This is a genomic window from Leeuwenhoekiella nanhaiensis (assembly GCF_002744755.1).
Classification (GTDB): Bacteria; Bacteroidota; Bacteroidia; order Flavobacteriales; family Flavobacteriaceae; genus Leeuwenhoekiella; species Leeuwenhoekiella nanhaiensis.
In genome coordinates this window covers 346,030-403,700 of the sequence record NZ_KZ319289.1, presented here as the reverse complement: position 1 = coordinate 403,700, position 57,671 = coordinate 346,030, and the positions used below count along the sequence as shown (strand labels likewise).

General features: G+C 41.9%; 47 protein-coding genes, 3 tRNA genes and 1 pseudogene (2 of these 51 only partly in view). 36 read left to right on the top strand and 15 right to left on the bottom strand.

The window, feature by feature from the left end; translation table 11 throughout:
• The 3 genes from CJ305_RS08370 to egtD form a co-directional block, all read left to right on the top strand.
• On the top strand, positions 1–269 hold the 3' portion of the coding sequence (locus tag CJ305_RS08370) for an energy transducer TonB (RefSeq protein ID WP_099645804.1). The gene continues 145 nt to the left of window position 1, outside the view; 269 of the gene's 414 nt are visible here — the last part of the coding sequence; the start codon falls outside the window, past its left edge; its stop codon occupies positions 267–269.
• An 84-nt stretch (positions 270–353) separates the two neighbouring features.
• Complete coding sequence (egtB, locus tag CJ305_RS08365; protein WP_099645904.1) at positions 354–1,520, top strand: ergothioneine biosynthesis protein EgtB; 1,167 nt, start codon at positions 354–356, stop codon at positions 1,518–1,520.
• 9 nt (positions 1,521–1,529) lie between these two features.
• Entirely contained in the window at positions 1,530–2,504 is a 975-nt protein-coding gene (gene egtD / locus CJ305_RS08360) for an L-histidine N(alpha)-methyltransferase (RefSeq protein WP_099645803.1), read from the top strand.
• A gap of 67 nt (positions 2,505–2,571) precedes the next feature.
• On the opposite strand, the gene CJ305_RS08355 is transcribed toward egtD, so the two are convergent.
• Complete coding sequence (locus CJ305_RS08355; protein WP_099645802.1) at positions 2,572–2,862, bottom strand: isoamylase early set domain-containing protein; 291 nt, start codon at positions 2,860–2,862, stop codon at positions 2,572–2,574.
• A gap of 187 nt (positions 2,863–3,049) precedes the next feature.
• Positions 3,050–4,120 carry an aminotransferase class V-fold PLP-dependent enzyme gene (locus tag CJ305_RS08350; protein WP_099645801.1) on the bottom strand — a complete coding sequence of 357 codons (1,071 nt, stop codon included), beginning with the start codon at positions 4,118–4,120 and terminating at the stop codon, positions 3,050–3,052.
• A gap of 134 nt (positions 4,121–4,254) precedes the next feature.
• Between CJ305_RS08350 and CJ305_RS19610 the strand changes: the two genes are divergently transcribed.
• The 5 genes from CJ305_RS19610 to CJ305_RS08335 all read left to right on the top strand — a co-directional run bounded on the left by CJ305_RS19610 (position 4,255) and on the right by CJ305_RS08335 (position 6,611).
• Positions 4,255–4,683 carry a 2TM domain-containing protein gene (locus CJ305_RS19610; protein WP_223248835.1) on the top strand — a complete coding sequence of 143 codons (429 nt, stop codon included), beginning with the start codon at positions 4,255–4,257 and terminating at the stop codon, positions 4,681–4,683.
• Positions 4,684–4,689: 6 nt separating this feature from the next.
• On the top strand, positions 4,690–5,184 hold the full coding sequence (locus CJ305_RS19605; RefSeq protein ID WP_223248834.1) for a dihydrofolate reductase: 495 nt from the start codon (positions 4,690–4,692) through the stop codon (positions 5,182–5,184).
• Positions 5,165–5,470, top strand: a complete 306-nt coding sequence (locus tag CJ305_RS19740; protein ID WP_262490572.1) for a fructosamine kinase family protein — start codon at positions 5,165–5,167, stop codon at positions 5,468–5,470. Before CJ305_RS19605 ends, CJ305_RS19740 begins: the two co-directional genes overlap by 20 nt.
• Complete coding sequence (locus CJ305_RS08340) at positions 5,451–6,014, top strand: fructosamine kinase family protein (RefSeq protein WP_262490571.1); 564 nt, start codon at positions 5,451–5,453, stop codon at positions 6,012–6,014. The genes CJ305_RS19740 and CJ305_RS08340 overlap by 20 nt, the downstream gene beginning before the upstream one ends.
• A gap of 96 nt (positions 6,015–6,110) precedes the next feature.
• Positions 6,111–6,611 carry a pyridoxamine 5'-phosphate oxidase family protein gene (locus CJ305_RS08335; protein WP_099645800.1) on the top strand — a complete coding sequence of 167 codons (501 nt, stop codon included), beginning with the start codon at positions 6,111–6,113 and terminating at the stop codon, positions 6,609–6,611.
• A 4-nt stretch (positions 6,612–6,615) separates the two neighbouring features.
• On the opposite strand, the gene CJ305_RS08330 is transcribed toward CJ305_RS08335, so the two are convergent.
• Positions 6,616–6,981 carry a hypothetical protein gene (locus CJ305_RS08330; protein WP_099645799.1) on the bottom strand — a complete coding sequence of 122 codons (366 nt, stop codon included), beginning with the start codon at positions 6,979–6,981 and terminating at the stop codon, positions 6,616–6,618.
• Between the two features lie 96 nt (positions 6,982–7,077).
• On the opposite strand from CJ305_RS08330, the gene fabD reads away from it, so the two are divergent.
• On the top strand, positions 7,078–7,959 hold the full coding sequence (gene fabD / locus CJ305_RS08325; protein ID WP_099645798.1) for an ACP S-malonyltransferase: 882 nt from the start codon (positions 7,078–7,080) through the stop codon (positions 7,957–7,959).
• A gap of 143 nt (positions 7,960–8,102) precedes the next feature.
• Here fabD and CJ305_RS08320 read toward each other — a convergent pair whose 3' ends face one another.
• From CJ305_RS08320 to CJ305_RS08305, 4 genes are all read right to left on the bottom strand, one after another.
• Entirely contained in the window at positions 8,103–8,327 is a 225-nt protein-coding gene (locus tag CJ305_RS08320) for a hypothetical protein (RefSeq protein ID WP_223248833.1), read from the bottom strand.
• Between the two features lie 277 nt (positions 8,328–8,604).
• Positions 8,605–8,808: a hypothetical protein gene (locus tag CJ305_RS08315; protein ID WP_099645796.1), complete on the bottom strand. Its 204-nt coding sequence runs from the start codon at positions 8,806–8,808 to the stop codon at positions 8,605–8,607.
• A 41-nt stretch (positions 8,809–8,849) separates the two neighbouring features.
• Complete coding sequence (locus tag CJ305_RS08310) at positions 8,850–9,593, bottom strand: TIGR03915 family putative DNA repair protein (RefSeq protein WP_099645795.1); 744 nt, start codon at positions 9,591–9,593, stop codon at positions 8,850–8,852.
• Positions 9,594–9,600: 7 nt separating this feature from the next.
• Positions 9,601–10,860 (bottom strand): putative DNA modification/repair radical SAM protein, encoded by a 1,260-nt coding sequence (locus tag CJ305_RS08305; protein WP_099645794.1) that lies wholly within the window; start codon positions 10,858–10,860, stop codon positions 9,601–9,603.
• Positions 10,861–11,032: 172 nt separating this feature from the next.
• Here CJ305_RS08305 and CJ305_RS08300 point away from each other — a divergent pair, with 172 nt between their 5' ends.
• Complete coding sequence (locus tag CJ305_RS08300; protein ID WP_099645793.1) at positions 11,033–11,800, top strand: LexA family transcriptional regulator; 768 nt, start codon at positions 11,033–11,035, stop codon at positions 11,798–11,800.
• Positions 11,801–11,901: 101 nt separating this feature from the next.
• Here CJ305_RS08300 and CJ305_RS08295 read toward each other — a convergent pair whose 3' ends face one another.
• Together CJ305_RS08295 and CJ305_RS08290 are read right to left on the bottom strand one after the other, a co-directional pair.
• Complete coding sequence (locus CJ305_RS08295) at positions 11,902–12,135, bottom strand: hypothetical protein (protein WP_099645792.1); 234 nt, start codon at positions 12,133–12,135, stop codon at positions 11,902–11,904.
• Between the two features lie 7 nt (positions 12,136–12,142).
• Entirely contained in the window at positions 12,143–12,370 is a 228-nt protein-coding gene (locus CJ305_RS08290; protein ID WP_099645791.1) for a hypothetical protein, read from the bottom strand.
• Positions 12,371–12,527: 157 nt separating this feature from the next.
• Between CJ305_RS08290 and CJ305_RS08285 the strand changes: the two genes are divergently transcribed.
• Complete coding sequence (locus CJ305_RS08285; RefSeq protein ID WP_099645790.1) at positions 12,528–13,184, top strand: DUF2461 domain-containing protein; 657 nt, start codon at positions 12,528–12,530, stop codon at positions 13,182–13,184.
• Here CJ305_RS08285 and CJ305_RS08280 read toward each other — a convergent pair.
• On the bottom strand, positions 13,166–14,407 hold the full coding sequence (locus CJ305_RS08280) for a 3-deoxy-D-manno-octulosonic acid transferase (RefSeq protein ID WP_099645789.1): 1,242 nt from the start codon (positions 14,405–14,407) through the stop codon (positions 13,166–13,168). The two genes, CJ305_RS08285 and CJ305_RS08280, sit on opposite strands and share 19 nt — an antisense overlap.
• A 229-nt stretch (positions 14,408–14,636) precedes the next feature.
• Between CJ305_RS08280 and CJ305_RS08275 the strand changes: the two genes are divergently transcribed.
• Together CJ305_RS08275 and CJ305_RS08270 are read left to right on the top strand one after the other, a co-directional pair.
• Entirely contained in the window at positions 14,637–15,770 is a 1,134-nt protein-coding gene (locus CJ305_RS08275) for a DegT/DnrJ/EryC1/StrS family aminotransferase (protein WP_099645788.1), read from the top strand.
• A gap of 11 nt (positions 15,771–15,781) precedes the next feature.
• Positions 15,782–17,056, top strand: coding sequence for a metal-dependent hydrolase family protein (locus CJ305_RS08270; RefSeq protein WP_099645787.1), 1,275 nt, complete (start codon positions 15,782–15,784; stop codon positions 17,054–17,056).
• Between the two features lie 12 nt (positions 17,057–17,068).
• Here CJ305_RS08270 and CJ305_RS08265 read toward each other — a convergent pair whose 3' ends face one another.
• Positions 17,069–17,629: a nitroreductase family protein gene (locus tag CJ305_RS08265; protein WP_099645786.1), complete on the bottom strand. Its 561-nt coding sequence runs from the start codon at positions 17,627–17,629 to the stop codon at positions 17,069–17,071.
• A 199-nt stretch (positions 17,630–17,828) separates the two neighbouring features.
• Between CJ305_RS08265 and CJ305_RS08260 the strand changes: the two genes are divergently transcribed.
• On the top strand, positions 17,829–19,793 hold the full coding sequence (locus tag CJ305_RS08260) for an OmpA family protein (protein ID WP_223248832.1): 1,965 nt from the start codon (positions 17,829–17,831) through the stop codon (positions 19,791–19,793).
• Positions 19,794–19,851: 58 nt separating this feature from the next.
• On the opposite strand, the gene CJ305_RS08255 is transcribed toward CJ305_RS08260, so the two are convergent.
• Together CJ305_RS08255 and CJ305_RS08250 are read right to left on the bottom strand one after the other, a co-directional pair.
• Positions 19,852–22,518, bottom strand: a complete 2,667-nt coding sequence (locus tag CJ305_RS08255) for an AsmA family protein (RefSeq protein WP_099645785.1) — start codon at positions 22,516–22,518, stop codon at positions 19,852–19,854.
• Positions 22,519–22,571: 53 nt separating this feature from the next.
• Positions 22,572–23,306 carry a queuosine precursor transporter gene (locus tag CJ305_RS08250; protein ID WP_099645784.1) on the bottom strand — a complete coding sequence of 245 codons (735 nt, stop codon included), beginning with the start codon at positions 23,304–23,306 and terminating at the stop codon, positions 22,572–22,574.
• Between the two features lie 96 nt (positions 23,307–23,402).
• Here CJ305_RS08250 and folK point away from each other — a divergent pair.
• Positions 23,403–23,795, top strand: a pseudogene (gene folK, locus CJ305_RS19790) (2-amino-4-hydroxy-6-hydroxymethyldihydropteridine diphosphokinase); the annotation flags it as partial.
• Positions 23,796–23,840: 45 nt separating this feature from the next.
• Entirely contained in the window at positions 23,841–24,527 is a 687-nt protein-coding gene (locus CJ305_RS19785; RefSeq protein ID WP_317044000.1) for a deoxynucleoside kinase, read from the top strand.
• Between the two features lie 4 nt (positions 24,528–24,531).
• On the opposite strand, the gene CJ305_RS19735 is transcribed toward CJ305_RS19785, so the two are convergent.
• The gene (locus tag CJ305_RS19735; protein ID WP_262490570.1) at positions 24,532–24,666 is read right to left on the bottom strand and encodes a hypothetical protein; all 135 of its coding nucleotides are present in this window, start codon (positions 24,664–24,666) and stop codon (positions 24,532–24,534) included.
• 116 nt (positions 24,667–24,782) lie between these two features.
• Positions 24,783–25,322, bottom strand: coding sequence for a TrmH family RNA methyltransferase (locus CJ305_RS08240; RefSeq protein ID WP_099645782.1), 540 nt, complete (start codon positions 25,320–25,322; stop codon positions 24,783–24,785).
• A gap of 179 nt (positions 25,323–25,501) precedes the next feature.
• Here CJ305_RS08240 and mutS point away from each other — a divergent pair, with 179 nt between their 5' ends.
• The 20 genes from mutS to CJ305_RS08140 form a co-directional block, all read left to right on the top strand.
• The gene (gene mutS, locus CJ305_RS08235) at positions 25,502–28,129 is read left to right on the top strand and encodes a DNA mismatch repair protein MutS (protein WP_099645781.1); all 2,628 of its coding nucleotides are present in this window, start codon (positions 25,502–25,504) and stop codon (positions 28,127–28,129) included.
• A gap of 89 nt (positions 28,130–28,218) precedes the next feature.
• Positions 28,219–28,293: transfer RNA gene (locus tag CJ305_RS08230), tRNA-Gly, on the top strand.
• Between the two features lie 42 nt (positions 28,294–28,335).
• Positions 28,336–28,419, top strand: a tRNA-Leu gene (locus tag CJ305_RS08225).
• 267 nt (positions 28,420–28,686) lie between these two features.
• Positions 28,687–29,286 carry a hypothetical protein gene (locus tag CJ305_RS08220; protein ID WP_099645780.1) on the top strand — a complete coding sequence of 200 codons (600 nt, stop codon included), beginning with the start codon at positions 28,687–28,689 and terminating at the stop codon, positions 29,284–29,286.
• 72 nt (positions 29,287–29,358) lie between these two features.
• Positions 29,359–31,791: a zinc-dependent metalloprotease gene (locus CJ305_RS08215; protein WP_099645779.1), complete on the top strand. Its 2,433-nt coding sequence runs from the start codon at positions 29,359–29,361 to the stop codon at positions 31,789–31,791.
• A 203-nt stretch (positions 31,792–31,994) separates the two neighbouring features.
• On the top strand, positions 31,995–32,441 hold the full coding sequence (locus CJ305_RS08210) for a ferritin-like domain-containing protein (RefSeq protein ID WP_099645778.1): 447 nt from the start codon (positions 31,995–31,997) through the stop codon (positions 32,439–32,441).
• Positions 32,442–32,614: 173 nt separating this feature from the next.
• Positions 32,615–33,061 (top strand): ferritin-like domain-containing protein, encoded by a 447-nt coding sequence (locus tag CJ305_RS08205; RefSeq protein ID WP_099645777.1) that lies wholly within the window; start codon positions 32,615–32,617, stop codon positions 33,059–33,061.
• A 222-nt stretch (positions 33,062–33,283) separates the two neighbouring features.
• Positions 33,284–37,666 (top strand): DNA polymerase III subunit alpha, encoded by a 4,383-nt coding sequence (gene dnaE, locus CJ305_RS08200; protein WP_099645776.1) that lies wholly within the window; start codon positions 33,284–33,286, stop codon positions 37,664–37,666.
• Between the two features lie 192 nt (positions 37,667–37,858).
• A complete protein-coding gene (locus CJ305_RS08195; RefSeq protein WP_099645775.1) occupies positions 37,859–39,832 on the top strand; it encodes a DUF2075 domain-containing protein in 1,974 nt (657 codons plus the stop codon).
• Positions 39,833–40,177: 345 nt separating this feature from the next.
• Positions 40,178–41,731, top strand: coding sequence for a choice-of-anchor I family protein (locus CJ305_RS08190; RefSeq protein WP_099645774.1), 1,554 nt, complete (start codon positions 40,178–40,180; stop codon positions 41,729–41,731).
• A gap of 138 nt (positions 41,732–41,869) precedes the next feature.
• Positions 41,870–43,672, top strand: coding sequence for an alpha-amylase family glycosyl hydrolase (locus tag CJ305_RS08185; protein WP_099645773.1), 1,803 nt, complete (start codon positions 41,870–41,872; stop codon positions 43,670–43,672).
• 265 nt (positions 43,673–43,937) lie between these two features.
• Positions 43,938–44,255, top strand: a complete 318-nt coding sequence (gene trxA, locus CJ305_RS08180) for a thioredoxin (protein ID WP_099645772.1) — start codon at positions 43,938–43,940, stop codon at positions 44,253–44,255.
• A gap of 255 nt (positions 44,256–44,510) precedes the next feature.
• Positions 44,511–45,056, top strand: a complete 546-nt coding sequence (locus CJ305_RS08175; protein ID WP_099645771.1) for a ClpP family protease — start codon at positions 44,511–44,513, stop codon at positions 45,054–45,056.
• 501 nt (positions 45,057–45,557) lie between these two features.
• On the top strand, positions 45,558–46,487 hold the full coding sequence (locus CJ305_RS08170; protein ID WP_099645902.1) for a DUF58 domain-containing protein: 930 nt from the start codon (positions 45,558–45,560) through the stop codon (positions 46,485–46,487).
• 113 nt (positions 46,488–46,600) lie between these two features.
• Positions 46,601–46,674: transfer RNA gene (locus CJ305_RS08165), tRNA-Asp, on the top strand.
• 1,063 nt (positions 46,675–47,737) lie between these two features.
• Positions 47,738–48,040, top strand: coding sequence for a hypothetical protein (locus CJ305_RS08160; RefSeq protein ID WP_143469363.1), 303 nt, complete (start codon positions 47,738–47,740; stop codon positions 48,038–48,040).
• Positions 48,041–48,440: 400 nt separating this feature from the next.
• On the top strand, positions 48,441–50,477 hold the full coding sequence (locus CJ305_RS08155; RefSeq protein ID WP_099645769.1) for a sensor histidine kinase: 2,037 nt from the start codon (positions 48,441–48,443) through the stop codon (positions 50,475–50,477).
• Complete coding sequence (locus tag CJ305_RS08150) at positions 50,477–51,106, top strand: response regulator transcription factor (protein WP_099645768.1); 630 nt, start codon at positions 50,477–50,479, stop codon at positions 51,104–51,106. The genes CJ305_RS08155 and CJ305_RS08150 overlap by 1 nt, the downstream gene beginning before the upstream one ends.
• A gap of 248 nt (positions 51,107–51,354) precedes the next feature.
• Positions 51,355–52,230 (top strand): phage tail protein, encoded by an 876-nt coding sequence (locus tag CJ305_RS08145; protein WP_099645767.1) that lies wholly within the window; start codon positions 51,355–51,357, stop codon positions 52,228–52,230.
• Between the two features lie 12 nt (positions 52,231–52,242).
• A protein-coding gene (locus CJ305_RS08140; RefSeq protein ID WP_099645766.1) for a LamG-like jellyroll fold domain-containing protein crosses the window boundary here: on the top strand, positions 52,243–57,671 show its 5' portion. 3,028 nt of this gene lie beyond the right edge of the window; only the first 5,429 of its 8,457 coding nucleotides appear in the window; the start codon lies at positions 52,243–52,245; the stop codon falls past the right edge of the window.

The following is a 57,671-nucleotide window of genomic DNA, read 5'->3' as shown; positions in this document are numbered from 1 at the left end:
AAGCCTGCTTTAAAAAGCAACTCGTAAATCACGTGGTGACTAATTTCCGGTTTCCGGAAGGCTATAAAAAAGGAACCGTAAAAGAACCTGTAATTGTTGATTTTGTAATCAACGAAGAAGGAAAACCACAGATTCTTGGAGTAAAAGGAGGCACTAAACCGCTACAGGAAGAAGCCAAGCGTAACATTATGGCAATCCCGCAAATGACTCCGGGGCAGGCAGGCGGTAAACCACGCGCCATAAAGTACTCGATGCCCTTTACGTTTTAACTCGGGCTTAACTTCTTAAAATTCATACCAATACTTTTATGCTGTAACTTTGAGAATAACTCTTAGTTATAATGCATTGGTATGATTGTTAGCACCACTTCTCTTCTCGACTTTTTTCTGGAAACGCGCAACTACAGCGAGACCTTGTGCAAACCTTTAAAAACTGAAGATTATGTGGTACAACCTATTGTAGACGTCTCTCCTCCCAAATGGCATTTGGGTCACACTACCTGGTTTTTTGAAGATTTCATTTTAAAAAAACACAAACCGGGTTATCAGGAATACAATAAACAATATGCTTTTGTTTTTAACAGCTACTACGAAAGTATGGGTGCACGAGTGGTACGCACCGATCGCGGAAATCTTTCGAGACCTACCGTTGACGAAATCTATGCATATCGCAAGTATGTCACTGCAGAATTACGTGAGTTATTAAGCGACTCAGATACCATTAGCAGTGAACTGGAAAAACTTGTTGAAATAGGCATTCATCACGAGAAGCAGCATCAAGAGTTACTACTTACTGACATTAAATACATTTTAGGAAATAATCCCTTGCTTCCGGCTTATGCTGAAAGCTATCAGGAGAACACGGCTGATCAAGAGAATACTCAGTGGATTTCTATCGAAGAAGGTGTTTATGAAATAGGTCATCAGGGAGAAGGATTTTGCTACGATAATGAATTGAGCAGACACAAGGTATATCTGCACGATTTTAAAATTTCGAGTAGTTTGGTTAGCAATGCTGAATATCTCCAATTTATAGAGGCCGGCGGTTATGAGGATGCATTACTTTGGCATAGCGAAGGCTGGGCCTGGGTGAATGAAAATCAAATAAAAGCTCCGCAATACTGGCATCTCGAAGACGGTGAATGGATGAATTACACCCTGGCCGGCTATAAAAAACTGAATCTTGAAACACCGGTGACTCATATCTCTTACTACGAAGCTTTTGCCTACGCCCAATGGCGCGGTTTACGCTTACCTACAGAGTTTGAGTGGGAGGTTGCTCAGGAACATTTCAACTGGGGACAGCGCTGGGAATGGACAGAAAGTGCCTATCTCCCCTATCCGGGTTACGAAAAAGAACCGGGAGCTCTGGGAGAATACAACGGCAAGTTTATGGTAAGTCAAAAAACACTTCGAGGCGGCTCTACAGCCACTTCTCCAAATCATACGCGTGCTACCTACCGCAATTTTTTTCACCCCCATTTACGTTGGCAATTCACAGGGATTCGTCTGGCGGAATAATTTAAGAATATGAAGACGAAAAAATCGAAACAACATTTTGACACCATCTTTCAAAAAGAGATTTACGAAGGCCTGACTGCCTTTCCTAAATACATTTCTTCTAAATGGTTTTACGATAAAACAGGCGACCAGCTCTTTCAGCAAATAATGCATTTGCCCGAATACTATCTTACGGGCTGCGAATATGAAATTCTGGATACCCATACCGCTGAGATTGCTCAGCTGTTTAGTGATGATCAGGGTTTCGATCTGGTAGAATTAGGTGCCGGTGATGGCAAAAAAACCAAGGTGCTGCTTAAACACCTGGTTGAACATAAAATTCCGTTTACCTACAAGCCTATAGATATCAGCCAGAATGCTCTTGACGGATTGGAACACGACTTATTAAACGCATTTCCCGAATTGGATATGGTCACCCAACAGGGAACTTATTTTGAAGTTCTTGAAAATCTTTGCAAGAGGTCAAGTGAAAGAAAGACTGTAATCATGGTTTTGGGTTCTAATATTGGAAACCTCAATCACGAGAATGCGATCAAATTTCTATCAGACATCAGAAAATGTATGAATTCTAAAGATTTACTTTTTATGGGTTTTGACCAAAAAAAGGATCCTTCAGTAATCTTAAATGCCTACAATGATTCCCAAGGCGTCACTGAAGCGTTTAATAAAAATGTTTTGAAACGCATCAATACGAGCCTTGATGCTGATTTTGATCTTGATTGCTTTAAACATTGGCCGACTTACGATCCCGAGACCGGTACTACCAAAAGCTTTTTAGTGAGCACCAAAGACCAAAAAGTAAGCCTCAATAAACTCAATCTGGAAATAAGCTTTTCTGCCTGGGAAAGCATTCATACCGAAATATCCCAAAAATACGACGATCATATTGTAGACTGGCTTGCACAGGAAGCCGGCCTGGAAGTCTCCGTTCAATTTCAGGATTCTCAGGCTTATTTTACAGACTACGTGTTTAAAAAGGTCTGATCAAAAACAAAAAAAGCAATCAAAATCGAGGATTCTGATTGCTTTTCTTCAATTTTTCAGCTTTTGTTTAAAGCGTTAAAAGACTGTTTTCAGCTCCGGCAAAGTCATTAAACTTGTACCCGTCTGCTTCCGGCTCATTAACCCACTCGCCATCTACTGAATAACGAAATTCATAAGTAGCATCTACAGGTATATTGAGCTGGCCCTTAAAAGAACCATTCTTAAGTTTTTTAAGTTCTGTCTTTTCCCAGTCATTAAAGTCTCCGGCAACGGCAACCGCATTTGCATCGGTATCCAATACCGTAAAAGTAACTTTACACTCAGGTTTAGATTTTAAAAATTGTTTCGTAATTGGCATAACAAATTCATTTTAGTTGAGCCAAATTTAAGGCATGAAATGTATAAAACTCAAAATATCAGGCATTTATGCGCATTTTTTCGAAAATCTCAATCAATCCCTCGTTCTTTCCGTGATTTACAATTACGAAATCGTTATTGAAAACCAATTCGTTAAAATATTAACGACTGTAAACCAGTAAATAATGCTAAATTAACTTCAAAAGCTTCTGTAAATCGCTTTCTGTATTAAAATAATGGAAACTTACCCGTATTCCGTCACCGCGCAATGAGCAAATCACATCCTTACTGCGCAGCTTCTCAAACGTCTTTTCATCACCCTTAATATTGAAAAAGGGCCCGTGAATTTTACGTTTAAGCACTTCATCAGCTAAAAGATTCCGCTCTGCAAAGGCTTCAAGAGCCAGTTTCTGTAAATTTTGAATTTGGGCTTCAATCGTATCAAAACCTATTTTTTTTACCAGACCCAACGCCGCCTGAAGACTTCCAAAATTCAGGGTGTCCAGATGTCCCGGTTCCATTCGGCTTATTAAATTGAAGTCTTCAGACTTATACTTGCCTTTATCGGAACCAAAACCCAGATTTTTTGGCTTCAACCGCTCCTCTACGCCAGATTTAAACAGAAAAAAAGCATTCCCGTAGCCGGCATTGAGCCATTTATAGGCACTGGCTCCCAGAATATCAATTCCGCTTTGACTAAAATCAAAGTCTTCAATTCCTACGTATTGGGTGCCGTCTGCAACAATCAGCAGGTCAGGATAGCTTTCTTTGAGCTTCTTTAAAAAATCAAAATCAATGCGTATTCCATTTAGATATTGAATCAGGCTCAGGCAAAGCACATCGGGTTTATGCTTAATTACCGCTTGCTCAATATTATCTTCAAGCCATTCGTCTATTCGCGCATAATTGATATCAAAACCTCGCTGCTCTACCGCCCAGTTAATAGAAGGATAGTCTGCGTCTAGCAATAAAAAACGTGTTTTTGCATCAAAAGCTTCCAGCAAGGCATTAAAGCCAATAGAAAAACTGGGATGCAGTGAGGTGTATTGCGGTGTGTGGTGAAAAAACCGGGCAACGTCTTCGCGCACCTTATCAATAAAAGCCCCCTGCTCATCTTTTAAAATACTGCCTAATACCAGATAATCGAGATCGTGATTCTGCCTGAAATCTAAAACGGTTTCCGAGAGCAATCCCGAGCCCGCGGTATTGAGGTGTACATAGCTGGAAGTGAGGGGAAATTCTTTTTTTAGGTTTTTCATAAGGTAATAGCCTGAGTATTTCTTGTAAATTTAACCTGTTCTAAGAAAGCCAAAGAATTTTAAGCGCTTTACTTTAAAAAATTGCTGTCTGACTGTAAAATCAGAATCTATACCATCACATTTACCCTTTAGTTATGTTTTCAAAAAAGCAGGAAAGTTCAAAGATTGATCCCGAACAACGCGAACTCATTGAATACGCTCAAAAGCGCGTAAAACAGAAAAAGAACCTGTTTAGACACTTTATTGTTTTCCTGGCAGGTGGTGTACTCTTTATTATACTCAATAAATTTTTAGATTTTGGTTCAGCTTTTAGACCCGCTTCTGTAGATTGGTTTGTTTGGGCTGTATTGATCTGGTTTTTCCTGTTTCTCATTCACGCCCTAAATGTGTTTTTGCTTAATACATTTATGAACAAAAAATGGGAAAATGAACAGCTTGATAAACTCGTAGCCAAACAAAAAGCCAGGATTGCTAAACTTCAGACCAAAGTTGAACAAGAACATCCGCTTCCTAAAAGTGGTTCAAGCATACCGTCTTCAACAGACCGACCTTTAAATTCCTGAACATCTATGATTACTTTAATTGCGGCGGCTGCAGAAAATAATGCTTTAGGCAAAGACAATGAGATGATCTGGCATTTGCCTGATGATTTTAAGCGTTTTAAAAAGCTTACTTCCCATCATTATATCATTATGGGCAGAAAAACGCTGGAGTCTTTTCCAACCCCATTACCCAACCGAACCCACATTGTCATCACCAGACAAGAAAATTACGAGCCAAAATTTGAAGGTGTTCTTGTGGCCAAAAATCTTGAAGAAGCGCTTAAACTGGCTGAAGAAGAAGAGCAAATATGGATTATTGGCGGCGGAGAGATTTATAAACTTGCCTTAGAACAGGCTACTCATATTGAACTTACACGAGTACACGGCACTTTTGAAGCAGATGCCTATTTTCCCGAAATTGATCCGGAAACCTGGGAACTGATTTCAAGTCAGTTTCACGATATAGACGAGCGTCACGACTACGCATTTACGTACCTCACTTATGTTAAACGAAAGCCTTAAAAAACACCTTTCGGAATATTTAGACAGCCCGGTTACGCAAACTTCGGTTCTTACCGGAGGTGATATTAATGATGTTTACAAATTAGACACAGCAAGTAAAAGCTACGTTGTTAAAATCAATGATGCCCCAGCCTATCCCAACATGTTTGAGCTCGAAAAGCTGGGTTTGAATGAGCTTGCAAAAACAAAAACCTTTCGCATTCCACAACCCTTGCATACAGGAAATTTTGAAAACAAAAGTTTTCTTATTCTGGAACATATAGAAAGTGCCTCAAAAAACAAATGACTTCGATCGCGTATTTGGAGAAAAGCTTGCTCAATTGCATAAGACTTCGGCCGCCTTTGGTTTTACGGAAGATAACTACATAGGCAGTTTACCGCAGTACAACACTGAAGAGCCCCATGCAGTCTCATTTTACATCAATCAACGCCTTGAACCTCAATTTAAGCTTGCCCGCGAACGTGGTTATACCTTTGAAAATCTAAATGACTTCTATAAAAGCATTGAGAAACTGATTCCTGACGAACCGGCCGCTTTGATACACGGCGATTTGTGGTCCGGTAATTTTATGGTAAGCGAAGCGGGTAAACCCGTACTCATTGATCCCGCTACCTGCTACGCTCCGCGAGAAATGGATTTGGCCCTGATGCGACTTTTCGGAGGCTTTTCAGATACCGTATTTGACCGTTATGAGCAGGTATTTCCACTTGCAGAAGACTGGAAGGAACGGGTTAAGCTTTGGCAACTCTATTACATTCTGGTACATGTAAACCTTTTTGGTGGTCACTATTACGCTTCCGCGAAAGCGATAATTCGCAACTACTCCTAATTCTTAACAAACTTTATCATTAAGCTTAAAGTTTTGGCTTTGCCTTAAAAATAAAGGCGCTTGCTATCGCTTACCTTTAAAAGAAAAATCAGAATTATGAGCACCAAAAATTTATCCAGTACCGAAGCTTTAAAAAAGCTTAAAGAATTAGCCACTTCTATCGACTTTGCCTTTATGGCCACAGACCTTTCAAACCAGCCCATTGATGCGATACCTATGTCTACAAAAAGGGTTGACGATGATGGGACCATATGGTTTTTAAGCAATGCAAACAGCGATCACAATGCAAATATTCAAAAAGACGCTATAGTGCAATTGTTTTACTCAAAGCCCGGAGATTTTGAATTTTTAAGTGTATACGGTGAGGCAGGTATTACGCGTGATCGCGCTATTCTTGACGAATTATATGGTAAGAGTGATGATGCGTGGTTTGAAGGTAAAGACGACCCTAATTTAACCGCTATTCGATTTAGACCTACAAGTGCACAATATTGGGATTCAAAGTCCAACAAACTGGTAAGCCTTCTTAAAATCGCATACGGTGCAGTTACCGGTGAAAAAACAGATTTAGGTGAAACCGGATCCTTAAATGTCTAAACCATTAATCCTGGGTGGTGATTAAAACCAGCGTGCGATTTCTGGGAGACGGATAGCCCATAATGCTATCTATAGATTTAACGAAATGAATATTTTTAGCCTGATCTAAAATACTCTTTTTGTAATCTTTAAAGCTGGCCAGAGGTAAATGCTGACCGTCAACCATAAAGACATAATAGTCTGCATCACGACGGGTTAGCGCATATTCCACCTGCATTTTTAATTCTTTAAGCGCTGTCTTTTTTGAGAAATCATTCCAGGTATCTTTAGGTGCTGAAGTTTGTAAAAGTAGTTCATCGGGTTTTTCAGTTTGCGCACTAATCTGGGTAAAAGGCAGGGTTAAAAAACCGATTAAAAGAATGAGTTTCATTAGATACGTATCTTAATCTCTAAAGGTAAGAAACTTTTAAATTTCAAAATCCTTTACGGTATACGTACTTTTGCAACATCAAGAAACACACTAACTATGAAAGCATATATCTTCCCGGGACAGGGAGCACAATTTACAGGAATGGGTAAAGATGTTTATGAAGCATCTGCAACGGCTCGTGAATTGTTTGAAAAAGCAAATGAAATATTAGGTTTTGACCTGACCAAAATAATGTTTGAAGGCACCGCCGACGAGCTTAAAGAAACTAAAGTAACGCAACCGGCTATTTTTCTGCATTCAGTGGCGCTTTTCAAAGCTTTGGGTGATGAGGCTCAGCCTCAAATGGTCGCCGGGCATTCGCTTGGTGAAATTTCGGCACTTGTAGCCAATGGGGTTTTGGGTTTTGAAGACGGATTACGTCTTGTAGCCCAGCGGGCTCAGGCCATGCAAAAAGCCTGTGATAATGTACCTTCTACTATGGCGGCCATTTTAGGTCTTGAAGATGAACTGGTAGAAGCTGTATGTGCAGATGTAGATGGTGTAGTAGTGGCTGCAAACTACAATTGCCCCGGTCAGCTAATTATTTCAGGCGAAATTAAAGCGGTGGAAGAAGCCTGCGAGCGACTGAAAGAACGCGGTGCCAAACGAGCCTTATTGCTTCCTGTGGGTGGCGCTTTTCACTCCCCATTAATGGAGCCTGCACGCGAAGAACTTGCTGCTGCGATTGAAAAAACCACGTTTAGCGAACCCAGCTGCCCTATTTATCAAAATGTAAGCACAACTGCAGTAACCGATCCTGCAGAAATCAAAAAGAATCTGTTATTTCAGTTGACTGCACCCGTAAAATGGACACAAAGTGTTCAAAATATGCTGAAAGACGGTGCGACCGAATTTATTGAAGTTGGTCCCGGTAAAGTATTACAGGGTCTGGTAAAAAAAGTAGATCGTAATGCGGAAACCAGCAGTGCTACTGTATAACTTTTGAAGTTTATTGCCTGTAAGTATAGGTAAACCAATTTTGAAAAATCGTTACTTTAAGGTAAACATTTATTTACCCTTTGGCCAGAGGCCAATAAAAAAGCCCGGTAAAACCGGGCTTTTTCTATATTTCTCTAAAGAGATTACATGTCGTCGTTTCCTTCAACTTCGTCTTCTACTTCCTGAGCACCTTCTTCTACAGCAGCTTCAGTCTCGTCAGCAGCTTCTTCAACAGCGTCTCCTGCTTCATCCATAGCATCACCCATGTCATCAGCAGCACTTTCCATTGCGTCTTCAGCTTTTTCTTCAGTTGTTTCGCGACAAGCAGAAACAGAAACCATTAGTAAGAGTGCGAAAGCACTAAACATAAATTTTTTCATAATCGTATTAATTTAATTAGCGTTAATTGCTGTCAAATGTATATAATAAATATAGGCTTATTCTTAAATTTTATTAAATTTTTCATCGATTTACATTTTTGATAAAAATTATGCAACAGATCCTATAAATTAATGATTATAAGTATTTTGAATTTTAGTTTTTTAAAATTCCCGTTAATTTGAAAACCAAAAAAGCATCCTAAAATGAGATTTTAAGATGCTTTTTTTGAGTTGGAATAGGCTCAAAAAGGCCAAATGATATTAATTACATATCATCATTCCCCTGAATTTCATCGTTAAGTTCATCAGCGCCTTCCTGAATAGCATCACCCGTTTCTTCGGCCGCGTTCTCAATGTCTTCACCTATTGCTTCTACTGCATCTTCGGTTTTTTCCTGAGTTGTTTCTCTACACGAGTAGGTCGTGGCTACGATTGCAAGCACCGCTAGACTTAAAAAAATACGTTTCATAATAATGGTTTATTGTTTAAACTAAAATTACTCAAATATCCTTAATATGGATTTTTTTCATTTAAGTATTTCCAATAACGTTTGGGCACGTGTCTTAAATGCAATTTTTTGTTCACCCGGCTTTTGATACCCGTACTTTTAAAGTAATCCTGCCACATTACATCGTAGCATTTTTCTTCCTCGTGGGTAATGGCATCCAGGTTTTTTAGCCTTTCAGAATCAAGATTTATAAAATCTACTTTTTGTAGATCGTAATAAATTCCATAATTGCGCTTTAGGTCATAGATCATAAAAACCTGATCAGCGTACCTGCTTTTAAAGTGTTTGGCAATAAGCGGAAGCACATTAAAATCAGGTTCTATTACGGCAATATAGGTATCGTCCTGGGCTCGTTTAAATCGCACAAATGCCTCCATCCTATGCTTCTCACGGCCTACTTCTTTAGTCCAGTTCGCCAATTGTAAAATCGCCGGATGACCATAATCCTTCTCATTTTTAGTTTTTAAGACATAACGTACCGCTTCCAAAATTGTATTTTCAGCGCCAGATGCTTCTCTCAAATATGCTTTATAAATCATTTGCCTGAGAAGGCTGAACGGTTTCAATCCCCGCCAAACGCGATCAGCCTTGCCTGTATCGGTATAGACCGTGACATCTTCACTGAAAAAATCAGGCTGTAAGTCTGTTTCCGGAATAATAGTAACCTGTTGCAGGCGTTCCTCATATACCTGAAAAATGGCGGTGAGCAAGCCCTCAAAAGTTTCGTCGTAAACAAGTCTGGTCATAAGCTATTTAGAAAAGTTGCAATTGCTGATTGTACATCTTCTGATACTTGCTTTGGCTGCTTTGCAAAATCATACTTTTGATGCGTTGCGGTTCCAGGTCCCTGCGTTCCCAGTCTTTAGAATCACACACCATAAAATACTTAGCCCGATTCATCGCAATCCCAATGGCTTTAAGGTGCTCCCAATTCAGTTTGCGATACTTGCGGGCATTCAAAATTTTATAAACCGATTTCATTCCCAATCCCGGTATTCTAGCAAGCATACGCTTATCTGCTTTATTGATATCAACCGGAAAAAGGTGCAGATTGCGCAACGCCCAGCTGAGTTTAGGATCGATATCCACATCCAGATTGGGATGGTCTTTATTGAGAAGCTCGCGAACATCAAACCCATAAAAACGCAGTAACCAATCGGTTTGATACAAGCGATTTTCGCGAAGCATAGGCACTTCAGTTCCTAAAGCGGGAAGTCTGTTATCTTCCAAAACAGGCACATATCCGGAATAATACACTCGTTTCATCTTATATGTGCTGTAATAATGCACCGCACTGTACATAATATCTTTATCACTTTCTCCCGTCGCTCCAACAATCATCTGCGTGCTTTGCCCTGCAGGTGCATAAACAGGTGTACTTCTCAGTAATTTCTTTTCGCTTTTATAGATCGCGATATTGTTTTTAACCGTTTCCATGGGCTTGATGAAGTCCTTATGATCTTTCTCAGGAGCCAAAAGTTTAAGACCCGAAACGGTAGGAATCTCTATATTTATCGAAAGTCGATCTGCGTAAAGCCCCGCCTCTTTCATCAGTTCATCACTACAACCCGGTATAGATTTGAGGTGTATATACCCATTGAAATTTTCTTCGAGACGCAGCTTTCTAGCCACAGCAATCAGTCGCTCCATCGTATAATCAGGACTGGAAAAAATCCCGCTGCTTAAAAACAAACCTTCAATGTAGTTACGCCGGTAAAAATTAATCGTAAGATCTACAACCTCCTGAATTTTAAAACCTGCGCGCTTGATGTCATTACTCTTTCGACTCACACAATAGGCACAATCAAAAATGCAGTGGTTAGTCAACAAAATTTTTAAAAGTGAAATACAGCGTCCGTCCTCGGTATAGCTATGGCAGATACCCATCCCACTACTGTCTCCCAATCCTTTATTTGTATTGGTTCGCTTGCTACCACTGCTGGAGCAGGACACATCGTATTTTGCCGCGTCGGCAAGTATGTTCAACTTTTCGCGAATGCGCTCAAAATTCATAGCCTCAATTTTTATCCAACTCTTAGAAGGCTTCCGTACAACATATTCCAGATGACTAAAGAATTGCTGAACTTAGATTTGGATTATTTACGAAAATAAAGAATTTTTCCATATTACGGATTTTTTCCTAACTTTAATTAGGATTTATTCCGATTAATACTATTTTTACGTTATGGGAATCAACGATGTAACTGGCGATATTCGCCGATTTAAACAGATACGGGAAGAACAAAATCTCACGCAAACCGAGTTTGCGGAGGCTTTAGGCATTAAAAATTCTACGGCAGACATTGAGCGTGGAAGAACAAAACTGTCCGGCCAGATAGTCACCGAATTGTTGCGCCTGTACAACGTAAATCCGTTGTGGTTATTCGGGTACAGCAATCAGAAATTGCTACACGCCGGTAAAGGAGACGTAAGTCCTAAAGTGGTAACCGTAGACTCTGCAGATCAGGAAAACCTGGTGATGGTAAACCAAAAGGCTGCTGCCGGTTATCCTCAAAATGTTCAGGATGTAGAATGGTATCAGCAGTTACCGGCTTTTGATTTGCCGCTTCCACAATACCGAAATGCCACCTACCGCGGTTTTCAGGTGGAAGGAGACAGTATGCTGCCTAATTTTATGCCTGATGACTGGGTCCTGGGGAAAGCTGTTGCCAGCATGAATGAGGTAACCTCAAATAAGGTTTATGTTGTGGTTATGCCCGATGCCGTTGTAGTTAAAAAACTGCAGAAGTTACCCGATCCTTCCAAGGTTCTTCTCATTTCGATCAATCAGGAATACGTGCCTTATGAAGTGCAGGTGAGCGATATTCAGGAATTGTGGCAGGTTAACAGCAAGCTTACATTTAACCTTGATGCTCCATCAGAAAGCAGTTTGTTGCGGGAGTTACAACAAGGCATGGAAGAATTAAAAAATCAGATGCGTAATCTACAATAACCTAAGCGTAATAATTTTGAAGCGCAAATCACAGATATTTCGCACTAACCCATAAAAAAACCACCGGATTTCCGGTGGTTTTCAGTTCAAGTGATTTCAACTTAGTTGTCTACTTTAATTTTGGTTTCGCCGTCAGCGTCTTCCTTAATTTTGACCTCCTTATCGTCAGTCTCCATTTTAAGTTTATAATCGCCGTCGTCAGACTTTTCTTTTATTGTAGCGCCATCTTCCTTCATTTCTTCAATCAGTTTTTCCTTTTCGCTTTTTTCGCGACAAGAAGTTACTGACAAAGTCAAACCGAGAAGCACCGCTGCTAAATAGGTATAACGTTTCATATTTCGCTTATTTATTATCGTCTCCGATGTTATCGATCTCCTGATCAATTTCTTTATTAACTTCCTGATCTACTTTCTTAGCAGTACGCTCCAAAATTCCTTCACGCTCTGCTGGTCTTTCAACTTCAACTTCTTTTACTATAACCGTTTCTTTTTCCTTGTCTTCAGCTTCCCTACATGAAAAAGTTGCAAGAGCAGAAAGGCTTAAAGTCAGAAATAAAATTGCTTTTTTCATAATTAATTAGGTTTTATTCAATAGTCAAAAGTAGCAGGATTTTGATTTCGTGGGCAGATCACAATTATAAATGATTGCCAAAACTAGCTTAACAATGCGTTAAATACGTGTGTTTTAGCCCTTTCCCAGAGGGAATACAATTAATTTTAGTGGAAAAATGAGCTTTTATAAATTGTATGATTTTCTACGGGAGTTGCAGAAAAATAACGCCAAAGAATGGATGGATGAACACCGCGGTGAATATCACGAAGTACGTGATTTTTACATTGACTGGTTAAATAAAATGGATATGCGGCTTGCAGAAGTAGATCCTGATTATCATCCCACCACCGGCAAGAAAGCCATTAACCGCATTAACAACAACCTGCTCTACCATCCCAACAAACCTGTATATAAAGACCATTTTGGTGCAGGACTCGATATGGCTCCAAACCACGGAGACTTTTATATTCATCTGGGAACTTCAGAAAGTTTTATTGCTGGCGGGTTTTATAAACCGAAAAATGACCTGCTGCATAGCATAAGACAGGCTCTTGATTACAATGGCGAAGAGTTTATTGAAATTCTGGAGAAACCCTCGTTTAAGAAGAAATTTGGCAGTCTGATAGATGATGGCGATAGCCTGAAAACAGCTCCAAAAGGTTTCTCACAGGATCATAAGTATATAGAATTGCTGCGCTTGAAATCATTTGCTGTGCAATATGATCTTACTCAGAAAATAGTGACCGGTGATGACTTTGAACGAATTGTAGTTGATGTTTATAAGGAAATGCTGCCCTTTCGCAAGTACCTCAATCAGGCAGTGAGCGTCTGAGAGTTCAGATAATTCATGATCTCCTGAGTTGCACCCGTCTGACTGGAGATAAAATGACCGGCAATCATTCCGGTCTGATTTCTGAAATCTTCTTCAGAAACCAGTTTATTAAGTAAAGTCTCAGTTTCGGTTGCATCAGATACAGTGAAAAGTCCGGCGAGCCTTCGTAAATCCTGTGCCTCCGGAAATTTATCGATATGTGTACCTGTAATTATGGGAATACCGAAGGTTGCCGGTTCCAAAATGTTATGCAGACCCGTCGTACCCGCAGCTCCGCCCACATAGGCTATATCTGCGTATGCATAAACCTTAGTAAGGAGTCCCACGTGATTTAAGATTAAAACCTCGGCCTCTGGCAAATCTTTTTGTTTGTAGTCTGAATAGTTGACGCTTTTTCGCTTAAGCTGTTTAATAAAGTCTGCTATTTGCTCGGCATCAATTTTATGGGGAGCAACCACTACCTTGATGCTCGTACTGTTTATAAAATCAATCAACAGCTTTTCATCCTCAGGCCAGGTGCTTCCGCAAACCAATAACAATTGATCTTGCTTAAAGTCTTCTATAAATTGTAGCGAATTGTCATAAGTACGCTGTCTTGATACGCGGTCGAAACGGGTATCTCCGCTTACCGATGCATTGGTAAAACCCATTTTTTTTAAAGCTTTCAATGATTCTTTATTCTGAAGGAAAAAATGCCTGAACGTATTAAGACTCTGCTTCATCCAGCTGCCGTACCACTTAAAAAACGGCTGACTCTCCCTAAAAATCCCTGAAATAAGCAACGTATGTACGTCGTGAGTTTTCAATTCCTCCAAAAAATTAGGCCAAAATTCATATTTCACAAAGAGCACCAGTTTGGGGTTGACCAGTTTTACAAATTTCCTCGCATTTACCGGGGTATCCAAAGGCAGGTAAGTGACTACATCGGCAAGAGGTGTGTTTTTACGAATGGTATATCCCGATGGCGAGAAAAAAGTGAGAACGATTTTAGCGGTAGGATAGTTTTTGCGAAGCTCTTCAAGTACAGGAACCGCCTGCTCATACTCTCCAAGAGAGGCCGCATGAACCCATATCACCTGATCACCTGGATTAAGATCTGATTTTAATCTGGAAAAAACACCCTGACGTACCTGCCTGAATTCCTTCAGCTTAGCACTAAAGAACCCTAAAACCGGCAAAAGCCATTCAAAGACCTGTATAAAAAAAGAATAGAGCTGTCGCATACCGGCGTAAAAGTAGCCTTTTCCTCAAAAAAAGACATTGGGTATAGGGTGCAGATTTCGTACTTTCGTATACCGAAGATTTTCTTATTTACAGGCTTAATTGCCATTCTTAGTTCTATTTTTTCGGCATCAATAAATTAATACCAGCCCTTAAGAGGCCCCTAAATAGTTGACAAAGCCCAGCCCCAATCAGCGTTTGATTTTAAAAGGCCTGGCAAAATTTTACTAGATGAAAAAAATTCAAATGGTTGACCTTAAAGGTCAGTACGAACCCATAAAAGAGCAGGTAAACCGCTCAATTCAGGAAGTTATAGATACCACAGCATTCATAAATGGCCCTGAGGTTCACGGTTTTCAAAAAGAACTTGAGGAGTATTTAAATGTGAAACACGTCATCCCTTGCGCAAACGGCACCGATGCCCTGCAGATTGCTATGATGGGTCTGGGGCTCAAACCGGGCGACGAGGTCATCACGGCCGATTTCACCTTTGCAGCAACTGTAGAGGTTATTGCACTTTTACAGCTTACACCAGTACTGGTTGATGTCAATCCTTACGGTTTCAATATTGACGTAGAGGCCATCAAAAGAGCGATTACCCCTAAAACAAAAGCCATTGTACCGGTTCATCTTTTTGGTCAGGTTGCAGATATGGATGCCATTATGGAAATCGCTGACGAGCATAACCTGTTTGTTATCGAAGATAACGCTCAGGGTATTGGCGCCAATTACACCCGCAGAGACGGGTCAAAAGTCAAAACAGGAACCATCGGTCACGTAGGCAGCACTTCGTTTTTTCCCTCAAAAAATCTGGGATGCTACGGTGACGGCGGTGCAATATTTACCAACGAGGATGATCTGGCTCATACGCTGAGAGGCATTGTGAATCATGGTATGTACGAGCGCTATCATCACGATGTGGTAGGCGTAAACTCGCGTTTAGATTCGATTCAGGCAGCAGTGCTTCGGGCAAAGTTGCCTCATCTGGACACGTACAACGCCAAGAGAAGAGAATCGGCTCGTAAGTATACCGAAAGACTGAAAGATCACGATAAAATAACGACTCCGCTCATTTGCGATGTATGTGATTGTCATGTTTTTCATCAATATACCTTGAGACTGAAGGACTGCGATCGCGATGGGCTTGTAAAACACCTCAATTCGAAAGATATCCCTTGCGGAGTATATTACCCCATCCCGTTACATAGACAAAAAGCCTACACAGATTCTCGCTACAATGAAGCCGATTTTAGTGTAACTAATCAACTGGCGAAAGAGGTTATTTCTTTGCCTATGCATACCGAACTGGATGACGAGCAGATTGCATACATCTGTGACAGCATCCTGGAATATTTAAATGCTTAAAACCTGAAACTATGCGCAACGTACTTGTTTTTATCGCCCTAACTTTTTGTTATCTCAATGCTTTAGCACAAACCACATACATTCAGGCGGGTAAAATATTGGATGTAAAATCCGGCAAAATGCTAAAGGAAAAAACGATTGTCGTAAAAGCAGATACGATTGCAGACCTACTTGACGGATATCAGTTTGGTAAAGGCACTATTATCAATCTTCAGAATAAAACCCTTTTACCCGGTCTCATTGATATGCACGTGCATATTGAAAGCGAAACCAGTCCAACGAAATATCTGGAAACTTTTACCCTAAACGATGCCGATGTAGCTTACAATGCGCAGCTGTATGCTCAAAAAACCTTAATGGCGGGCTTTACCACGGTAAGGGACCTGGGTGGCAGCGGCATTAATGTCTCTTTACGTAATGCTATTAATACAGGCAAAGTTACTGGCCCACGAATTTTTACAGCAGAAAAAGCCATTGGAACCACAGGGGGTCACGCCGACCCCACTAACGGATACAAAAAAGAACTTATGAACGATCCCGGACCTAAAGAAGGTGTCGTAAATAATACAGATGATGCCCGTAAGGCCGTGCGCCAACGGTATAAAAATGGAGCCGACTGGATCAAAATTACGGCTACCGGCGGGGTACTCAGTGTCGCTAAAAACGGTCAAAACCCGCAGTTTACCTCAGAAGAAATTGAAGCCATCGTGCAAACGGGTAAAGATTATGATCTTCAGGTTGCGGCACATGCCCACGGCGATGAAGGCATGCAACGCGCCATCAAGGCAGGAGTAAAAACTATTGAACACGGCACACTTATGAGTGAAGAAACCGCTGATCTGATGGTCAAATATAACACCTACTATGTTCCTACACTAAGCGCTGGAAAGTACGTGGCAGACAAGGCTCTCATAAAAGGCTATTATCCGGAAGTGATTGTGCCCAAAGCCCTTGAAATAGGTCCGCAACTTCAAAAAACATTTGCGATGGCCTACAAAAAAGGAGTTCCTATTGCCTTTGGAACAGATGCCGGAGTATTCCCTCACGGTGAAAATGCAAAGGAATTTATCTATATGGTTGAAGCCGGAATGACACCGCTTCAAGCCATTCAAAGTGCAACACTTACCAGCGCAGTGGTTTTAAAGGCTGAACAAGATCTTGGTCAAATCGCCACAGGCTTCAAAGCTGACATCATTGCCGTGGACAACGATCCCCTTGAAGATATCAGCACGCTTACTAATGTGAGCTTTGTAATGAAAAATGGGGAGGTTGTTGTGAAGGAATAAGTAGTAATCTTATTAAAACCAGGTTACTTTATCTTCAATCGGTTCACGATCTCCCTGAGGATTTTCATCCCGGTATTCACCCAGATAGAAAAAGCCCAGGCAGCGTTCACCTTCTGCTAGTTTTAGTTCTTCCTGCATATCACTAATGTAACCCGGGGAACTCCAATAGCCACCCAAACCTAACTCGCCGGTCAACAGCCACATATTTTGTACAGCCATCGCCGTAGCCGCAATTTCCTCCCATTCGGGAACGCGGTCTTTTAGATCGCGTTGCATACAAATGGCAATAACAGCACCACTACTCATCACTTTTTCAACACTTTTCTTCAGTTTAAAAGACGAAAAATTCTTTTCCGGAGTGGTACGCGTATAGGCAGCCGTGATCTTATCAGCTAAAAGAGTTAATGATTCTCCCTGAAACACTTTAAACCGCCATGGATTGGTTTTTCGATGACTCGGAGCCCAGTTTGCTGCTTCCAGTAATTGCAAAATCTGATCTTTACTCAGGTTCTGGCTCGTAAATTGATTGGGAAAAATAGAACGACGTGATTTTAGTATATTTAAAAGTCTCAAGCTTTACTAGTTTAATAGGTGAATTCAAAAGTAAGAAATGGCTTCAATTTTTATTAAATAAGGGAATAACAATAGCTAAAACAATGATAAACAGGAAAAACCCCCTTAAGATATAGACGTTTTTTACGTGTAAAATCTCATTAATTCCATTAATTTCGTGATATTTACAGCCCCTAAATCTAAAATTGAACCTATTTATATGGTCATGCAGGTCAACTTCAAAATTCTGCTTCTTACGTTATTCGTTTTCAGCGGCTTGTTTACAATTCAGGCTCAGGAGAAAGAATTAAGTAAAGCGGATAAAAAATTTGAAAGCTACGCTTTCATAGATGCTCAGAAAATCTATCTGCGCCTTGCCGGTGATGGCTATGAATCGCCAGAACTTTTTCAAAAACTAGGAGACTCTTACTATTTCAACGCTAAATACGAAGAAAGCGCGCAGTGGTATGCAAAACTTGTAGACCGCTATCCTGACGCTGTCTCTCCCGAACATTTATTCCGTTATGCGCAGGCCTTAAAAGCGCTTCAGAATTACAGCAAGTCTGATGAAATTATGGAAGCTTTCAGAAAAGCTAAAGGCGGAGACAGCCGTGCCGAGCTTTTTGAAGAAGAGCCTGATTATCTGGAAGACATAAGCTATTCTGATAGTGAATATGAGGTTGAAAATTTGCGCAGAACCAACTCCCGTTATTCAGATTTTGGGCCTATGTTTTACGAAAACAAGCTCATTTTCTCTTCGTCACGGGACACGGGAACAACGAAGAAATACGTACACAAGTGGAATAATGAGCCTTTTCTTGATTTTTATCAGGCTCCAATAGATCGGGAGACCGGTGAACTTGGCACCGTCGAAAGATTTGCAGATAAGCTTAACAGCCGATATCATGAGTCTTCGCCGGCTTTTACCAACGATGGCAGAACCATCTATTTTACCCGTAACAATTATGCGCAGGGTGTAAAGCGCACAGATAAAAATGGAACAATCAGGCTTAAAATCTATAAGTCTGAAAAGCGCGGAGACAGCTGGTCTGATCCCGTAGAACTTCCATTTAACAATGATGAATACTCGGTATCGCACCCGGCTCTAAGCCCCGATAATAAAAAGTTGTATTTCGCTTCAGATATGCCCGGCACAACCGGCTTCTCTGATCTTTGGGTAGTTGATATTTCAGGCGATAATGAATACAGCGAGCCTCGTAATCTGGGACCCAAGGTCAATACAGAAGGCCGCGAAAACTTTCCATACATCAGTAAAAAAGGTAATCTTTATTTTTCTTCTGACGGCAGACCGGGACTCGGAGGATTAGACATTTACGTGGCCGCCACCCGCAAAAACGGAGATATTGCCTACATCATTAATCTGGGCAAACCCATAAACAGTCCGCAAGACGATTTTGCTTTTATCGTAGATGAGTTTAGTAATACCGGCTACTTTTCTACCAATCGGTATTTTGGGATGGGAGGCGATGATATTTTCAGATTCACCCGTACAATAAAAGTAATACCCGAATGTCGCACAAGTATCGTAGGGACTATTCGAGATGCCCAGACCCTATTACCTATCGCTACCGCTACGGTAAGCGCGCTTGATCTGGATGGCAATGTTTTACAAACAACTGATGTGGACGAGAACGGTAAATACGAACTCAACCCACTGTGTAATACTGAAATTCTGATCAGAGCCGAAGAGCCCGAATATTATTCTGCAGAAGAACTCGTCACAACTCCACTTGAAAATAAAAGCAAAACGGTTGATCTTAATCTCGAACCAAGAATCACCCGTATAAATCCTGGAGATGACTTGGCTAAACTTTTAGATCTTGCACCTATTTATTTTGATTTTGACCGCTTCAATATAAGACCTGACGCCGCACTAGAGCTGGTAAAAGTACTGGCAGTGATGGAATCAAACCCTACTCTTGTAGTGGAAGTACGGGCACATACAGACAGCCGTGGTGGAGATGCCTATAACCTGACCCTGTCAGATAAGCGCGCTAAAGCAACTGCAAATTACATTGTAAGCAGAGGAATTGATCCCTCACGTATTAGCGGGCAGGGCTTCGGAGAAACCCAACTTAAAAATGAGTGTTCTAACGGGGTTGATTGTACTGAAGAAGAGCACCAATTAAACCGAAGATCTGAGTTTATAGTAATTGAATATTAAATAAAAAGCTTCAGGTTCTTGAGGAGCCTGAAGCTTTTTTTAACTAAAACCTTAGCGTTTAGTTGTTTGATTTTGTGCTGTCCTGCACGGTTTTCTTCTTTCCAAACAAACTTCCCAATACATCCTTGACTGCTTTTGATGCCGTGTTTTGGATAACACTATCTCTTTTTGTTGGGGTCGTTCCGGTTTGTGTAGAATCTTTAGGTTTTGCACCTCCACCCAAAATTCCGCCTAAAACATCTTTGATTTTATCTTCTCCCTGTTGACCTAATTTTTCCTTTTGGGTGGCGATGATCTGTTGAGTGAGGCTTGAAACAGCCTGCTGCGTATTGACACCCACCTGAGGATTTGTAAAACTGCCGGTTAGTTTAATAGGAAGGTCTACGGTATACTGATCCAGATTTTGATTGCTCAAACCTGCGAGGGCACCTCCTAGTTTAGATCCTAAATAGGTTCCCGGCACATCCAGATTTAAGGTATAATTCATCGTATTTTCTAAACTATGCGTACCGCTCACGCCCACGTTAATTCCTTTGATGTTGAAATCGAAAGGTTTTACGGTAACCAGGCCATCCTGAAAACTGAATTGGGTTTTTAGATTACTGAGGTCGAGCCTGTCGAGGTTGATGAACTCTAAATTGGTGTCAAGCAGCTGAAGTAATTTCATTTTTTCAGGATTTACTTCAACGGTAAGCAATTGTGCTAAAGCATTCCCGGCAAGACTGGTCAGCACGGGAGTAAGGTCATCATTCAGATTTCCGTTTAAAGTAATAGTCGTGTTTAAAGCTCCCTGAAGGGCTTTTGCGATAGGAGCCAATTGCTGAAACATTTCCAAACCTTCAAAAGATTCACTAATACTTACGCTACTTAGGTTTAAATCCATCCCAAAAGTTGGAGTTGCCGTCTTAGTACTTACATTTCCGGTAAGTGCAATCCTTCCACCAAAAAGATCAGATTGTATATTAGTTAGACGGGCGGTCTCATCAGCAACGGATAGATTTCCTTTTACATTTTTTAAAGTGATGTTATCGTAAATTACCGTTCCGGCTGCGAAATCAATCCCCGCATCCAGGAATGATGGAATCTTAATCGCTGTCTCTGCCGAAGCTTTTGCCGTTTGCGTTTTGGGAGTATCAGAAGCTACAGGCTCTTCAACTACACTGAAGTCCGCCAAATCAACGGTATTTGAATTTACCGTAAAACGGCCTTTCAGGTTCTGTTTGGAAAGCAAAAACGGAATCAGGTTTTCAATACTACCCTTAGCACTAAGATCCGTCTTTCCGGTTTGAGCTTCCAGATTTTGCAGACTTATCGTTCCCGGATTGAAACTTAGATTCGCTTCTGCTACGTTTAGCGCATTCGGTAACTCTGGCGATACGTATTTAAAATCTTTTAAGCTTGCAGTTCCGCTACTTTTAATGTTCTGATACTGTTCTTTATCTACACTTTCCATATCAAAAGAAGTAGTCATATCTACGGTTAGCATTCCGTTAATATCCTGCTCCAGTTCAAGAGGGTAAGCTTTCTCCAGATTGGCAAGGTTAAGTCTTCCCTTAAGGGCCAAATCGATAAGTGCATTTGTCGTGAGTCGCTTGATAGTTCCCTTAGCATTAAAAACATCCTGATCTATTCTAAAATTCAAATTGTTTAAGCCTAAATAGGTGTCGTCGACATTACCGGTCTCATTCACAATACGCGCATCAATGATGATATCCTGTACCGTTTTGGGCAGATTAGGATATTTAAATGAGGCGTTATTGGATTGAATTTCGATATTCAACATCGGGATACGCTCTTCATCAACAACACCATTAATACGGCCATTCACAATAAAATCTCCGGTTGTGGTCACCCCATCCAGATTTTTGGCATAGACCTCCGGGATTACCTGCAAAAAGTTTTTAAAGTCGCTTGATGGGGTTTTAAATGAAAGATCGAGCTCATTGTTGGTTTCATTAACCTGAACAAATCCTTCAAAAACAAGGGGAAGCTGATTTACTAAAGCTTCATTCTCTTTAAACGTATAGCGCTGTTGGGGCAAATTCATTTCAATCACTGCATCCAGGGCGATTTTGTTTTGGTTTAAATAGTTTACACCATCAAAATCAAAAGATGCTAACGCATTGGTTTTGGTAGTGAGATTAGAGACATCTGCCGAAAAATCACCACTCCCCTCGTGATTCACTTCACGTAACCGTAAATAGGTTTTAGTACTTTCATCAAGATAATTAATGCGCGAATTGGTAATCGCATATTCCTGCACTTCAAAAACAAAACTCCCGGACTGATCTGCAAGTGTGTCGTTAACCGCACCCGGATTTTCTTTAGCTATGTCGTAATTGGCGTTACCCAGACTATCTACTTTAATATTTACATAAGCCCGGTCTAAGGCAATTGCATCAACTGCTATAGGCTTATCTGTTGAAGTTTTAAACAACTGCTTTACTCCCATCTCAAGCTCGAGCAACTCGCCTGCTGCCAGGGTATCTCCTGCAAAAGGTTCGTGGTTTATCACCGTGAAGTTTTTTACCTGTACCGTTGCATCGGGAAAACTACTGAATAAGGTTAGGTCGAATTCTTCCCAATCTACCGTAGCATTGAGATTTTCATTGATAGATCGCTTGAGCAGATCTTCAAGCTGGCTCCTAAATAAAAAGGGAGCGGCAATAAGGGCTAGTAAGACAACGCCCAGTACAATTGCCAGTATTTTAAATATCTTTTTCATCTTTTTTTTACTTAAAAATGCCGCCTGTCATAGCGGCCTACATTCATTGATTACTAGACCTCTTCGATCTGTTGATAATGATTAACATCACTACCTATTTCTTCCCCTGGAGCTAAATTGAAGCGTTTGCGAAATAAAAACACGCCCAGATATAAAAACGGGGTATCACAAATAGCAACCAGAACTTTGAATAAAAAACCACTTAACAGTAAGGAGCCAAAAAGCGCCCAGTCTATTTTACCGAAACTGCACAGTAAAAGCAATACAGTAGCCGTATCAACAAACTGACTGAAAAAGGTGGAGAAGTTATTTCGGATCCAGAGATGCTTGCCTTTGGTAAGCTTTTTCCAAAAATGAAAAAGCTGAATATCTATATATTGCGCAAACAAATACGCCATCATAGACGCCATAACGGCAACTACAGTAGCTCCAAATACTTTATCAAAAAGCGCATTATCTACCGGAGACCAGCTGGTAGCAGGCACAATAGCCGAGGTATATACAATTAACAACGAAAAAACTGAAGCAAAGATGCCCGCGGTTACTACCTGATTGGCTTTTTTCTGCCCATAAATTTCACTGATTAAATCGGTTATTAAGAAGGTAATGGGATAGGGTAGAATACCCACTGAAATCTCAAAACGATACAATCCGAAAAAATCCCAGTAAAAAAACTTCTGAAAAATAAGGTTAGAAACTACCAGAGAACAAATGAACAGAGCTCCCAGAATAAAATAAATGCGGTAGGCCGCAAGTGCATCGCGCTGGTTTAAGGTCTCTTGCGTCAATCTTGTTTTGATTTGCTTTTGGTTCTTGTCAAAATTAGCAGAATGTAAAGGGCTTTTACTTAAATTGCTCTTAAAATATATTAAGCACACACTCCTATTAACTCGCTACAAAACATTTACTTATCTCTGGGAAGCAATCAGGGAAACTCCTTTGATAATCTGCAAAAAGCAGTTGATTTACTGTTTAACAAACTTGGTGTTATCAAGCAGATTTCACCGGTTTATAAATCTAAATCCTGGGGATATGAAGGTCAGGATTATCTCAACTGCACGCTAAGTATCGGCACACGCCTTCAGGCTGAGGATGTTATAATTACCTGCCTTGAAATTGAGAAACAACTGGGTCGTAAACGCGGAAATACTTCAGAGTATGCAGACCGTGTTATAGATATCGACCTGCTTTTTTATGAGGATCAAATTCTTGAATCTCAAGCCCTAATCCTTCCGCACCCCAGACTGCATCTGCGTAATTTTGTTTTGCTTCCGCTTTGCGATATAGCTAAAGATTTAAGGCATCCGGTTCTTAACCAGAGTATGGAAGAGTTGCTAAAAGCATCACCTGACGAAGCCTCTTTGGAAAGACAATCCAGATGGCTCAGAAATCCACAGCAGGAATTCCCGCTCAGTAACTTCAATTACATCACTATTGAAGGAAATATTGGCGCCGGTAAAACCACGCTATCAACGATGATTGCTGAAGATTTTAATGCCAAGCTGATCCTGGAACGCTTTAAAGACAATCCCTTTTTACCTAAATTCTATGAAGATCAGGCGCGGTATGCCTTTCCGCTTGAAATGTCTTTTTTAGCCGATCGCTATCAGCAACTCCTGGATGACATAGGTCAATATGACTTATTTAAAGACTTTATGATTGCCGACTACGACAGCTACAAGTCACTCATTTTTGCACGGGTAACCCTGGCAGAAGAAGAATATGCGCTTTATAAAAAACTGCATCAGATTATGTATAAAGAACTGGTAAAGCCAGATTTATACATTTACCTCTACCAAAACACCGAGCGTTTATTAGCAAATATTAAAAAAAGAGGAAGGGATTACGAGCAAAACATTTCTGAAGATTACCTGCTTAAAATCAATCAGGGCTATCTCAACTGGATAAAAAACAAAGCTCAGGATAATGTGAAAATTATAGACATCTCAGAACTTGACTTTGTAAAAAACCGGGAAGACTATTTAAGTATTCTAAGGCAGTTTAGTTGAACTCCTATCTGTAGTAAATCAAGGCAAGTAAAATAATCATAACCGCCGTAGCGATTAAGACACCTACAGCGATGCCCAGCTTTCGGCCATCCTTGCTGCCTCTCTGATACGAATCGTAGTGAAAATCATTAGCTTTCATGAGTTGGGTATTTTAAAGTTGGTAACGCAAATCTTCACCTTAAAATTGTGACTCAGCCCGCTTTTAAAGAAACTTTAGGAAAGCTTTATGATTATTAACAATAATTAGCCCTTTTTCTAACTTTTTAAAATTGTTTGGGCGTAAAAATCCCATAAAACAACCCCGGCACTTACGGCAATGTTTAAGGAATGCTTAGTCCCTGATTGCGGAATTTCAATGACATAATCAGACATGTTGACCACCTCTTGCGCCACGCCTTTTACCTCATTACCAAAAATAATAGCGTAGCGCTCATCATCTGCTATCTTAAAATCATTCAACATGACTGCCTGTTCTGCCTGCTCGATTGAAATAATGGTATAACCTTCTTTTTTAAGTTGATTTACCGCATCTAAAGTCGAACTATAATAGTGCCAGGCAACAGATTCGGTAGCGCCCAGAGCGGTTTTGGTGATATCCTTATGCGGCGGCTGTGCACAAATTCCACATAAATAGATTGCTTCTATTAAAAAAGCATCTGCGGTTCTAAAAACCGAACCAATATTATTGAGACTGCGTATATTATCAAGCACCACTACTACCAGACTTTTGCTTGACGACTTAAACTCGTCTACCGTTTTGCGATCGAGTTCGCTGTTTTTTAACTTTCGATTCATCCTGCAAAAATAACCAATGCCGCTTAGATCTTTCGTAAAGTTTTCCGCGAAAAACAGAATCTACATCAGGTTTACTATTGTTGAAAAAAAACAATAACTCCCGGGATTAAAACACCCTGAGGAAGCGTTGATTTTTTAATTTTAGCCAGTTCGGTAATTTGCAAAAAACGCAGTTTTTTATGGCTAAAAAAGGAAAAAGCAAGGGGGTAACACCGCTTATGAAACAATACAACGGGATAAAACACAAATATCCCGATGCCTTGCTTTTGTTTAGAGTGGGTGATTTTTATGAGACTTTTGGAGAAGATGCTGTAAAAGCTGCCGGAATTCTGGGCATTATACTTACCAACAGAAATAACGGCAGCGAGCGCACCGAACTGGCAGGTTTTCCGCACCATTCGCTCAACACCTACCTGCCCAAACTGGTAAAAGCAGGTTGCCGGGTGGCGATTTGCGATCAGCTCGAAGACCCTAAAGCAACCAAAACGATCGTAAAGCGTGGCGTTACCGAGCTGGTAACACCGGGAGTTGCGCTCAATGACGAGGTACTTCAGGCCAAAAGCAATAACTTTTTAGGAGCGCTGCATTACGGCAAAAGACTATTGGGTCTTTCATTTCTTGATGTTTCAACCGGCGAATTTTTAACCACTCAGGGTGATGTGGCCTACATCGATAAGCTGCTTCAAAATTTCAGCCCCAGCGAATTACTCATCAGTAAAAAACATAAAAAAGATTTTAAAGAGGATTTTGGCTCAGATTACCACTTATTTTTTCAGGAGGACTGGGTTTTTCAAACCGATTTTGCCTACGAAAGCCTCAACAAACATTTCAATACCAAATCGCTAAAAGGTTTTGGCATTGAGCATCTGGAGGAAGGTATTATCGCCGCGGGAGCCGCTCTGCATTACCTCAGCGAAACCCAGCATCATAAACTACAGCATATTGCACGCATAAGCCGTATTGCTGAAGATGCCTACATCTGGATGGATCGCTTTACCATCAGAAATCTCGAATTATACCAGGGTACTTCAGCCAAAGCCATCACCCTGCTTGATGTTATTGACAAGACCATCTCTCCTATGGGTTCTCGCTTACTCAAACGCTGGCTCGCCCTTCCACTTAAGTCGATACCCGCCATTGAAGAGCGTCTGGAGGTGGTAGAATATATGCTGAAACATCCTGATTTTTATGACAAGCTTTCCCAGCACATCAAAAAAATTGGCGATGTAGAGCGGCTTATTTCCAAAGTGGCTACAGCAAAAGTGACCCCTCGTGAAGTTATTCAGCTTAAGAACTCGCTGGAAGCGATGGTTCCCATTAAAGCCCTGGCTTCACAATCTGAGAATGAGGCTTTACAAACGCTGGCTAACAAAATAAACAACCTCGAACATCTGCGTTCCAAAATAAAAGAAACCCTGAACGAAGAAGCACCGGTAAGCGTTTTAAAAGGAGACACGATCGCCCCGGGATTTCACGAAGAACTTGATGAATTACGCGGTCTTGCCACCAGCGGTAAAGATTATTTGGATCAAATGCTGCAACGGGAAACCGAACGCACCGGGATTACTTCCTTAAAAATTGCTTCAAACAACGTATTTGGCTATTATATCGAAGTGCGCAACACCCACAAAGATAAAGTCCCTCAGGAATGGATTCGCAAGCAGACTTTAGTGAATGCAGAGCGCTATATTACCGAAGAGCTTAAAGAATACGAAGCTAAAATTTTAGGGGCTGAAGAGCGTATTTTGGGTATTGAACAGCAACTTTTTGGCCAGCTTGTTTCATGGATTACACAATTTATTGAACCCGTACAAACCAATGCCAATACCATCGCAAGACTGGACTGCCTGAGATCTTATGCCTGCCTCGCAAAAGAAAATAACTACGTTAGGCCCGAAATTGACGAATCTTTTGATCTGGAAATCAAAGAAGGCCGGCATCCGGTTATCGAAAAACAGCTGCCTCTGGGAGAACCTTATATAGCCAACGACACCTTTTTAGACCGAAAAGAACAACAGATGATTATGATTACCGGACCAAACATGTCTGGTAAATCCGCCATCCTGAGACAAACGGCACTCATCGTGCTTTTAGCTCAAATGGGAAGCTTTGTGCCTGTACAAGCTGCACGAATAGGAATTGTAGACCGCATTTTTACCCGCGTGGGGGCCAGTGATAATATTTCGATGGGTGAGTCTACCTTTATGGTTGAAATGAATGAGACAGCTAGTATTCTAAATAACCTTTCAGAACGCAGTCTGGTTTTACTGGATGAGATAGGTAGGGGCACGAGTACCTATGACGGCATTTCGATCGCATGGGCGATTAGCGAATACCTGCACGAGCATCCCGGCAGACCAAAGACCTTATTTGCGACGCATTATCACGAGCTCAATGATATGAGTAAGACTTTTGAACGCATCAAAAATTTTAATGTTTCGGTAAAAGAACTCAAAGACAATGTGCTGTTTCTGCGAAAACTGGTTCCAGGCGGTAGCGCACACAGCTTTGGAATACACGTGGCCAAAATGGCCGGTATGCCTCAACAGGTATTGCACCGAGCCAATAAAATGCTTGTGCAACTCGAAAATTCAACACGCAAGGAAGATCAAAAATCAGCTTTAGCCAAAGCAACCGAAGACGAAATGCAGCTGAGCTTTTTCAATCTGGATGACCCGCTATTGGAGGAAATTAAAGACGAAATACTTCATACTGACATAGATACACTCACTCCCGTTGAAGCCCTAATGAAGCTCAATGAAATCAAACGTATGCTGGTGCGCAGCTCAAAAAACAAGGTTTCTTAATCAATTTTATTTTTTTAGGAATTTTACTTTGCAGATTAAAGAAATCTTGTAAATTTGCATCCGCATTAGACGTTAGGTCTGGCACATATGCGAAAGTAGCTCAGGGGTAGAGCATCACCTTGCCAAGGTGAGGGTCGCGGGTTCAAATCCCGTCTTTCGCTCCAGTAGAAACTCCATTTGACATGGAGTTTTTTTTTAAAAGCCCGGCTCGGGTGGTGGAATTGGTAGACACGTTGGACTTAAAATCCAATGAACATTAGTTCGTACGGGTTCAAGTCCCGTCCCGAGTACTTAAACCCTCACTATCTTTTGATTTTGAGGGTTTTTTATTTTTAACGTATTTAATGTTTATAAAATTGATCAATCTGTAAAAATTTATAGCTACTTGTAATTTTTGGCTTTTGTATATTTGTAAAAAATTAATGCTAAAAACTGAGAAAAATTAATTTAAAGCCCGGACAGCCCCTACCAAACTCCGGATTTAGAATTGCCCCGTTGAATCACCGGCATTTTAGAACTTTAATAAAGTCTCTTTTATACTAAATCCCTGAACCCCTATGTTTTTTTCAAACCTCTTTAAAAGAAATGACACCTTAGATAAGAATATGGAGCGTCATATCCTATTTGCGCCCAATTATCTTATCACCACAGAAGAGATTAGTAAGGCTAAACGCTATATTTTCGGAGGACACTCTATATTGGTTATTGAAGAAACACCAGAAGGTAAAGGACTTTACTTTGAACGCAGCCGCACTTCCAAATCCAATAAATTTACTCCTGAAAATGATAATCAAATCCACATCGGGTTTCAATCGATCAGAGATCAGCACTATATCATTTTCGGCTTACGCCAAAAACTTACAGCACTAAATTCTGGCGACCAGATTACCTTCCATTTTAAAAATGATCAGGAACTAAGCCTTAAACTTGAGACGCCAGCTGAAAATTTTGGGAGATCAAAAAAATATGCGTGCAATCTACGTGCACAAATCACTGAGGAAGAAGCCGAACTATTTAAGAAAGATTTAGTGCACAGCTACAGTGCAAAAGCCAGCGACGGTAAAGAAGTAGGTAAGGCAGAATTAGACAAGGACTTCAGCCGAAAGCTGAGAGAACTTTCTCAGACCTACGCGTTCTGCCTGAGACACTACTATTAATTACTCCTTTAGGCTTAAATTTAAGGGTATTTTAAACACGAATTGAGTAACTTCAGCAGCAAAAATTATTTTATGCTGAAACGTATTACTCTAGTCGCTTTTGCGACCCTGCTTTCTTTGGGTTGTAAAACACAACAAAAAGCCACCGCATCAGCCGATGCTGCAAAGGCTAAAACCAAAGATTCCAAGTTCAAATTGTATAATGAGGTGATTACCAAAGAAGCAGTCTCTGACTCCGGACTCTTTACCACCCATCGTGTAGATGAGAAATTATACTTCGAGATTCCCGACTCGCTACTTAATAAAGATATGTTGCTCGTGAGCCGTATTGCTAAAGTACCTTCAGAATACGGCGGTGGTTATGTGAATGCCGGTTCTAAAGTAAATGAGCAGGTTATTCGCTGGGAACGCAGAGGAAATAAAGTTGATGTAAAAGTCATCAGTTTTGAAAATGAAAGCGATACCGAAAGCCCCATTACCAAATCGGTATTGGCTAACAACTTCTACCCCATTTTATTTAGCGCAGACATCAAAACCTTTTCCAAAGATTCTTCGGCCGTAGTAGACATCACCGATTTCTTCAGTAAAGATATCAGTGCAATTAACCCGGTATCTTCCCGAAGCCGCAAGCAATACGGCATCAAAAGACTCGACAGCGACCGTTCGTATATCGAATCGGCAAATGCCTATCCTATGAATATCGAGGTTAAACATGTAATGACCTATGAGGCCGAAGATCCACCATCACGCGATCAGGCCGGGACTTTGACCTTCCTGATGAATCAGTCTATGATTCTACTTCCCGATGATAAAATGCAACCGCGACTGGCAGACCCACGTGTAGGCTGGTTTACGCTTAGAAAATACGATTACGATTCAGACGAACTCAAATCTGACGATTACCGAATCCTGAAACGCTGGAGACTGGTGCCAAAAGATATAGAAGCCTATAAGCGCGGCGAACTCGTTGAACCCGTAAAACCTATTGTGTATTATCTGGATCCCGCAACTCCAATGAAGTGGCGCCCGTATTTTAAGCAGGGTATTGAAGACTGGAATAAAGCCTTTGAAGGCGCCGGTTTTAAGAATGCCATCATTGCCAAAGATCCGCCAACTGCTGAAGAAGACCCTGAGTTCAGTCCGGAAGATGTGCGCTACTCGGTTATACGCTATGTAGCCAGCACCACACGGAACGCCGTAGGACCTTCTGTTGCAGACCCGCGAACAGGTGAAATTCTGGAAAGTGATGTAATCTGGTACCACAACCACCTGCGCTCCTATCGTAACCGTTTTATGATTGAAGCCGGCGCTCAAAATCCCGATGCCCGCACGCTCAACACTCCCGAAGAGGAAATTGGCGAAATGATGCGTATGGTCATCGCTCACGAAGTAGGTCATGCCATTGGCCTTCCGCACAATATGAAGGCCAGCTCGGCCTATCCTACCGATTCGTTGCGCGTGGCTTCGTTTACCCAAAAGTACGGCCTCACGCCTTCTATAATGGATTATGCCCGGGTTAACTACGTGGCGCAACCCGGTGATGACGGGGTTCGCTACATCCGCATGATGGGACCTTACGATATGTATGCCGTAAACTGGGGATACCGCTACTTACCCGAAGCTGATTCTCCTGAAGCAGAGAAGGAAACTCTGGACCAATGGATCCTGGACAAGGCAGACAACCCCTGGTATCAGTTTGGCAGTTCAGACGGCGTTGACCCACGCTCCCAAACCGAGAGTTTAGGTGACGACAACATCAAAGCCAGCGAATACGGTCTGGCTAATCTCAAAAAAGTAGTGCCTAATCTGATTGACTGGACGACTAAAGACGGTTATGACTATGACAGTCTCGATGAAGTCTATGGCGAACTTACCGGTTTATGGCGTGGGTATATTTACCACGTCATTACCAATGTGGGCGGTTACTACGAGACCATCAAAACGGCAGATCAGGATGGAGCGGTTTACGAGCCGGTGCCTAAAGAAATTCAGGAGCGGGCCGTGCGTTTTTTAAATGATCACGCCTTTACAACTCCGGATTGGTTATTAAATGAAACGCTTTTAAACCGAATTGAATCAACCGGTGCCATCGAGCGAATAGAAAGCCTTCAATCGCGGGCACTGAATGGTCTTTTGAGCACAAGCCGCCTAAACCGTATGGCTGAAAATACCGAAAACAACGGTGCTGCTGCTTACACTCCGCTGGAGTTGATGACCGATTTACGTACAGGAATTTTCAGCGAGTTGTATCGAGGTCAAAAAACCGATGCCTACCGACGAAACCTGCAACGCAGTTTTATTGATATCGCTTCAGACTATATCAATAAAGAAAAAGCTAATGATGATGAAATCCTGAAATCAGACGTAAGTGCCTTGATGCGTGGCACGCTTTCGCGACTGCGAAATGATTTAAGAAATCGCAAAAACGCGACTTCAGACGGGATGACCCGCCTGCATTATGAAGATTTAATCGCCCGTATCGATCTGGCTTTTGAAAATAATTAGAAGCACACTCTTATAGTTCGACCGGTAACGCGCTGCAGCTTTTGCAGCGCGTTATTTTTTTAACAGAAATACTCTTAAAGCTGCTGTTAATTCCCCTTAAAACGGGTTAAATCCTGTTAATCATGATTTTAGCTGAAGCAAACAGACGTAACTTGATGAAAAGTTCGAGGAAATCGGGCAAGAAAATTTAAAAATATTAAGCTATGAGTTATTCAGAAGAAATGGGCAAAAAGCTCAATGAGTTATTAGAAAAGAATTATGATGCAGAAGCCGGTTATAAAAAAGCGGCCGAAAAAGTAAAAAACGCGGCGCTTAAATCCTACCTCCTGAGCCGTGCACAGGATCGTTACGATTTTGGACACGAACTAAAAGCAGAATTAAAAGGCTTTGGACAGGAACCCGATAAAGGTACCAGCCTTGCCGGTGACGCTCACCGTTTATGGATGGATCTTAAAACCGCACTTTCTTCAGATAAGGATGAAGCTGTGCTGGAAGAAGCCATTAGAGGCGAAAAAGCAGCTTTAGAAGAATACAACGAGATCATTGAAGATACCGATTTACCAACTTCTACTGCTACCATTTTGGCTACCCAACGCAACAGCGTAAAAACAGCGCTAAATGAAGCTAAAGCCTTAGAAGTAACAGCATAGGCCGGGTATCTGGGATTTATTTTCCCAATTGATGTTAAAGCTTGCGCTATAACGTTAAAGCCTCTTAATTAATTTGGAATCAGACACTTAATCCCTTACATTAAATATGAACGTTAACGAAACGCGTTTACTACTAACCAAAAATGTTTCGATAATTTAAAAGAAGAGTGAAGATGAAGTATACAGAGAAAATTTCGAATAAATTAAATGAATTACTAACCAAGAATTACGATGCAGAAGCCGGATATAAGTTGGCTTCAGAAAACGTAAAGAATAATACTTTAAAAGAATATTTCAATGCGAGAGCCAAAGAACGTTATGATTTTGGCCATCAGCTGAAAAATGAAATTAAGGTATATGGCGAAAGCCCCGATAAGGGAACCAGCTTAGCCGGCGATGCGCACCGAGTATGGATGAATGTAAAGTCAACCTTATCTAGTGATAGTGAAGAAGCTATTTTAGAAGAAACTATCAGAGGTGAGAAAATGGCGATCGAAGAATATAATAACATTCTTGAAGAGCCAAACTTACCGCCAACGACTGAATCCATTTTAAAAGTGCAGCGCGATCACATCAAGAGTGCATTAGAAGAAGTAAAAGCATTTGAGATTATGGCGTAAAAGCCCCAATATTTGAATTAGCCGGCGATTAATTCGCCAGAAAAACAGCTCTGACAGTTTTGTCAGGGCTGTTTTTTTGTTTCGTCTAAATCCGTTGATAACTGCTGAGAAGATTTCTTTATAAAGCGAAGGCATTTCTATAATTTTAAACGTTTAGCAGTTTTCGCTTTCGCGAAAAGATTTCATTCCCGAAACATCGGGGCAACTCAAACACAATCAGCGATGTACCTCATATTTGATACTGAAACCACCGGCTTACCCAAAGACTGGAATGCGCCCATCACCGATTCTGACAACTGGCCCCGCGCCATACAGATCGCGTGGCAACTGCACGACGAGATGGGTAAGTGTATCGAGCATCAGGATTACTTAATTCGTCCTGATGGTTTTGACATTCCCTTTGATGCCGAGCGTATACACGGTATTTCTACCGAACTCGCCCAGCGCGACGGTTTGCCTTTAGGAGAAGTTCTGGGGAAATTTAAAACAGCCTTAGAGAAAACCAAATTTGTTGTAGGTCAGAATGTGGGTTTTGACGTGAATATTATGGGCGCCGAATTTCATCGGCTTGACGTGGCTAACCAGCTGCAGGAATTGCCGGTTCTCGATACCTGTACCGAAACCACCGCACAACTTTGCCAGATTCCCGGAGGGCGTGGCGGGCGTTTTAAACTCCCTACCCTAACCGAACTGCACGAGTACCTGTTTAACCAGCCTTTTGCTGAGGCGCACAACGCCACCGCAGACGTTGAGGCAACCACGCGTTGCTTCTTTGAACTGGTGCGCCGTCGCATTTTCACCCAGGAGCAACTCGACGTTCCTGCTGGATACTTTGAGAAGTTTGACAGGGAGAATCCACAGCCTATAGAATTCATCGGGCTGAAGCACATCAACCTTAAAAAAGCTTCAAAAGAAATACGCAAAACCCTGCAAAAAGCAGATCAGGCCGATATTTCAAGGGAAGAAATTAAGGAAAACAAGGAGCAGTTGGCCAAGGTAGATTTTGTACACCTGCACAACCATTCCCAGTTTTCTATCCTTCAGTCTACCTCCAGCGTTCACGATCTGGTGGCAGCGGCCAAAAGTCAAAAAATGCCTGCAGTTGCCCTGAGCGATATGGGCAATATGATGGGGGCTTTCCACTTTGTGAAAGCACTAAGTACCCATAACAAGGCTGCCGCAGCAAAAAACAAACAACTGGAAGAAGCGGGTGAAACACCCACCGAAACCATCATCAAACCCATTGTAGGGATTGAGCTTAACGTGTGTGAAGACCACACCAATAAGAGTCAAAAAGACAACGGCTATCAGATTGTGTTTTTGGCCAAAAACAAAAAAGGCTATCACAATCTGGCCAAAATGGCCTCTATCGCTTACACAGACGGGTTTTACTACGTGCCGCGTATAGACCGAAAAATTGTAGAGCGCTATAAAGAAGACCTCATCGTGCTTACCGGTAACCTCTATGGGGAAGTACCGGGCAAGGTGCTGAATGTGGGCGAAAAACAAGCTGAAGAAGCGCTACTTTGGTGGAAGGAAACTTTTGGCGACGACCTCTACATCGAGGTGATGCGCCATGGGCAGGAAGATGAAGACCGGGTAAATCTTACTTTGGTGGAATTTTCCAAAAAACATAATGTCAAACTGGTTGCTACAAACAACACCTTTTACATCAGCAAGGAAGACGCCGCAGCGCACGATATCTTGCTTTGTGTAAAGGATGGTGAAAAGGTGGCAACACCAAAAGGTCGCGGTCGGGGTTATCGTTTTGGACTTGATAATGAAGAGTACTACTTCAAATCGGCAGACGAGATGAAGGCCCTGTTTACCGATTTGCCCGAAGCCATCAGCAATGTTTCGGAAGTGGTTGATAAGATTGAAGCCTTTGAACTGGCACGAGATGTACTCTTACCCGCCTTTAAGATTCCCGAAGAATTTCAGTTTGAAGAAGATAAACTGGATGGCGGCAAGCGCGGGGAAAACAAATACTTGGCGCACATTACCTATGAAGGTGCTAAAAAACGCTACAAAGAAATCACCCCCGAAATCAAGGAGCGCCTCGACTTTGAGCTGAGTGTTATCGAAAACACGGGTTACCCGGGATATTTCCTTATTGTGGAAGACTTTATTCGCGAGGCACGTAATATGGATGTTTCGGTAGGTCCCGGCCGGGGTTCGGCTGCCGGTTCTGCAGTCGCCTACTGTCTGGGGATTACAAACATTGACCCGATCAAGTACGACCTGCTGTTTGAGCGTTTCCTCAATCCGGACCGGGTGAGTATGCCCGATATTGATATCGATTTTGATGATGAGGGCCGCAGCCGGGTTATGGATTATGTAATCAATAAATACGGGGCCAATCAGGTGGCGCAGATCATCACCTACGGTACTATGGCGGCCAAGTCGTCTATTCGCGATACCGCGCGGGTACTCGATCTGCCACTGGGCGATGCAGACCGTATCGCCAAGCTGATCCCCAATATGTCTAAGCTGGCGAAAATATTCGGGCAAAGCGAGGCTGATCTCAAGAAGAAATTCCGTTCAGACGATCTGGTAAAGGTTAACGAACTGCTCAATCTTGCCGAAGGTGATGACCTGGAGGGACAAACCCTGCGCCAGGCGCGCCAATTGGAAGGTTCGGTGCGTAACACGGGGATTCACGCCTGCGGGGTGATCATCACACCCGATGATATTACCAATTTCGTTCCCGTCTCCACCGCAAAAGATTCCGATCTCTACGTCACCCAGTTTGACAACTCGGTCGTGGAAGAAGCAGGACTTCTAAAGATGGACTTCCTGGGTCTAAAGACCCTTACGCTGATTAAAGACACCGTAAAATTGGTGAAGCACAAGCACGGCATCGACCTCGATCCCGATAACTTTCCGCTTGATGATCAAAAAACCTACGAACTCTTTCAACGCGGGGATACCGTAGGGATATTCCAATATGAATCGCCCGGAATGCAGAAACACATGCAGGCCTTAAAGCCTACGGTGTTTGAAGATCTTATTGCGATGAACGCGCTGTACCGCCCGGGACCTATGGAATACATCCCCAGCTTTATCGCGCGGAAACACGGGGAAGAAGAGATTCAGTACGACCTGCCCGCGATGCAGGAATACCTGGAAGAAACCTATGGGATCACGGTGTATCAGGAGCAGGTGATGCTTCTGTCCCAGAGTCTGGCAGGCTTCAGTAAGGGTGATGCCGACGTGTTGCGGAAGGCGATGGGTAAAAAGATTTTTGCCCTGCTTGAAAAATTAAAACCCCAGTTTCTCGACGGTGGGGAGAAAAACGGGCATCCGCGTGAAATACTCGAGAAAATCTGGAAAGACTGGGAAGCTTTTGCAGCCTACGCCTTTAACAAGTCGCACTCTACCTGCTACGCGTGGATTGCCTACCAGACCGCCTATTGCAAGGCGCACTACCCTGCCGAATATATGGCGGCGGTACTGTCAAACAATATGAACGACATCAAGCAGGTCACCTTCTTTATGGAAGAGTGTAAGCGTATGGGGCTCGAGGTTTTGGGCCCTGATGTCAACGAATCCTTTAGAAAATTTACCGTAAACGACCGCGGTGCCATCCGTTTTGGGATGGGAGCCGTTAAAGGTGTGGGCGGTAATGCCGTACAAACCATTGTTGAAAACCGGAAAGACGGTCCGTATCGCTCGGTATTTGACCTTGCGAAACGCATCGATCTGCGGGCAGCCAATAAAAAAGCCTTTGAAAGCCTCGCGCTTGCCGGGGGCTTTGACAGCTTTACCGCGACCCACCGTGCCCAGTATTTTAAAGATGAGGGCGACGGCATCACCTTCCTGGAGAAAGCGGTAAAATACGGAGCCAAGTTTCAGGAAAATGAAAACTCGGCGCAAGTAAGTCTTTTTGGCGAAGCCAGCGAAGTGCAGATCCCCGAGCCCCTGGTACCGCCCTGCGAAGAATGGGGCACGATGGAAAAATTGCGCCGCGAGAAAGAAGTGGTGGGTATCTACATTTCGGGGCACCCGCTCGATGATTTTAAACTGGAAATGGAAAACTTTTGCAACGGCAAAATCAGTGATTTTAACAATCTGGAGCAGCACCTCAACCGCGAACTCACCATTGGCGGGGTGATTAGCGACGTGCAGCACCGGGTTTCCAAAAACGGAAAAGGCTGGGCTGCCTTTACGGTAGAAGATTTTGACGAGTCTTTTGAGTTTAGAATGTTTGGCGAGGAGTACCTCAAGTTCAGGCATTTTCTAATCCCCAACTCCTTTGTGCATATGCGCGTGTTTGTACGCGAGGGATGGACGAACCGTGATACCGGCAAAAAAGGCGATCCCCGTTTGCAGTTCAACAACTTTATGCAGCTGCAGGACGTGATGGAGACGTTTAGTAAAAAACTCACGATCAACCTCGATTTAAAGGAAGTGCAAAGCGCCCGTATAGACCAGCTAAGAGAAACCCTGTTTAACCACCGCGGCGATCATAATTTGCATTTTTATGTGTTTGAAAGTGACGAAAAAATCGCCTTGCAAATGCCCAGCCGAAAGAAAAAAGTTAAAATAAGCAGCGCCCTGTTGCACGAGCTAAATGCGCAACGCTTTAGTTTTAAATTGAATTAACTGTAAAGAGATAATTTGGGCGTTCCCCCGCATGAGGCGGGGGCGGGCTATTAGCTGCAATCTGTCCCGATCCCGATAATTATCGGGACAGGACAGGATTTACGCTGCTATCCCTAACGCAGGAATATTAATGATATCTTTCGGGAGTTTTGGAGAGCTTCTGCTCAAGAAATTAAACTATCAAATTCTGTAATGCTAAACTTCTATTATTCTGATACGATTAGAGATTTTCTAAAGAAGTCAACTCAAACAATTGTAGGCGAAATCGCAACTAATAGTAGAACCGGCCATATTACAACCGAATTGTTTGCTTGGGAAGGACAAATCGAAATTTTAAAGAATGTTCTTTTTAAGTATGATGGAAGTCTATTCTTCGAATTCTCGATTCCGCGGATGGGAAAAAGGGTTGACTGCCTGCTTATTATAGAAAATTTAGTCTTCATCATTGAGTTTAAAGTTGGGGAAAAGAATTATTTAAAACATGACATAGAACAAGTTTGGGATTATGCTTTAGACCTGAAAAATTTTCACAAACCAAGTCACGATAGTATTTTAATTCCAGTTCTAGTTGCCACAAAAGCTAAAGACTCATTTGTTGAGATTTTATCAACCAGCCACAACGACAATTTGGTTAAGCCATTAAAATGCAATGCAGAAAATTTAGCTCACTGCATCGCTTCGGCCTTTAACTTCTTTCGAGATAATGAACACATAAATTCAGAGAGATTTATTACTGGTAGCTACTCGCCTACTCCTACAATTATTGAAGCCGCTGTTTCTATGTACAATAATCACAATGTTGAGGAAATTACGCGGAGTGATGCCGGTGCGACTAATCTAAAGGTTACAACAAGTTATATTTCTAAAACCATTGATTACGCTAAGTCTAATAACAAAAAAGTGATTTGTTTTGTTACCGGGGTCCCTGGCGCTGGGAAAACACTCGTTGGGTTAAAAGTAGCCGCAGAACATCTCGATAGAAAAAAAGGTAATTCTAGCGTGTTTCTATCTGGAAATAAACCTCTCGTAGACATTCTTCAAGAAGCGCTCACTAGAGATAAAGTGGTTCAAGAGAAATTAAAAGGGAATAGAATTACAAAAAAAGCAGCAAAAGAAAGTGTAAAGGCTTTCATTCAGATCATACATCATTACCGAGATGAATACTTAAGAGATAAAAAAGCTCCTTACGATCACATTGCCATTTTTGATGAAGCTCAACGCGCTTGGACACGTGAGCAGACTGTTAAGTTCATGCGCGAAAAGAAAAACCAGCCTAACTTTCAGTTTTCAGAGCCTGAGTTTTTAATATCGTGTTTAAATAGGCATAAGGATTGGGCTGTTATAATTTGTCTAGTTGGAGGAGGTCAAGAAATAAATACTGGTGAAGCAGGTATTCAAGAATGGATTGAAGCTATTGATAATGAATTCCCTGATTGGGAAACTCGAATTTCTGCCAATTTGTACGCAAAAGAATACGACGCAATTAAAGCTATAGAAAAACTGAAGCTGAAAAGTAGGGTCGTCTTTAATGAGAGCCTACATCTTTCCGTTTCCATGCGTTCCTTTCGAGCAGAATACGTATCGAAATTGGTTAAGGAAATACTTGATGTAGATAAAAATGCAAATAATACACTGAGATTATTAAATGACAAATACCCGATTGTAATTACTCGTGATATCGAAACCGCAAAAAACTGGCTTAAAGAAAAAGCACGGGGATCAGAACGCTATGGCATTGTGGTTTCCTCTCAAGCATATCGACTGAAACCTCTAGCAATGGACGTTCGGTCTCCAATCAATCACGTGAATTGGTTCTTAAATGGAAAAGATGATATTAGATCCTCTTACTTCCTGGAAGATGTTGCTACTGAATTTCAGGTTCAAGGTTTGGAACTAGACTGGGCTTGTGTGACTTGGGATGGAGATTTGAGGTACTCTGAAGAAGGTTGGCAATCCTATTCCTTCAAGGGGAATAAATGGCAAAATATACATAAAGAGGATCGTAAAAAGTATTTACTCAATGCCTACCGAGTATTGCTAACGCGCGCTCGTCAAGGGATGGTCATCGTTATTCCAGAAGGAAATAGCGACGACCATACTCGAAACCCTAAGTTTTATAATCCAACTTTCGAATATCTTAAAAGTATTGGACTTAAAGTTTTGTAGACATTTTTCTTCTATCTATACTCTCAAGAACTAAATTCAGATTAACCACAGTATCATAAACCCGCGTGAGGGATTGTAGTGAAAAGCCCACAGTCCCGTCCCGATAGTTATCGGGATCGGGACGAGGACTTGAAACGGAAAGCCCGACCCCGCCTTTTGCGGGGTCACGCCCAAAAACAAACAAAACCCCCAACTCCCCCTCCTTCTTTACCCAAAGGTTACCAAAACTTTATCCCAAGCGGCTCTTACGCCCCGACGTAACGATTATTTAGCAAACCCATAATCCTGTATAAACCGGGAAATGGGGAGCTCCACGCTATTTTCACGTCTTAAACCAATCAAGACATGAAAAAAAGAATACTTTCCGCTTTAGTCGTGGCGGCACTGGCATTTACAGGCTGTGAAAATGACGACGACACCATACAACCGGTGGTAGATACCACGGTTAATTTTACCTACCTCGCTTCTGTAGATTTGGGTGGCGAGGCCGCTGCCGAAATCAGTGCCTACGACCCGCAAACCCAACGTTTGTTTGTAACCAACTCCGAGAAAAGCGGCGTTTCGGTGGTTGATCTTTCAGACCCTGCAAATCCGTTACATCTTGAAGCTTCCTTTTTGGCCGTAGGTACGGTAAACAGCGTAGCCGTAAAAGACGGCAAACTGGCCATCGCCATTGAAAATACGGTAAAACAAAACAACGGGAAAATTGCCGTGTACAACACCGCAGACCTCAGCCTGGATGCCGAATATACCGTGGGCGCCCTGCCCGATATGGTGACCTTTACGCCAGACGGCAACTACATTCTGGTAGCCAATGAAGGCGAACCCAACGATGATTATACGGTAGATCCGGAAGGTTCGGTAAGCGTGATTGACCTGGCGACAGGAACGGTGCGTAATGCCGGCTTTAGTGCATTTAGCGCTCAACAAGCCAGTCTGGAAGCAGAAGGCTTGCGCATTTTTGGCCCCGGCGCGTCTTTTACGCAGGATATAGAACCTGAATACATCGCAGTCTCAGACGACTCGGCTACCGCCTGGATTACGCTTCAGGAAAACAACGGCATAGCCAAACTCGATATCGCCACGGCAAGCATTACAGACATTTATCCGTTAGGCTTTAAAGACTTTTCGCAAAGCGGAAACATGCTTGACGCCAGCAATCGCGATGATGTTGACGAACTCAAAAACTGGCCGGTGTTCGGGATTTATATGCCCGATGCGATTTCGCATTTTACCGCAAAAGGAATGAGCTATCTGATCACGGCTAACGAGGGCGACTCCCGTGATTACGACGGGTATAGCGAAGAAGAGCGTATTAAAGACATTAGCCTTGATCCTACTGCCTTTGCTGCTTTTGATATTGCGATGCTACTGGAAGATGAAAATCTGGGTCGTTTAAAAATCACCACTGCAAACGGAGATACCGATAATGATGGAGATTTTGATGTTTTATACAGCTACGGTGCGCGCTCGTTCTCGATCTGGGATACTAACGGAACTTTGGTTTACGACAGCGGCGATGACATCGCCCGTAAAAATCTGGAGTTTGCACCTCAATACTTTAACCTGGACAACGAAGACAACGCGACCAATCTTCAGGACGGTGAAAAAGACGGAAGAAGCGACGACAAGGGTGCAGAGCCTGAATCAACTGCAATATTGGATATAGCCGGCGAGCGCCAGATTGCAATCATTGGCCTGGAGCGGGTAAGCGCCCTGATGGTGTATGATGTGACCAACCCGGCTGCACCGGTGTTCCTGCAATGGCTGCAACGCAACACCGATGTGGCTCCGGAAGGCCTGATCACCGTTTCACGAGAGGACAGTCCTAACGGCAAAGACCTCATCATCGCCGCACATGAAGCTTCCGGAACGGTTAGCATTTATCAGAATAATTAACCTGCTTATTTGAATTTGCCCCAGAAACCACCCATTTCGGGTGGTTTTTTTATGCTTTATTTGGCAGTTAAGCATATCACAACAAAGCGGTTACAGCTGTTGGGCTTTAGTAATTTCGGTAGGATAAAGCTGTAAATTATGCAAACTACAATTGAAAAATCGGCCGGAATGGGAGCCGTTTTGCTTGACGGGGTAACCACCTTTCGCGTTTGGGCGCCCAACGCCGATAAAGTCTACGTTACCGGGGATTTTAATAACTGGCAGGAAACTGATTTTGCCCTCGAAGCCGAAGAAAATGGCTACTGGGCAGGTGCCTCTGCAGATGCGCAGGAAGGTGATGAATACAAATACATCATTCACAATGGGGAGCAAAAGCTGTTTCGCAACGATCCCTATGCGTTTGAAATGACAAACAGTAACGGTAACAGCATCATCAGAAGTCTCGGTTTTGACTGGGATGATGAGGCTTTTGAAATCGCCGACTGGAATAAACTCGTGATCTACGAACTGCACGTGGGCACCTTTAACCGCAAAGACCCGGATCGTGTGGGAACCTTTGAGGATGTAATTGAAAAATTGCCGTATCTACAAGAACTAGGCATCAACTGTATTGAATTGTTACCGGTGGCGGAATTTGCAGGGGGTATTTCGTGGGGTTATAATCCCGCGCAGCCCTTTGCTGTTGAAACAGACTATGGAGGTCCCGATGGTTTTGCGAAGCTGGTTAACGAAGCGCACCAACATGGTATCGCCGTGATTATGGATGTGGTGTACAACCATTTTGGCCCCAGCGATGTGGATTTGTGGCAGTTTGACGGCTGGAGCGCTAACGAAAAGGGTGGTATTTACTTTTACAACGACCACCGCAGCACAACACCCTGGGGAGACACGCGCCCAGATTACGGCAGACCCGAAGTACGCCAGTATTTGCGCGATAACGCCCTGATGTGGATCGAAAAATACCATTGCGACGGCCTGCGCATGGATGCCACCTCCTACATTCGCTATGAAGGCGGCGGTCTGGGGGCAGATACCGCAATTGATGAAGGCAACCAGATGATGCGCGATATCAATCAGGAACTACAAGCCAAATATCCAAAAGTGCTCACCATTGCCGAGGATTTAAAGGGCGACGAGTTTGTCACCAACGGTATCGCCTACGGCGGAATAGGCTACGGCGCGCAGTGGGATATGCATTTTGTACACCCGGTTCGGGAAGTTTTACAGAACACCAGTGATGACGGGCGTGATCTTCAAAAGATTGTAGATGCGCTGGAGCACACCTATAGCGGAAACGTATTTAAGCGGGTGGTATATACCGAATCGCACGACGAGGTGGCCAACGGAAAAGCCCGCGTGCCTGAGGAAATTCAGCCGGGGGATGCGGAGAGCGAATTTGCGAAACGCCGTGCGATTTTGGGCATGGTACTTACGCTGACGGCACCGGGAATTCCGATGCTGTTTCAGGGGCAGGAGTTTATTGAAGACGAGTATTTTCAGGATACCGAAGCGCTGGATTGGGACAAACACGACAGGCATCAGGGCATTGCACAATTGCTAGGCGATATCATCAGACTCAGAACCGGAGCGCTGGAAGGTGCAAACGGACTTAACGGGCAACACCTGCAAATCATCCATTTTAATACGGAAACCAAAGTACTGGCCTATAAACGCGGCGGGGCTGAAGAAGAACAGGTGCTGGTAATTTTGAATTTTAGGAATCAGGATTATACCGACTATGGAATAGGCATTGATGCTAATAAAAACTGGAAACTACGTATCAACGCAGACTGGAAAGGTTATGACGAAGCCCTTTCAGATCTGGAGGTACGGGATCTGGTTAAAGAGGAACGCGAGACAGACGGCAAGCCTTTTACGGGAGTATTTAACATACCGAGTTATGGTGCCCTGATTTATACGGTATCTGAAACGGAAGGCTAATGCCCGCGTGAGGGATGGCAGCGGCATCCTTTTTTACGGCAATTACAAGATGCTTAAATTAAGCAAACGGATTCCTTTGTTGCCGTAAAAAAGATATAGCGTACAGCCCGACCCCGCCTTTTGCGGGGACACGCCCAAAGCCGCCCGATAAAGCCTTTAAAATCAATTAAAGTGATAAACGGATAGCCAAATCTGATTTGGCTTTTGTAAGCTTTGGAAAAATAAATGACTAATTTTGTGTTTTAATCCACTAAAATAACGAAAAATGGCACTAGAAATAACAGACGCAAATTTTGAAGAAGCGGTATTGCAATCAGACAAGCCGGTATTGGTTGACTTTTGGGCAGCCTGGTGTGGTCCCTGCAGAATGGTAGGACCCGTAATTGAAGAAATAAGCAAAGAATACGAAGGCAAGGCGGTTGTAGGTAAGCTTGATGTAGATGCCAATCAGGAATTTGCAGCGAAATACGGCGTGCGTAACATCCCAACGGTATTGATGTTTAAAGGTGGTGAAGTTGTAGGCCGCCAGGTAGGTGTTGCTCCTAAAAATGTATATACAGAAGCTATAGACGGTTTACTATAATCCGCAAAGCATTTGAAAAAGATAAAGAAGGTTTGACCGCAGGGTCAGGCCTTTTTTATTGGGTTTTGGTGGTAATTTTATTCCGCCGGGAGCGGAATGTTTTTACAAGCTTTTCCCAAACATATTCTGTATACTTGTTGGGGGGCTGAAAAAATGTTCCGAAATTTACTGGGTTAGTAAAATTGCTGCCTGGCGCATCTTAAAAGCCGGAAAGCCGAAGCCCAAACAGCTTTAATTAGAAAATAAAAAAGAACAATGGAAACCAAAAAAGGAAAACCACAAGATATTATTGATGCTAAATTGCTTGAAGAGCGCAAAGTCTTTTTATGGGGACAGGTTGACGACAAGAGTGCCAAGCACGTTGTAGACCGCCTGCTGTACCTGGATGCAATTAGCAATGACGAAATTCAGTTTTACATCAACAGTCCGGGAGGTTATGTGACTTCGGGATTTTCGATTTACGATACAATCAAGTCTATTAAGAGTCCGGTTTCTACCATTTGTACCGGTCTTGCTGCCAGTATGGGTAGTATTTTATTGAGTGTGGGCGAAAAAGGACGTCGTTTTATACAGCCTCACGCCCGTGTGATGATTCACCAGCCTAGCGGTGGTGCACGCGGCCAGGCGAGTGATATCGAAATTACCGCTCAGGAAATTTTAAAGACCAAAGAACTGAGTGCAAAAATTCTTGCCGAAAACTGCGGTCAGGATTATGACAAAGTGATGAAAGACTTTAACCGCGACCACTGGATGGGTGCTGAGGAGTCTGTAGCATACGGTATCGTAGACGGAATACTTTAATCAGTAGACAGCGGGCAGTAGCAGTCTGCAGTAGCAGTGGGCGGACTTTGAAACACGAAATTCCTTCAGTTACTGATTAAACGTTAATTGTTAATTGGAGGCTATCGAACTGGAAACAGAAGACCAGTAAGCAGCAGGCAGTAGCAGTGGGCAGTTTGAATATACAAAGTGTGATTAAAATTACTGCCGACTGAGACTGTGAACTGAAAACTGAAAACCGGTCACTGAGTGCCGCGACCCAACGAGCGGTGTTCCAAAGGGAACGGCTTGAAATACGAAGTACGAAATTAAAAATACAATGTGTGCACGTTTTGCTGCTGACTGAGACTGAAAACTGTGAACTGAAAACCGGTCACTGAGTGCCGCGACCCAAAGAGCGGTGTATCGAAGGGACGGTTTGAAATACGAAGTACGAAATTAAAAATTTCATTTGTGCACGTTTCACTGCCGACTGAGACTGTGAACTGAAAACTGAAAACCGAACTCTAAACTTAAAAAGTGATAGACCTACAGGCGCATTTAAACAGTATTGCCGGTTTTAACAATCTGGAGCTGCTCGCAGGTCAGGTTGTTGAGGGGTTTATCAGTGGGATGCACAAGAGTCCGTTTCACGGGTTTTCGGCTGAGTTTGCAGAGCATAAGGTCTACAACAGCGGCGAAAGCACCAAACATATAGACTGGAAGCTCTATGCCCGCACCGATAAGCTGTATACCAAACGCTATGAGGAGGAGACCAACCTGCGTTGTCATCTGATTTTGGATAACAGCAGCAGCATGCACTACCCGGCGCTAAAGCAGGCGGACCTTAACAAGCCCAATAAGATTGCTTTTGCGGTACTCGCGTCGGCTGCGATTATGCAGTTGATGAAAAAACAGCGGGATGCGGTAGGCCTGAGTATCTACGCTGAACATTTTGAGTATTACGCTCCGGAAAAAGGCAGCGAGCGGCATCATCATATGCTGCTTGATCAGCTCAATGGAGTATTGAAAAATGCCAACAAATCGATTAAGACCGATACTTACGCCAATCTGCATTTTATTGCCGAAAAGCTGAAACGGCGCTCGCTGGTATTCTTATTCAGTGATCTGTTTCAAAATGAAGTGCAGCAGGAGAAAACTTTTGAAGCGCTTCAGCATTTAAAATATAACAAGCACGAAGTCGTACTCTTTCACACCTACGACAGCGCTACCGAATTAAATTTTGATTTTGATAATGCGCCCAAGCGTTTTGAAGATGTGGAGACCGGCAAACGCATTGATGTGTTTTCAGACACCGTAAAAGAAAGCTATAAGGATGCGGTCACCGCTTATTTTGAGGCGGTTAAACTGCGCTGTGCCCAATACCGCATCAGTTATGTTCCAGCAGATATACAGCGCGGCTTCGCTCCAATTTTGAGCAGCTTTCTGGTGGAGCGCAGACAGTTTTTATAGTATTTAAAAAAACTTTTAAAATTTGTTTGTGTACTTTAAAAATGGGTGTATATTTGCACCCGCAAGAAAGGAAATGACAAGCGTTTCACTTTTGCAAAAGTTCTTAAAATATTGGTCTGGTAGTTCAGTTGGTTAGAATACATGCCTGTCACGCATGGGGTCGCGGGTTCGAGTCCCGTCCAGACCGCAAAAGCTCCTCAAGAAATTGAGGAGCTTTTTTCGTTTATAGCGTTTTCATTCTAAAATATCAGGAACGAGAAGTTTACAAGATTAGTCTCTGATTGATGTTTAATGCTGCTTAAGCCTCTTACACATAGAATTGAACGAGGAACATTGGCCACCAAATTCGTTTTTTAAAACGCTTTAAAATTCCGACTACAAACGTTTAGCCGTTTTTAATAATGTTTGAAATGTTTTAATGCAAAATGGGCTCGCTACAATTAAGCCTCGATACGAGTTTATAGATAAAATCAGTTCGTCATTGAATAGTATTTGAAGTCCAATACTATTAATTGGCATAGCCATTTTAGGACGGTTTTAGACAGGTATTAGGAGCGCATCGTGATGCTACTATAGTTAATTAGAGCTGCCAGGCTTCTCAGATAAGACCCAATGGCTCCACATTTCAACCACAGATTGACACTCTTTTTGTAAGAGCTATAGGTTCATAAGCTTATGAGTGGGGAGCATGATTCAGTATCCTTGCATTCATACTTCTCCATTTAGGTTATTGGGACAGCAGTAATTAAAAAAACCAACAACAGGAGATTCAGGAATTCCAAAATAAAAGAGCTACAGCAAGCCTAAGAAGGACATGAAGAATATTTAGAACTGAAAAATATTCAAACTGAACTTGGATATTTATAGATATTGGCATATTCCTTTCGTTTTTTCATTGCCCAAAAAGAAACAAAAATAATGCTTGGATTATTTTTACATCCTTAAAACTCCTTTCTGGTTGAGATGGCTGTCCGTTGCGCCTATGCGTTCCCCTCGTTGCACTCGTCGGATGCAAGCTCCATTTCAACTATTGTGGGGCTTGCTTGTATTCCTACAGATGTAAAAAGTAGACCCTAATTGGAATATAATATCAATGATACGTAAGGGTTGCATGATTGTAAATCCTGCAGCATGAAATAGTAGTCATTTTGTGACAATGGATAATTTGGTCTAAGTTTATAATGTAGTTAACAAACTCTTAAAAGTGACCGATGTAGTAAATTTTTCGAACACGTTTAAGGAACAATTTTATGAGGTTATTAAAACTGGGGATGATTATGAATCACGACCCTAACAGAAATAGGATTAAAGATTTGAATAAGGGAATCGTCGCAGCAAACAATAAGGCGGGCATTCAGTACAACCACTTAAACCTGCCAACTTCTGCAACTATCTTAAACAATGAAGGGGGTGGAAATGGACCTATTCCCATATATTTTAGACACCGCAAAATCGAGCTGACCAAGTCTTTAACGGGAAAAGCAACTCAATATGTAGGGAATTATGCTTATGAAACTGAAGATAGTCGTGTTGAAAAGACCGATCTACTGTAAGCGTATGTGTATCAGTACAAAAACAATAAGATAACGAGGAGTATTTCTCAGCGGAGGTTCAGCCCAACCTTTTCGAGAGTAGCAATATAAAACGCATTCCACTTATGAGAACAAACCACCACGATTATAGAAAACAGTCATATGTGTTAAGGAAATTAATAGAAAAACTCTTTTTACCAATGCGTGAGCAGTCTTATCTCAAACAAACATTCTACAAATCCTTTATCTGGTTCAAGCCAAGAATATTAGCAACGACAACAGCATTGACAGTAGTTCAGCACATAAATAAGTTTGTATTCTCAAGGAACATCCACGACATAAAAAATCAGCATTATCTGGAATACACAATGGGTTGTTCAAAATAAAAACAGGTCATTGCTATTTCCATTTATGTATTCTTATGAGCGGTAAAATTATTCTTAATATTTGGTTCATCCTGGTGTTTTATCAGGCTTTATCGCAAAATACGACTTCAATTGATGTAGTGGAAACCCAACTACAAAAGCTTCCATCAGATGAAGAAAGGATTGGTTTTTTATCTGATTTTTTAAAAAAGAGTGAAACCCTAAAGGATGAATCCTTTCGTCTTTTAGTATCTAAATATCAGTTGTTCGCCCTTGAAAATAAAGATTGGGATGAAGCCCTGGTTTTTACTAACCGTCTTGCGGCATACTACATCTATGAAAATATAGATCATGAAGCCGCTTTAAATGAATTGAAATCTTTTGAAAAGCATCTTTTGAAAACTAAAGATGTAAAAGAAAGGGCCAAGTTCTACATTTCTTATGCAGAAGCAGCAACGTATAAACAGGAATTTGAAAACTCCTTAAAAATCCTGGATCGCGCAATCGAATTTCTCGAAAAACAAAAAGATTCTTCCCTGTATGAATTTGGCTACGCCTATTTGAAAGCCGCTGAGAATAATTCGAGGCTCAATCACGTTGTAAAGAGCGTATCACTCTTTAGAAAGGCGGGCCAACTGTTTAAACATCAAAATGATACTTTATATTACCTTTGGACGCAAAACGGCCTGAGTTCTTTATTAAGTCAGAACAGTCTGTATGAGGAAGCTACTAAAGAACGGTCTATTATTTTTGATTTAGAAACTAAAATCAAAGAAAAGCAAATCGTGGCCATGGCTCATCTACAAGCATCTTTGGATGCGCGTAGGCTAGAAAATACAAAAGACGAGTTATACCACATTAACAAAGCGCTGGTAAATGATAATCCGGCAGCAGATATTAACGAGATTGTACGAATACTTGTTCTTGCCAATGCGGTCATAACATTCTCGGTAAATGAACAGCTTGATCGGGCAAATCAGCTTTTAGATACGCTCAGGCTTAAAATGTCAAACAGATCAAGCAGTACTTTTCTCAATGCCTACTATGTTATTGCGCAAAGCGAAAATAGTTTTGCCAGGGGGGATTGGGCAAATGCTGAACAATTAGCACGTTCCCTTATTGATAATGTCGAGAACTCCAGAGATTTAAGATTTATGCTAGAGCTGGAAGCACTGCTGGCTAAAATTAGCGAGGCTCAGGGCAATAGCATTCAGGCATTGCAGCATTACAAAAACTACATTCGGTTTAAGGACTCTTTAAATGTCAATGCTGCAAAAAAACGCTTTGCCTATGTTCAGGCAGAATTTCAATCTGAAAAGAAGGATCTGGAAATCCAACAGCAAAACCAGGCTATTGAATTGCTACAAGCTGAAAATAGAATCGCCAATCAGCGTTTTTTACTGGGAGGCATTATCGCTATCGGTTTATTTGTTAGTATTTATTTTTGGAGACAGCGTTTGTTCTCTATCCGGGAAGGCAAATTGCAAAAGAGATTTGCGCAGAACCTAATCCGCCATTTGGAAGATGAGCGTAAGCGTATCGCAAGAGAGTTACATGACAGTATTGGCCACAACTTATTACTTATTAAAAATAGTCTCCTGCTCAATGTGCAAAGTGCTCCGGCTCTCATAGACCAAAGCATTCAGGAAGTACAGTCCATGTCGCAAAGTTTACATCCTTTTCAGTTTGAAAAACTGGGCTTAATTACCTCTATTCGGTATACGGTCGAGAATTTTCAGAAGAATTCAACTATTTTTTATTCGGCAGATATACAAATCAAAAAACTTGAAATCGAAAAAGAAAAGGAGCTTTTCATTTACCGAATGTTACAGGAATGCCTAGCCAATGTTGAGAAACATTCTCAAGCGGTTGCCTGTCAAATTCAGGTGTTAGAAACAGCAACACAGTTTATATTTACAGTTAAAGATAACGGAAAAGGTTTTGAGGTCACACAAAAAACACAGGCTTTAAATAGTTTAGGGCTTAAAAACCTGAAGGAACGGGCACAATTGATTGGAGCCGATTTAAAAGTTGAATCTAAAATTGGTAAAGGCACGCTCGTTACTATAATTATACCCAAAAAGACCAACTAATGGCTATACGTGTTTTAGTCGCAGACGACCATCCCTTACTATTAAACGGTACGAAAAGTTTTCTTAATAAAAACGCATATGATGTAGTGGCTACTGCGGAGGATGGCAATGATGCCTTTTATAAAATCCTGAAGTTTAGACCGGACGTAGCTATACTGGACTTTGACATGCCCAAGCTAAACGGACTGGAAATCGCAAAAAAAATAAGACACGAAAAAATAGGCACCAAAGCCATTATATTGACTTTACATAAACAGGAAGCTATACTTCAGGAAGTAGGGGATAGTATTGCCGGCTACTTAACTAAAAACGTGGCTTTAGACGAACTGGAAGAATGCTTGCGGGAGGTTATAGCCGGAAGGGAATACATCAGTACAGACTTAAAGATGTCTATTCATTTTGATTACAAACAGCGTGCTGTAGATAAGCTTACCGCTACCGAATTAAAAATTTTAAAATATTTAGAGCAAACCTATACCAGTGCTCAGATAGCCGAAGAATTGTTTATATCCAAGCGCACCGTAGAAAAACACCGGAGCAACATAATTGATAAATTGAACCTAACTTCTTCCCCAAATGCTTTGATACTTTGGCTAAAACAACATCCTGATCTTTTTCTGAATACATAATAGTTTCAATAGCAGGGAAAATCGCTCGTCTTCTCAAAAAAAATTTAATAAACCATGATAGGCCTTATTGGGTTGTTAGGTTCTATGCATTTCCCGCTTCTTCCCTTTAATCGACCTATGTCGATTTTAAACCTGTACCCATAAAACTGTAAGTGCCTAATAACTTATACGTAGGGGTACGTATGGTTTACCCAAACAGTTCATTCTACTTTCGTGTTTAGGTGTATTAATCAACAAACAAAATCCAAATGAAATCAAAACTACTTCTTTTATTAGCGCTCTTTATGGGAGCTTTTACTTTTGCTCAAACTTCTGCAGAAGCCGCAGGAATTGCAGTACAGGGCATCGCACGGGACGACAACAACACTGCAAAATCCAATGAAACTGTGAACCTTAAGTTTACCATTTATTATCTGGATAGTAATAATCAGATGCAGGAAATTTATGTGGATAATGAATCACTTAGTACAGATAGTTTTGGGGTTTTTAGCCACGTGGTAGATCCCGGAGCAGTAAATAACGTAGTAATCGCAAACACTCAGGCTTATCTTAAAATTGAAGAAGGGCAAACGATTATTTCAGACGAACCTTTAAAGCACGTACCCTACGCGATTTCAGCAAATAATGGGGTTCCCACCGGTGCCATAATACCTTTTATGGGAACAACGGCTCCCTATGGATGGGTTCTTTGTGACGGCTCAAGCCTTACTGTTGTAACCGGTTCTCAAAAGCTTATTGATCTATTGGGTGTTAACAATGCTCCTGATCTAAGAGGTATGTTTTTACGGGGGGCAGGAAATAATAGATTTAACGCTGTTAATACAACACTTGGAGCAGTACAGGATGAGGCTTTTAAATCCCATTTACACAATATAGACCTCAAAACGACTATTAATGGTAATCATAACCATAATAATGGTGGTTATAATCAATTACTTTCAATTGATGGCCAGTATACTACGGGTGCTAGTGATAACACCCCCAATGAGCCAAATCTTGCAAGTTCAGCAACAATGTCAACAGCTGGGGATCATAATCATGATGTTAAGGGGAATTCTGGATTAACAGGTGATAATGAAACACGCCCCGTCAACTATGGGGTGAATTATATCATTAAACTTTAAGAGGATTTAGACATGAAAAAATTAGTCTATTTTACGGGCTTTTGGCTGCTCGTGACCTCCTCGTTATGGTCGCAGCGTGATGGCTCCAAGCCGGTTACAGTATCTCAGGCTGTGCAGAATCCTAACTATACCTTACAAGTGGGTATGCCCATTTTAGGTTTAAATCAGCGTATGACTGAAAGACCGGTAAGACCGGCCGATATACGATTTCCCTGGGGAGTTCTCTACCTTTTTGAAACCTTTTCTGATGACTCTTTCGATATTTCTAAAGGCTATTATGGGGATAAGGTTTTAATCAATTGGGAGATCAGGAACAACTTTGACCTGCTAAAAACTATAAAGATATACAGAAGGGTTTTTACGCCCGATGGATCACTTCCCTTTAATTTTGTGGCTAATATATCGCCAGCAGAAACGCAATATGAGGATCGTTATGTAGAAGGTGGTGTTTTATATGAGTACAAACTCTTCGCTGATGGTATTATTGACAGTGAGGTTAGCTATTCAAACTTTATTACGGGTGTAGGGTTTAGAAACCCCACCGCTGTGGTAACGGGTAACGTAAGTTTTGAAGGCGGTAATCCCGTTAAAGACGTTATTTTAAAAGCCAATCCTAACGGAAGTGCTAATACTTATGGTGCTGCCTTGCGGGTTCCTGCAGGTGGAGGCATAACCGTTGATGGTATCGACCGCCCCATTACAACCGCAGCTACCTACCAGGCTTGGTTAAGACCTGCTCAGTCTTACACCAGTGACGGTGAAATGAATACGCGTCTCTTCCGAATGGAAAGCTTTACCAATGCCATTAATATAGATACGCGATTTGATGCCGGTTCACGGGAATTGAGATTTACAATCGGTGGTTCCGTTTTTATATTGAACAATTATTTACCATCTGGTGAAATCAATTCACGAGGCGATGATGTGCTGATTCCTATTGAAAATTTCAACACAAAATTTACGCACGTTTCTGTGGTGCTGGAACATAATACAATACCAAAACTATTCATTAACGGGCGCCCGGTAACTTCTTCTTACGCTACATTGGCAAATGAAGCATTAGTGGATATCGAGCCGGGATACACAGCACCCTATTTCTCGGTTACTGAAGGCACAACTACTAACACGCTTGCCATTACGGCTGATACAGAATGGAACAAAGTCATAAGCGGTGGACTTCGCCCTTTAGATATGGACGAAATTCGCATTTGGAAAAAGGCCCTGACTGAAGCGGATATTCGCCGTGATTTCAGACGCTATATTAGCGGTAATGATTCTAACTTGATTTCTTACCTGCGAGCCAACGAAAATGCGGGTCAGTATGCCTATGACCTCTCCAGATCGGGCTTTGATTACAATAAAAACAACGGCGAACTTTACAACCTGAATACCGCTGATGCCAACAGGGTACAGTGGATAAGCGGTGCAGGAAACATTCCGGCATCAGACCAGCTGGGCGTATTGGGGGTGACCGATGCCAGTGGAAATTATGAGATTACTGCTGTTCCCTATTCCGGTACCGGCGAATCATTCAATATCACCCCGGTATTTGGTCAACATAAATTTAAACCGGCACAACAACTGGTATTTTTGGGAGAAGGCTCAGAGGTGGTCAATAAGATTGACTTTGTAGACATTTCGTCGTTCAACTTCAGTGGTAAAATTCTCTATGATACGCGTGGCGTATTTAAATCTTTTGTAGAAGTTAACGGAGGGGATTTCAAGGACCTTACTCCTGGAATTGATTATGTAGAAGGCCCCGGTATTCTTGACGAAGCTTATAATTATTACGAAAAAAGCGGTATCAAATACTCAAAAGGAGAATGGTGGCTTAATGATAAAGGCACGCCGAATGATGATACCGATGATTATCTGGAACGGTATGCCCGTGTGAGTCCTGAAGAGGTAAATATTTATATTGACAACCAGATTGTTGTCGATAGCAATGGTGCCCCGATAGTAACAGATGATGAAGGAAACTTTCAGGTTTCGGTACCCATCGGAAACCACTTTATAACGGTTAAAAAGAACGGTCATGAATTTGTTTATGGAGGTAGATTCCCGGCTGCTTCGGGTAGTACCCAAGAATTTTTTGAAGATGCCGTAGAGCAGGTTGTTTTTGTAGACACCACAAAAGTTACGCTCGTAGGGCGCGTTGTAGGTGGACCGGTAGAGTCTGAGCAACCCATAGGCTTTGGTGGATCTGGTCTTTATGAAGTAAGTACTACAGATAGTAATGGAAACGCCACCACCTTACAGGTAAGCTCCAAAAACAATATTGGAGTTGCTGAACTTACATTGGAATATGCCCCAACCGGAGCAAACCCTACCCCGTATACCCGTTTTAATTTTCAAACGAATGAGGAATCTGGTGAATATCGTGTAGATGTGCTGCCGCTTAATTACAGTATTGATCCTACTACTGGTTTACGCATTCCTTCAAATACGAGTATCAGTTTGATTCAGACAAAGGAAACGCTTAATCTTATGGATATTAAACCACAGGTTACTTCTGAATTTGCGGTTTCTGATACGGAAATCTTAACAAGTGATCCCTATCAATACACCAAAAGTTTTACCTATCGCTCCACACCGGTTTTAAGAGTGGTTAGTCAAAATTCTGATCAGGAAATACCTATCAACGAAACCGAAACAATAAGTACGGAAGGATTTGCATATCCCATCTATACGCAATTTCTGTGGTATGATATCGCGCTCAATACTTTTGAACGGTATACCAATTATGATGGGGGAAATAACATTGAGGATATAGTGCCCGTAATTGATGGAGAGCTCAAGGTAACAAACAACCTGGCGTTTACAGACACTGAAGAAATCACACGGGATCCTGATGATACAAGTATCATCAATTACAGATTTCGCGCCGGTATACCCGCAATAGCACCACCTTTTACAAAAACACTGGATATTAAGTACCGCATCAACGGGGTGGATTATCCTGCAGAAAATTACACCAATAAAGGTATTATTATGGGAGGTCAATCTGATGGAAGTCAAACCTTTATAACCGCAGGACCCGATATTCCCGATATTGTTTTACGTGACCCCCCGGGATCTAACAGCTATGCTTCTATTGAAGCGGGTCAAACTATAGAGATAACCAAAAGCAACGCCTTTACTTTTGGAGCTGGTGGTGGTGTGTCCGGAACGGCTCGAGGAGGGCTTAAAGTCGCTGCCGGTGGTGGTTTAGCCGGACCGGTGATTGAAACCGAGACTATTAATAATGCGTCTTTTGGTGCCTCGTATTCCTATTCTTCATTTGATGGCAGGAGCACCACCGTATCCTATACGTTCAATCAAACTATTTCCACAAGCGATGATCCTGAGTTCACGGGTGCAGATGGAGATTTATACATAGGCCAGAGTAAAAATTACGCCTATGGTGTATTTGACGATATACAAAGTTCTGCTGCACCTAGAGGCACCAACCCGTATCTTGAACTCACAAACTCAGAAGGTAAAAAAGCTTACATCAGTAAACAAAAAGCGGTGTTCTTTACTGAGGAACCTACCTCAACCTTCTTTCTGTATTCTCAAAAGTTTATACTAACCAGCCTAATCCCAGATTTGCAATTAATCATAAGCAATCTGGACAACGGTATCATTAAACCGGATGACCCGGGAGTCCAAACCCGTGGCTTTTATGAGCAGCAGATTAATCTCTGGAGAAAGGTAATTCGTGAAAATGAGCGTACCAAATATCTTGCATTAAATGACAGGGACCAACTTAGAATAACTGAAGACGAATATGCTGACGACATAGTAAAAAATCAATTTGAAGACAATATTTCATTTGACAGTGGTTTGGGCGAGATTTCACGAAGTTTAGAAAGTTTAATAATCAAAAGCAGAACACTATCATTTGAAAACGAAGTAAACGAAACAATTTCTACTCAATTAGGCTTTTTAATCAATTCCTTTGGTGCTGTGATAAATGTAAACGGGTTTTTGAAACAAAAAGACCAATTTGGAACAAGCAATTCTGATGCCAGTGCACTAAACATTAGTTATACCCTCAAGGACAATGACCCTGCCAATTTATTAAGCGTAGATGTTGTTAATACGTTTGACGGTAATGGTCCCATTTTTACAACCATTGGCGGTAGAACCTCATGTCCTTATGAAGGAGCTGAGTTGTCCAATTTCTACGACCATAGTGCTTACGATGCAGATGCAAGCGTTATACCTGAGTTAGAAGAAATTGACAAAGAGCAATTAAGCTACGCAACACAACGCACTGAAGATCCACGAATTAGTGTAGAAGTTGCCAGTGTCACGAATATCCCTGAAACACGTAAAGCCGAATTTAAGCTTTTGTTAGAAAACAGGGCTGATTTTACCAGTGACAATGCTGATTTCAACTATTTCGATTTAATTGTAGACAATACAACAAATCCTAATAATGCAATTTTTAATTTGGGCGCTAATGGTACTACCGTTTTTGTACCGCCGGGAGATCCTGTTGAATTTACACTAACTTTAGAAAAATCAGTTTCAGATGTTTACAACTATGAAAATATAAACATTTACCTGGCCTCAAGGTGTGATCCTGTAAATACCTTTGATAAGGTGGCCATTTCGGCTTCGTTTGTACCTTCCTGTTCATCGGTTAATGTAAGCGCACCACTCAATAACTGGACGTTTAACCGCGAGACGGCTTACAATCTGGATGGAACCACAAATCCGGTCAATATCAGCTTAAATGAGTTCAATACCGGTTTTAACAGTTTCCAAAAAATTGATCTGGAATACAGATCTGTAGGTTCACCTACCTGGACGCGCCTGCAAACCTATTACAGTACTCAGGCCTTTTATGACGATGCCGTAGCAAACAACGAAGATGAGATTAGCCTCATAACCGATGCTACGCTGACCTATCCGTTTGATATTGCCGGAATGAAACTGGCAGATGGAGGTTATGAAATACGAGCCCGAAGCACATGTACTAACGGTACCGAGTTTATATCAGACGTAGTAACGGGAAGGGTTGATCTCACAGCTCCACAGCGCTTTGGCACCCCTACTCCTACTGACGGAATTTTATCTGCAGGTGAAGATCTTAAAGTTCGCTTTAATGAAAACATCTTCTATAATTCGGCAGTTTCGGTAATTGAGATAAAAGGAAAGACCAATCAGTTACCCATCGATAACGCGGTTTCGGTATTATTTGCAGGAGCCAATAACACCATGACCATCGAAAAACCAATGATTCTGAATGAAGATTTTACGATGGAGTTTTGGATGAAAAATGCTACCAAGGCAACGACAGCCACAATTGTAAATCAGACTCAGGGTTTAAACATCAGTTTGAATAATGGTGAGATCAGTTTTACGCTTGGCGGAGTTACAGCCAGTGGGGCTATTGCCACAGATGGATTGTTCCATCATTATACCTTTACGTTTACGAAAGCAACGGGAGA

Excerpts from the sequence above, each read along its gene's own strand:
- egtD (WP_099645803.1), top strand. The coding sequence starts at position 1,530 with ATGAAGACGAAAAAATCGAAACAACATTTTGACACCATCTTTCAAAAA.
- CJ305_RS08355 (WP_099645802.1), bottom strand. The coding sequence starts at position 2,862 with ATGCCAATTACGAAACAATTTTTAAAATCTAAACCTGAGTGTAAAGTT.
- CJ305_RS08350 (WP_099645801.1), bottom strand. The coding sequence starts at position 4,120 with ATGAAAAACCTAAAAAAAGAATTTCCCCTCACTTCCAGCTATGTACAC.
- CJ305_RS19610 (WP_223248835.1), top strand. The coding sequence starts at position 4,255 with ATGTTTTCAAAAAAGCAGGAAAGTTCAAAGATTGATCCCGAACAACGC.
- CJ305_RS19605 (WP_223248834.1), top strand. The coding sequence starts at position 4,690 with ATGATTACTTTAATTGCGGCGGCTGCAGAAAATAATGCTTTAGGCAAA.
- CJ305_RS19740 (WP_262490572.1), top strand. The coding sequence starts at position 5,165 with ATGTTAAACGAAAGCCTTAAAAAACACCTTTCGGAATATTTAGACAGC.
- CJ305_RS08335 (WP_099645800.1), top strand. The coding sequence starts at position 6,111 with ATGAGCACCAAAAATTTATCCAGTACCGAAGCTTTAAAAAAGCTTAAA.
- CJ305_RS08330 (WP_099645799.1), bottom strand. The coding sequence starts at position 6,981 with ATGAAACTCATTCTTTTAATCGGTTTTTTAACCCTGCCTTTTACCCAG.
- fabD (WP_099645798.1), top strand. The coding sequence starts at position 7,078 with ATGAAAGCATATATCTTCCCGGGACAGGGAGCACAATTTACAGGAATG.
- CJ305_RS08320 (WP_223248833.1), bottom strand. The coding sequence starts at position 8,327 with ATGTTTAGTGCTTTCGCACTCTTACTAATGGTTTCTGTTTCTGCTTGT.
- CJ305_RS08315 (WP_099645796.1), bottom strand. The coding sequence starts at position 8,808 with ATGAAACGTATTTTTTTAAGTCTAGCGGTGCTTGCAATCGTAGCCACG.
- CJ305_RS08310 (WP_099645795.1), bottom strand. The coding sequence starts at position 9,593 with ATGACCAGACTTGTTTACGACGAAACTTTTGAGGGCTTGCTCACCGCC.
- CJ305_RS08305 (WP_099645794.1), bottom strand. The coding sequence starts at position 10,860 with ATGAATTTTGAGCGCATTCGCGAAAAGTTGAACATACTTGCCGACGCG.
- CJ305_RS08300 (WP_099645793.1), top strand. The coding sequence starts at position 11,033 with ATGGGAATCAACGATGTAACTGGCGATATTCGCCGATTTAAACAGATA.
- CJ305_RS08295 (WP_099645792.1), bottom strand. The coding sequence starts at position 12,135 with ATGAAACGTTATACCTATTTAGCAGCGGTGCTTCTCGGTTTGACTTTG.
- CJ305_RS08290 (WP_099645791.1), bottom strand. The coding sequence starts at position 12,370 with ATGAAAAAAGCAATTTTATTTCTGACTTTAAGCCTTTCTGCTCTTGCA.
- CJ305_RS08285 (WP_099645790.1), top strand. The coding sequence starts at position 12,528 with ATGAGCTTTTATAAATTGTATGATTTTCTACGGGAGTTGCAGAAAAAT.
- CJ305_RS08280 (WP_099645789.1), bottom strand. The coding sequence starts at position 14,407 with ATGCGACAGCTCTATTCTTTTTTTATACAGGTCTTTGAATGGCTTTTG.
- CJ305_RS08275 (WP_099645788.1), top strand. The coding sequence starts at position 14,637 with ATGAAAAAAATTCAAATGGTTGACCTTAAAGGTCAGTACGAACCCATA.
- CJ305_RS08270 (WP_099645787.1), top strand. The coding sequence starts at position 15,782 with ATGCGCAACGTACTTGTTTTTATCGCCCTAACTTTTTGTTATCTCAAT.
- CJ305_RS08260 (WP_223248832.1), top strand. The coding sequence starts at position 17,829 with ATGGTCATGCAGGTCAACTTCAAAATTCTGCTTCTTACGTTATTCGTT.
- CJ305_RS08255 (WP_099645785.1), bottom strand. The coding sequence starts at position 22,518 with ATGAAAAAGATATTTAAAATACTGGCAATTGTACTGGGCGTTGTCTTA.
- CJ305_RS19785 (WP_317044000.1), top strand. The coding sequence starts at position 23,841 with ATGGAAGAGTTGCTAAAAGCATCACCTGACGAAGCCTCTTTGGAAAGA.
- CJ305_RS19735 (WP_262490570.1), bottom strand. The coding sequence starts at position 24,666 with ATGAAAGCTAATGATTTTCACTACGATTCGTATCAGAGAGGCAGCAAG.
- CJ305_RS08240 (WP_099645782.1), bottom strand. The coding sequence starts at position 25,322 with ATGAATCGAAAGTTAAAAAACAGCGAACTCGATCGCAAAACGGTAGAC.
- mutS (WP_099645781.1), top strand. The coding sequence starts at position 25,502 with ATGGCTAAAAAAGGAAAAAGCAAGGGGGTAACACCGCTTATGAAACAA.
- CJ305_RS08220 (WP_099645780.1), top strand. The coding sequence starts at position 28,687 with ATGTTTTTTTCAAACCTCTTTAAAAGAAATGACACCTTAGATAAGAAT.
- CJ305_RS08215 (WP_099645779.1), top strand. The coding sequence starts at position 29,359 with ATGCTGAAACGTATTACTCTAGTCGCTTTTGCGACCCTGCTTTCTTTG.
- CJ305_RS08210 (WP_099645778.1), top strand. The coding sequence starts at position 31,995 with ATGAGTTATTCAGAAGAAATGGGCAAAAAGCTCAATGAGTTATTAGAA.
- CJ305_RS08205 (WP_099645777.1), top strand. The coding sequence starts at position 32,615 with ATGAAGTATACAGAGAAAATTTCGAATAAATTAAATGAATTACTAACC.
- dnaE (WP_099645776.1), top strand. The coding sequence starts at position 33,284 with ATGTACCTCATATTTGATACTGAAACCACCGGCTTACCCAAAGACTGG.
- CJ305_RS08195 (WP_099645775.1), top strand. The coding sequence starts at position 37,859 with ATGCTAAACTTCTATTATTCTGATACGATTAGAGATTTTCTAAAGAAG.
- CJ305_RS08190 (WP_099645774.1), top strand. The coding sequence starts at position 40,178 with ATGAAAAAAAGAATACTTTCCGCTTTAGTCGTGGCGGCACTGGCATTT.
- CJ305_RS08185 (WP_099645773.1), top strand. The coding sequence starts at position 41,870 with ATGCAAACTACAATTGAAAAATCGGCCGGAATGGGAGCCGTTTTGCTT.
- trxA (WP_099645772.1), top strand. The coding sequence starts at position 43,938 with ATGGCACTAGAAATAACAGACGCAAATTTTGAAGAAGCGGTATTGCAA.
- CJ305_RS08175 (WP_099645771.1), top strand. The coding sequence starts at position 44,511 with ATGGAAACCAAAAAAGGAAAACCACAAGATATTATTGATGCTAAATTG.
- CJ305_RS08160 (WP_143469363.1), top strand. The coding sequence starts at position 47,738 with ATGAGGTTATTAAAACTGGGGATGATTATGAATCACGACCCTAACAGA.
- CJ305_RS08155 (WP_099645769.1), top strand. The coding sequence starts at position 48,441 with ATGAGCGGTAAAATTATTCTTAATATTTGGTTCATCCTGGTGTTTTAT.
- CJ305_RS08150 (WP_099645768.1), top strand. The coding sequence starts at position 50,477 with ATGGCTATACGTGTTTTAGTCGCAGACGACCATCCCTTACTATTAAAC.
- CJ305_RS08145 (WP_099645767.1), top strand. The coding sequence starts at position 51,355 with ATGAAATCAAAACTACTTCTTTTATTAGCGCTCTTTATGGGAGCTTTT.